Raw genomic sequence first — 57,546 nt, 5'->3', positions numbered from 1 at the left:
GCGCGCCGTCCGGGGTGAACGTCTCCTTCAGCCCGGCGACGGTCACCTCCGGCAACAGCTCCACGATGACGGTCTCCACCTCGTCGGCCACGGCCGCCGGCACCTACCAGATCACGGTCACGGGCACCGCCGGCACGAAGACCCACACCGCCCAGTACACGCTGCGGGTGGGCGGCGGTGGCGGCAACCCGTCCACCCCGCCGGACGTCGACGTGGCCAAGGTGCAGGCACACCTGGCCCAGCTGAACACCATCGCCTCGCAGAACGGCGGCAACCGCCGCTCCACCACGGCCGGTTACCGGGCCTCGCTCGCCTACGTCAAGGACCGGCTCCAGACGGCCGGTTACACGGTCACCGAGCAGAGCTGCACCTCCGGCTGCACCGCGGGAGCGGGCAACAACCTGATCGCCGAGTGGCCGCAGGGCGACGCGAACAACGTCTACATGTTCGGCGCACACCTCGACAGCGTGTCCGCCGGACCCGGCATCAACGACAACGGCTCCGGCTCCGCCGCGCTCCTGGAGACCGCGCTGACCCTGGCGCAGTCCACCCCCGCCATGAAGAACCGGGTCCGCTTCGCCTGGTGGACCGATGAGGAGCAGGGCCTGAACGGCTCCGACTTCTACGCCCGTTCGCTCTCCACGACCGAACGCGCCCGGATCAAGGCGTACTACAACTTCGACATGGTCGCCTCGACCAACGCCGGTTACTTCGTCAACAACCTGAACTCGGCCGCCGCGGCGCCGATGAAGGCCTACTGGGACTCCCTGGGCCTGGCCCCGCAGGAGAACGTCGAGGGCCAGGGCCGCTCCGACGACTACTCCTTCCAGCAGGTGGGCATCCCCACCTCCGGCTACGCCACCGGTGCCTCGGCCGTGAAGTCCGCCGCCGAGGCCGCCAAATGGGGCGGCACCGCGGGCCGCGCCTACGACGCGTGCTACCACTCCGCCTGCGACACCACCGGCAACATCAACGCCACCGCGCTCAACCGCAGCGCGGACGGGATCGCGTACACGATCTGGAAGACGGCCGTCGGTGACGTGCCCGCACCGGCCGACGACTTCTCGATCTCCGCCAGCCCGGCCGCCGGCACCATCTCGCCCGGCTCGTCCGCCACGGTGACCATATCCACCGCCACCACCAGCGGAAACGCCCAGAGCGTCAGGCTGTCGGCGTCCGGCGCTCCACAGGGTGTGAGCGTGTCGTTCAGCCCGTCCTCGGTGACCTCCGGCCAGTCCTCGACCGCCACCGTGCAGGTCGCCGCGGGGACGCCGGGCGGCACGTACACCCTCACCATCACGGGAACGGGCGGCGCCAGCCACACCACCACCTACACCCTCACCGTGCCCGGCGGTGGCGGCGGCGACACCACCTGGCAGGTGGGCACCACCTACGCGGCCGGTGACGTCGTGACCTACGACGGCGTCAGCTACCGGTGCATCCAGGGCCACACCGCCTACCCGGGCTGGGAGCCGCCGAACGTGCCCGCCCTGTGGCAGCGCATCTGACGGTCGCCACCCGGCACAACGCACGCGCACGACCGCACACCCCCGGCCCCGGCCGGTCCCGTGGGACGGGACCGGCCGGGGCTCGGTCACGCGCGGCCGCAACAGCGCAGCCGCTCGGGTGATTTCCTCCGTGCCGGCGCGTGCGTCGCCGTTCGGCAAGGTGACGGGTGGCTCGGGTGGCGCCCATGACGACCGGCGCCGCGGCGATCCCTCCGGCCGGCGCCCACAGGACGCAGACCACGAAGGACCGGTCGCCCGAGCGGAGAGACGAGGATCAACCGGCTTGTACACGGTGACCGTTCGGGCAGAGCGGACCGGCTCTTCGTTCATCCGCTGTGCCCTTCCCTCACGGCGGTTCCTGCGCCAGAGTCGCACGCTGAGGCGATACACGAGATCCCGTTCGAACGGATCCTCCATGCGATACACCGCCGAGCCCGGGCGGATCAACGGCACCGACCGCGAACAGGCCCGGCCCGGCAAGCCCGTTCAGGCCTCTGGCGCGCGTGCGGCCACCCTGCAACGGGCGGTCGGGAACGCGGCCGTGACACGGATGATCGAACGCGAGCGGGACCGGAAGGGTACCGGCCGTGCCGCCGTGCAGGCGTCCGGGGGCGGCGAGGCGATCCGGGACGAGCCGTGCGGGAGGCCGCGAAGACGGCCGGGCGCGGCGGCAGCCGGCTGCCGGACGGTGTGCGGCGCGGGCGCGTTCTCGTTGGCGGACATGGCCGGAACCTACGGCGGCGCCTCGTCGTAGGCCTCCTCTGCGCGGTCCGCGCCCTTGGCCGCGATCCGGCCGGCGGGCTGGAGGTAGTAGCCCTCGGCGATCCGGATCGGGTCGACCGACTCCAGCGGCACGAGAGGCCGGCCGAGGTCGGCGCCGGGCAAAAGGGGGCGGTCAGGCTGGCGGACGGCCGGTGACGTTCGGCAAAGTCCTCGTCCTGATCCGGCGGTAGGTCCTGAAGCCGTACGCGGTCAGTCCTGCCCAGATGACGGTACTGACCAAAGGCCACCACAGATCCCGTCCTCCCTCACCCCGGGCGAGGTTGACGGCCCAGTTCACCGCCCAGCTGATCGCAAGGACAAGCGCCACCCACCTGGCCCACCGCCAGATTCCCATGGTTCCCCGGGCACGCGCTTCCTGGGGGATCCGCTTGTCCTGCCGCAGTCGTGTGCCATCCATACCTACGCGCCTACCCCCTGCCCGTCCCTTGCCTCCCGGCCCCTGAGAGATGGCCGAAAACGGACGAACCCACCCGGCTTCAGAGATACACAGAGGCGCTCCGGGAAGAGCTGGCTTGCAGCCAGAAGCCTCGATCTGGTCGGCACGCGGGTGCCGGCCTTCACCGAAGGGGTTGCGCAGCTGCGCCCGGGTGAACGACGTCGGCCGCCGCCAGGCCGAGGACGGCGAGGTCCCGGCCCAACCGTCGCCCGGCCCGGACCCCGGCCTCACAGAAGGCCGATCGGCCGCACGTCTCGCTCCGCGGGAGCAGCGGCCGAACGTGAGTCAAGCAGGCCCGGATCAACCCGGCGAAGGCACCGTAGATCGGGCCCAGGCGTCGGCGTCCGGGTTCGGCGCGATCCGCGGCCGGAGCGGTGTTGGACGATTCTCGCCGTGACCAGGCGCAGCGGTGATGAGATCACCGCCTACGAGGCGGACTTGGTGGCACCGTAGGAGACGTCAGGACCTGCGTCTTCCTCACATCACCGCATCGGTGCGCAGCGGTCCGGCGGTCACGTGGAGGGTGCGGATCCTGCCGCCGTCGTCGAGGCGGTACAGGTGCATGAACGGGGCCCGCACGATGGTGTCCGGGTCGGTCTTCTTCGCCATCACGGCCTCGCCGCGCAGGAACAGGACCCCGTCGGGGGCGTCCCAGCACTCGAGGACGGTGTGCTCGATGTGCAGCGGCTCGTCGATCGTGACGAAGAATGCCTTGACGGCCTCGGCACCCACCACATGGGCCGTGCCGAAGAACATCTCCGTGTCGTCGGTCATCCGGGCGAAACCCTCGCCGAAATCGAGGGTGTCGATCTCGTGCATGAGCTGTTCGACCCACCGCGGCACAGAGACGGGAGCGGCACGCTGCTTCATCGTTCTTCCCCTTCCTGCGGCCTGCGCCGGGGGATGCCGGTATCGGCGGCACACCACAACGAGTGTCCCCTGAAGATTACTTGAGGCGGGTGCCGCCCCCTCGGGCCGGCCGCGGCGCCACGTACCGCGGTCACGGCTCACCGGCGCGCTGCCGCCGCACGTCCTCGCCCTGCCCCGCCGCGCGGTGGCCGCACGGGCCCGGCCACGCCCGCGGTGCGGGGAGTTGCCGGTGAGGTCGTGGCCGGCTACCTCGTGGGGGGGTTGGCAGGCGCCGTCGGGGGCGAGCAGGAACCGCCCCGGCCGGGTAGGGCCGCGATGGTATTCGATGGCGGGTGGCCCCAGAGGCGTTCGGTCTCCTCGTCGCTGCTGCTGGTCCGCCTGCCCCGGGCAGCCTCCCAGGAGGGCGGCCTTGAGGCGGAGCTTCCAGCGGCATCGTGGCGGGCGCGCGCGGTGGTGGAGTCGATGCCGACCAGCGACAGGTCCACCTCGCCCCGCTTCACGGCCTCCCATGTCAGGCCCTCCAGAAGGGCCTCGAACACACCGGCGTCACGTCACTGCCGGAAGCGGTTGGAGACGGTCGACCAGACTCCGGAATCCTGCGGCATCTCCCGCCACTGCCCGCCGGTCTTGAACCGCCAGATCACACCCTCGAACTGCTGCCGCAGCCGCTTGGGATACGGGCCCTACGCGCCGATCGGCAGGTACGGCCCGATGAACTCCCGCTCATCGTCCGTCACAGTTGCACTCGCGTCACTCAAGATGATCTACCGGATCAGAGGCTTTGCCCGCATGCACAACCTCGCCCTCACCGCATGACCGCTCAGCCTGGTACACCGTCCCGACCTGCCTGATCACGGCCTTCCGCACCACCCTTCAGATGGCGGCCCCGGCTTCGAGGTCGAAGGGGACACCCGTGAGCTGCTAGCTCGCCGCCCACAGCCGCCTGCCCTCCGCGGGGTCGTCGGCGCCTGTGGGGAGCTTGGCGGGCTTGGGGGTGCCGGAGGTCTGGTCCCGTCCGGCGGGGCCCGCCTAGTCCGTGCCCTTCGGGTACGCCGCGGTTTCCTGAGCGCAACGCCGACGAAACACCGCCTTCCTACGGTCACCTCTACACCGGTCATGGCTGCAACGGCCGGTGTGCGTCCGGGTGCGGGGCTTGCCTGGGCGCTAACCAGCCGTCTTCCGCCGAGCTGCGAGGAGGAACGATGGCTGTTGTCGAGCATGCCGTCGCGCCCGCACACCAAGGACCTCACCCCGTCGATGTACGGCCGCCGTGGCGGCGGCTCGTGCCGCTGAGCCTGCAGCATCTGCTCGTCGCGTACGCGGGCATGGCCACGATGCCGCTGCTCGTGGGAACCGCGCTCCATCTGCCCGAGGACCGGATACGGCTGCTCATCAGCGCGAACCTGCTGGCCAGCGGAGTCGCCACCGTGTTGCAGTCGCTGGGTTGGAAGTGGTTCGGGGCGCGGTTGCCGATCGTGATGGGCTCCACGTTCACCGCGATCACCCCCGCCATCCTCATCGGGCAGCAGCACGGGCTCGCCGCCGTGTTCGGGGCGACCGTCGTGTCCGGCCTGGTGACGCTGGCCGTCGCCCCCTGGTTCGGACGCTGTCTGCATCTGTTTCCGCCGCTGGTCACCGGGACGGTCATCGCTGTCATCGGGTTCTCGCTGGTGCCTTCGGCGGCCGGTCTTGTCGCCGGGGAGGGGGCCGGAGGCAGCGGTGGCCGCGGGCTGGCGCTCGCCGCCGGGACGGTGCTGCTCGTGGTCGTCGTGGAGCGCGTCGCGCCGCCCGCGCTCGCCCGCTTCTCGGTGCTTCTCGCCATGGCCGTGGGCACCGTGGCCGCGCTACCGCTGGGACTGTTCGACGGGTCTGGGGTCGCGCATGCCAGCGTCGTCACGGCGCCCGATCCGACCGCTTTCGGGGCGCCCGCGTTCGTGGTGCCCGCCATCGCGGCGATGCTGGTCGTGCAGCTCGTGAACATGGTGGAGTCCGTCGGCGACACCCTCGCGGTCGGCCAGATCGCCGGCCGTGGCAACGACGCGCCCACCGTTGTACGGGCGCTGCGCGCGGACGGGGCCGCCACTGTGCTGTCGGGGGCGCTCGCCTCCTTCCCCATCGTGACGTTCGGGCAGTCGGTGGGCCTGGTGAGCGTGACCCGCGTGAGGAGCCGTCATGTGGTGGCGCTGTCAGGGGTGTTGATGGTGGTGCTCGCGTTCGTGCCCGTACTCGGGGCCGCCGTCGCCGCTGTGCCGGGGCCGGTCCTCGGCGGCGTCTCGCTGGTCATGTTCGGGACCGTGGGCGCCGTCGGGCTGCGCATCCTCGCACGCGCCGACCTGACCGAGCCGCGGAATCTGCTGACCGTCGCCCTCGCCTTCGCGCTCGGCATGATCCCCCTCGGCGCACCGGACTTCTACGCGCCGCTCCCCTCGTACCTGCGCACCGTCCTGGACAGCGGCATCGCCGTCACCGGGATCGTGGCGTTCCTGCTCCATCTGCTGTTCCACCACACGGGAGCGGCCCGTCACCGGAAGGGGTCCGCCCGATGACGCTCGGGACGATCACAAACGTCACTGTCCACACCGGGAGCCGCTGGCTGCCCGGGATGGATGTGCACATCGCCGACGGACGGGTCACGGCGGTCTCGGCGCACGGTGAACTCCCGTTCAGTGGCGAGGTCTTGGACGGAAACGGCGGACACCTGACGCCCGGTCTCGTCAACACCCACACCCACCTCTTCCAGGCGGGACTGCGCGGTATCGGCGAGGGGCTCGGGCTGCTCGCGTGGCTGAGTGCCGTCGGTGAGGAGGCGGTGCTGCTCACGCCCGAGCGGGCCTACGCGGCCGCCGCCGCCGCGGCGGCCGAGGCACTGCGCAGCGGCACCACCACGCTCGTCGAGCACATGTGGCCGCACCCGTCGCCCGAGGTGCACGACGCGGTGCTTCGGGCTCTCAAGGACAGCGGCGTACGGGCCGTGCTGTGCCGGGGCGTCGCCGACCGGGCCGACCGGAGCCGCAAGTGGGGCTTCGATCCGCGCCTGATGCAGCCGTTGAAGGAGGCCCTCGCGCACACCGACGAACTGATCGCGCAGGCGCGTGGCAGCCGGGTGGACGTCGGCGTGGCCGTGCCCAATCCGCGGTGTCTGACGCCGGAGGGCATGGGCGCCGTGCGCACGTACGCCGAGGAGCGCGGACTGCCCGTCTCGCTGCACCTGCTGGAGACCACCACGGACGACACGATGTGCCGTGACCGTACAGGGGTCGGCGCCGTCGAGTATCTGGAGCGGGCCGGGTTTCTGTGGGAACGGCTGCTCGCCGTGCACTGCGTGGAGCTCGACGCCGAGGGGCGGGCCACCCTTGCCCGACACGGCGTCGGTGTCTCGTACAACCCGCTGAGCAATATGCGGCTCGGCAGCGGTATCGCACCGGTGCCCGAGATGCTGGAGGCCGGCCTGAGTGTCGGTCTCGGGGTCGACGGGGCCGCCAGCAACGACACGCAGGACATCCTGGAGGCGCTGCGCATCGGCGCGTACCTGCAGCGGGCCGCACACCGCAAGGCGGATCTGTTCGGGTTCCCCGAGATGTTCGCGATGGCGGTGGGCGGCGCGAACCGGGTGCTCGGGATCGAGGAGAACGAGGACGGCGGGGTGCGGGTGGGGATGCGGGCGGACCTCGTCCTGCACCGCTTCGACCGGGACTACGCCTGCCTTCCGGTCCGCGATCCGGGGGCGACGCTGTTGACGTGCGCGGGCAGCAGGACGGTGGCGTCCGTGCTGGTCGGAGGCGAGCTGCTGGTACGCGACGGGGAGCATGTCCGGCTGTCCTCGCGGGAGTTGGCGGCAGGCCTCGCCCGTTGGAGCTCGTGCGGCGATTGACCGGCGGAGCCCCGAGACCTCGGCCGGGCCACCTTGGGCTTTACGGCCGTGTAACAGCGTGATCCCCACCGGTAACACACCCCGTGCACACTGAACACATCGCGTGCGGGCCCCGGCGACCGTGGCCCGCGCCAGCCCACGGCGCCGGACCCACGAAGGGGTCCGCCGTGACCGTGCACGCGGGCCTCTGAGTGCCCGTGCTGGGGATCGCAGGGGCGGTGACTGCATCCCGTACGCAACTCCGTGTCAGAGGAGCGACAGCCGCGATGACGAACACCACGTACACACTCGACGAGTTGGCCAAGGAGTCCCGGATGGGCGGGGCCGGGACGGAGACGTCCGCCCGGGAGATCCGGCGCATCGACCTCACCGACTTCGAGCGCCGCAAGGCGGAGATCACCGAGGAAGTGTGGGCGGCCGCCACCGACATCGGCTTCTTTCAGCTGGTCAACCACGGCATCGAACCCGGCGTCGTGGACGGCGCGTTCGCCGACGCCGTGGCCTTCTTCGCCCTGCCGGAGGAGGTCAAGGCGCGGCACGCCCTGAAGAAGGGGCTCAACTCCGGTTGGGAGTCGATGACCCAGGTGCGCCCTTCGATCGGGACGCCCGACCAGAAGGAGTCGTACCAGGTGACCCGCCCGCACATGGAGGGGTTGTGGCCGGACGACGCGCTGCCCGGGTTCCAGGAGCGCGTGCTGGCGTTCGAGGCGCGCTGCCGGGATCTGGCGATGTGGGTGCTGTCCTGCTTCGCGGACAGGCTGGGGCTGCCCGAGGGGTTCTTCGCGCGCGCCCACGACCCGGTGAGCCCGCGGTACCAGTCGACCTTGCGGATGCTGCACTACTTCGCCGTGCCCGACGACGCCGTGATCCCCGCGGACGTGTGGCGGGCCGGAGCGCACACCGACTTCGACTGCCTGACGCTGCTGTTCCAGCGGGATGGGCAGGGCGGCCTGCAGGTGTGCCCGGGCAAGGAGGCCGAGGCGCAGGAGTGGACGCCGGTCGAGCCGGCGGACTCCGTGCTCACCTGCAACATCGGGGACATGCTGATGCGGTGGAGTGACGACCGGCTCCCGTCGAACTTCCACCGGGTCAGGTCCCCGGGGCCTGACGAGGACCGCTCGGCCCGCCACAGCATCGCGTTCTTCGCGCAGGCCGACCGCGACGTGGTGATCGAGGGCCGGGAGGGCCGCTATCCGCCGATCACCGCGGGCGACTACATCCGGCAGCGGATCGCTGCGAACTTCGCCCGATAGGAACATGATCGACGTGACGATGCCTGCGAAGGGCGGACGGCGGGCCGGTTTCGGGCGGCTCGCGGTGCTGGGGCTCCAGCACGTGCTCGTGATGTACACGGGGTGTGTGACCGTGCCGCTGGTGTTCGGTGCCGCGGCCGGGCTCGATGCCGCGACGATCGCCGTTCTGATCAACGCCGATCTGCTCGTCGCGGGCGTCGTCACGACGATCCAGGGTGCCGGTGTCGGCCGCTTCCTCGGTGTGCGGATGCCGGTGATGGCAGGAGCCGCGTTCACCGCGGTGACGCCGATGATCCTGATCGCCGGGGAGTACGGCCTTCAGGCGGTGTACGGGTCGATGCTCGCAGCCGGAGTGTTCGGGCTGCTGATCGCCTATCCGTTCGCGAAGGCGGTCCGCTTCTTCCCGCCGCTGGTGAGCGGTGTGGTGATCACGGTGGTGGGGCTTGCGCTGATCGGTGTGGGCGTGAACCTGGTCGTCGGAAGCGACCCGAAGGCCGCCGGTCACGCGGCGCCTTCGCGGCTCGCGCTCGCCGCGTTCGTCGTTCTCGTGATCCTGTTGGCGGCACGGTTCGGGCGCGGGTTCTTCGCTCAAACCGGCGTGCTACTGGGCCTGCTGGCGGGGACGGCGGTCGCCGTTCCGCTCGGCCTGGTCGACTTCTCGGCGGCACGGACGGCGGACTGGATCGGGCTCAGCGCCCCGTTCCACTTCGGCGCCCCGGAATTCCCCGCGGTCGCCGTGCTGTCGATGTGCGTGGTGATGCTGGTCCTGTTCGCCGAGTCGACGGCCGATCTGATCGCGGTCGCGGAGCTGACCGGGAAGCGGCTGACCACCGCCGACATGGCACGCGGACTGGCCGCGGACGGGCTCTCCGGGGTGCTGGGAGGCGTCATGAACGCCTTCCTCGACACGGTGTTCGCGCAGAACGTGGGCCTGGTGACGATGACGAAGGTGCGCAGCCGGCACGTCGCGACGATCGCGGGTGGCATCCTCGTGCTCCTCGGCCTGGTTCCCAAACTCGGGGCGTGGGTCGCCGGGTTGCCACAGCCGGTGGTCGGCGCAGCGGGGCTCGTGATGTTCGCGACGGTCGCCGCGGTCGGTATCAGCACGCTCCGCAAGGTCGACTTCGACGGCACGCAGAACCTGCTGATCGTCGCGGTGTCGATCGGCGTCGGCATGGCGCCCGAGGTGGCGCCCGACCTGTACTCGCGCTTCCCCGAAGGCGTCGGCATCGTCCTCGGCTCACCGGTGACGAGTGCGACGCTGCTGGCGTTCTGCCTGAACCTGGCGTTCAACGGCGGGAATGCAGGACGTGACGCCGGGCTCGTGCGGGCGCCCGCGGCGGAAAGGAAGCGCGAGGCGCCGGCAGGGCGGACGAGAGTCTGACGACAGGCCCTGGTCTTTTCCGAGTGACTGTCCGCTTCGTCCAGGCGCCTCCATCCTCCGCATCCGGCCCCGGCCGGCGGTGCGGGCCAGGACGAACAGCCCGTTGGGCGCGGTGTAGTCGCCGGCCGGGGTGGCGGATGGGTGGTGGAGCCACCTGCCCGGCCAGGCCTGCGCCAAGTCGACGTCGGCCTCCCGGCCGCAGTCCCCACACAGGGTCGGCCGGGGCCGTGGGTGGTACCCCAGCCGGTGCCCGCGACCGCGTCCCACCGTTGTACTCCTCCTTCCAGGCCCTGGCCGCTTCGCGGGCGCGGGCCTCGGCCACCTCACGGCGGGCATTGCCGAACGCTCCCGCAGGGGCTGCAGGGCGGGTGACCGCCGGTGCCGGTCAGGATGAATTCTGGCGACGTGCCTCGCGGCGGCTCCGGGTGGCGTGGAGGGAGCCGAGCAGTTCCATCGCCTGGGCACTGGGGCCGCCCGGTTCGGCGTGGTAGACGACGAGCTGCTGGCCGGGCGCGGCGCGTACGTCGAAGGCTTGATAGGTGAGGGTGAGGGGACCGACGTCCGGGTGGTGGAGGTGTTTGGCGTCCTGGGTCTTGCCGCGCACGGTGTGGCTGTTCCACTGGCGGGCGAACAGGGTGCTGCGCTCGGTGAGGGTGCGGACCAGCTCGCGCAGCCGCGGAGCGTCCGGGTCGAAACCCATCGCGTGGCGGAGGTTGGCGACCACGGCCTGGGCCGCACGGTCCCAGTCCGTGTAGAAGTGCCGGCCCGCGGGATCGAGGAACGTCATGCGGGCCAGGTTGTCCGGCGGATCGAAGGGGGCGAAGAGAGCGTCGGCCAGGGCGTTGGTGGCGAGGATGTCCAGGGTTCGGTCCAGGACGAATGCGGGGGTGTTCGGGTAGCCGTCCATCAGCTGGCGCAGTGCGGGACTGACTTGTCCGGACGTGTGCGCGGCGAGGTGGTCGCCGGGTGTGGCCCCGGCGAGCCGGTACAGGTGCGCGCGGGTGTCCTCGTCGAGCCGGAGCGCCCGGGAGAGGGCGTCGAGCACCTGGGGTGAGGGGTTGCGTTCGCGTCCCTGTTCCAGGCGAGCGTAGTAATCGGCGTTCACTCCGGCCAGGACGGCGACCTCCTCGCGACGCAGCCCGGTGACCCTGCGGGTCCCGTAGCTCGCCATGTCGACGTCCTCCGGCCGCAGGCACGCGCGGCGTGCACGCAGAAAGTCGCCCAGGTGGTTGTCGGTCATTCGTTCAGGTTAAGCACAGGCCGGGTGCGCTGCCTGGGTGTGCCGCACCCAGGCAGCGCACGTCCTGGTCGACGCCTGCCGGCCCGCGCATTCTCGGTGCCAGAGCGACTGGCGCGGGATGCGCTGTTCGAGGAGAACCAAGGAGAGGAGCCGCCCGTGGCCGGGATGGAAGACGGTGACCGGCGGGATACCGAGTTCGCCGGGAAGGTGGCCCTTGTCACAGGAGGTGCGCGCGGGGTCGGCAGGGAGACGGTGGCGCTGCTGAGCGCTCGCGGCGCCCGCGTCGTCGCCGTCGACCTGCGCCCCGGGACCGAGGACCTGCCGAAGGAGTTCCCCGGTGTCCTCGCGGTGACCGGGGACGTGACGCGGGAGGAGACCGCCGTCGGGGCCGTGCGCAAGGCGGTCGACGCCTTCGGGCGGCTGGACATCCTGGTGAACAACGCCGGGCGCACCGTGAACAAGCCCGTCACCGACACCACCGCCGAGGACTGGGACGCGGTGATGGCGGTCAACGCCCGCGGCTCGTTCTTCTTCGCCCGCGAGGCCTTCGGGGCCATGCGGGCCGGCGGTGGCGGGGCCATCGTCAGCACCGGCTCCTACGCGGGCACCGTCGGGCTGCCCGAAGGCGCCGCCTACAGCGCGTCCAAGGGCGCTCTGGCCCAGCTGACGAAGGTCCTCGCTGTCGAGGGCGGGCCCCTGGGCATCCGCGCCAACCTGGTCGCCGCGGGCGTGATCGAGTCCGACTTCCTCGACACCTTCCGCTCCGACAGCCGCGCCTACCTCGCGTCCTTCGCCGACGCACAGCCCCTGGGCCGGGTGGCGCAGCCGGCCGAGATCGCCGAGGTGCTGTGCTTCCTCGCCTCCCCGCGCTCCAGCTTCGTCACCGGAGCCGTGGTCGCCGCCGACGGCGGCTTCACCGCGCTCTGAACCGGCACACGGCACACCCGACACACCACATGAGGAATCGAGGGATGACCATGACAAAACGCCTGGCAGGAAAAACAGCGCTGATCACAGGCGCGACAGGCGGCATCGGACAGGCCACCGCAGAACTGTTCGCCCGCCAAGGAGCACATCTGGTGCTCACCGATGCCTGTGCCGACGCCGCGGCGGACCTCACGGCCCGGCTGGGACGCGCCGGCGTCGAAGCACTGGGCATCGGCCTGGACGTTTCGTCGCCGCAGCAGTGGAGCGAGGCCATCGCCCAGGTCGAGCGACGCTTCGCAGGACTGGATGTACTGGTGAACATCGCCGGAATCGTGGACTGGGCCGGCGTCGAGGAAACCGATCCGCACACCTGGCACCGGGTGATCGCGGTCAACCAGACCGGCACCTGGCTGGGCATGAAGACCGCCATGCCGCTGCTGCGCGCCGGCGGCAACGCCTCGGTGATCAACACCTCGTCCGTCCTGGGGCTGATCGGCAGCGGGGGCGCCGCCGCGTACCACGCGTCCAAGGGAGCAGTGCGCCTGCTGACCAAGACCGCCGCCGTGGAGTACGCCGCTCAGGGCGTGCGCGTGAACTCCGTGCACCCGGGAGTCATCGCCACCCCCATGATCCGGGAGATCCTCCGCCAAGAGGGAGACCGGCAGCCCGACATCGTGCGGACCCCGATGCGGCGCGCCGGCCGCCCCGAGGAAATCGCCCCCGTGATGCTCTTCCTGGCCAGCGACGAGTCCTCGTACGTCACAGGGGCGGAGTTCGTCGTCGACGGCGGGCTCACCGCGCACTGACCCGTCGGCCCCTCGCCGCGCGGTCGACCGGGACGGGGACCTGGCCGTGCCGGACGGCGAGTGCCGCCTTGAGCAGGCCGACGAGACCGGCTACCGACTCGGTGTGTCCGATCTTGGTCTTCACGGCCCCCCGGCGCGCACCGGCCGGGCGCCCGGCCGTACCCGGCGTCGAGGCAGGCGCACTCGATCCGCTCCCCGGCTCGGGCGCCCGGACCGCGGGCCTCGACCATGCCGATGTCGAGCGGACCGAGGCCCGCCCGGGCGAGCGCCTGACGGCAGACCAGTTCCTGGGCAAAGCGATCCGGCACCGTGAACCGTGGGCCCGCGCCGTCGTGGTTCACAGCGGTACCGGCGAGCACCGCCAACACCCGGCCGCCGTCGCGGACGGCGTCCACCAGCTGTTTGACGACAAGCGCGACACAACCCTCGGCCCGGACGCAGCCGTCCACGTCCGCGTCGAAACTGCGACACCGCCCGGCCGGGGACAGAACAGCACCCCCCGTCCCTCGTACGCCGGCGGCGTCCACGGGCCGAGCAGAACATCGGCAGCGCCCGAGAGCGCGAGATCGTACTCCCCGGACAGCCGACGCCGACCGGCCAGGTGCGCCGCCACCAGCCCGCCCGAACCTCCCGGATCGACGGCCGGACTCGGCCCGCACAGACCCAGCGCGTGGGACAACCCCCTGCCGCAGAACCAACGGCACCCACACCCCCCGGGGTCCGGTCGCCTTCGACCGGTTCGACGCGGCCGACACCGCGATCAACGCCCTCTCGTCGCCCAGGGTCGTTGGCGTAGGCCTCCCGCTCCACCGGCGACCAGGCGGAGGCGCCGAAGTCCATGCCTCGGCGAGCGGGACCATGCGGTCGATGTCCGGGATGCCGGGTCCAGCGATGTAGCGGTCGTCATACGGCGAGTACCAGCGGCCACCACCCGGCCGGCAGTTCGTGCCTTGCCCGGGCGCTATGACGGCCTCGGTCCTCAGCACCTCGGCGCGGGTACGCGGGTCGTGCAACGCCCGGCCGCCTGGCCACCGGGAAAGCGCCGCACCCGGGTGCCGCACCCGGGACAGGGCACGGGCATCGCGGCGCGCTGTCGACCGCGATCCGTCGCTCCGAGGTCTGCGCCGGTCTCGTCCTCGGGGAGGTCTGGCGCGCACCGGCTGAGACCGGCACCGCGCCCCTGCGGGACACCCGCCGCGGGAGGCGGCGGGGTGACGCCGCCGCCCTTCAGTTGGTGCGGTCGGCGAAGCCCCGGGGCAGGTCCTGGGGTCCCACCGCGACGACGCTCTCGTCGTTCTCGCCGACGTACTCGAACAGGGTGATGCGGGCGAACTCCGGGACGACGTAGATCGGGTAGGTGGGGCCGGCGTCCCGGTAGGCGCGCATCTCTTCCAGGTGGTCGTTCTGGTAGAGCACCGTCTTGCTGCCGTCCTGCTCGATCCACTGCGGGAAGAAGATGGTGCCGTGCAGGACGCGCAGGCGGGGCAGCACGTTGACGACGACCGAGGTGCCGGTCGGTTCGTTCCAGGACACCTTGTAGACGTCGTCGGCGAGCCGCACCAGGTCGACCTCCTGGTCCTTCACCCAGCGGCCGCCGACCATCCCGGAGTGGATGCGGTAGTCGATGGTCGTGGCGTTCTTGACGTACATCTCGTACTGCCAGCCGTTGGCGTACGTGTAGATGAACCGGTGCCCGACGATGCCGGTCAGATCCTGCGGCGGGACGGGGTTCTCGACGGTCGTCGGGGTGTCGTGCACGGTGGTCATGGTGGTGCTCCTTGCTGTGCTGTGAGCGGTCACCGACGGCGTGGGGTCCGGCCGGTTCGGTGCGCTCGCCCTCCACACCACTGTGCCACAAAATATGTTTGCGACAAAACTTTATCTTCGCAGTCCACAATGGTGGCATGCGTAACACAGACAGAGCGGCGGACGAGACAGGCGACCGCGGTGTGCCGGGCGCGCCGGAGGCGGCACGCGTCGCGGCCGGACTGGGCGGGCTTCTGGGACCGCTGCGGCGCGCGGTCCTGCGCGCCACCCGCAACGCCGAGGGGTTGCCCGACCTGCCGGAGGCGCAGATCGAACTGCTGCGGGCCCTGTCCGCCTCGCCCGAGGGTCTCAGCCCCGGTGCGGCGGCCGCACGCGTACGGGTAGCACCGTCCACCGTGAGCAACCTGGTGCGGGCGATGTCGGCGGCTCGGCTGGTGGAACGGGTCCGGCCCGAGCACGATCAACGGACCGTGGTACTCACCGCGTCACAGGAGGCCCTTCACCTGCTGGAGCGCTACGACCGGGCCAGCACCGCGGCGCTCACCCGCGTCGTGGATGAGCTGTCCGACGCCGACCGGGCGGCGCTGCACCAGGCGCTACCCGCCCTGGACCGACTGGTCACCGCACTGGAGACCGGCGACGGCACCCGCCCGGACCCCAGCAGCCCCTGACCGGGATGCGAACACCCCGTCCAGTGAGACCCTGACCAGGCTATGAGCTGAACATCCCGGTCGGCCGCGCCCTGGTCCTCAGCCACGACGGACCCGCAGGACGTCTGCCCGGCATCGTCACCACAGCCAGGCGCTCGAGTGCCGTACCCGGGACAGGGCACGGGATCGCGGCGCGCGGCAGCGCTGCCGATCCGGTTCTGCCGGGGCCGGGGCCGGCGCACGACCTCCCGGCGGCAAGGCGACGCCGTCCAGCGGCCTTCAGCCGCCCCCGCCGGCTGTCCAGCTCCGCCTTCTCACCCGAGCCGGGCAGACACCTCCTCCATGAACAGGAGGGTGTCGAGGCAGTCGGCCGCAACGATGTGGGCCGGCATCGTGTCCGCGGAGCTGACGTGGAGCGGCGGCAGGCGGCCACCTGGTGCTACGGGCCGGAGAAGGCGCACGGCGTGCAGCACATCGTCTGGCGGCGCATCGGAGGACACGACATCCTCGCCCAGCCGTGAGCCAGGCACTGTGAGGACGATGTCGTGGACCGCATCGCCGGGCTCAGGCGCTGCGCGGTCGGCGGCCCGCCGTGTTCTTCGCCCCGGTCTGCTTGGCCGGCCGCTTCTTCGCGGCCGCCTTCTTCTTCGGCTGCGGCAGCTCGACCGGACCGGCGTCGCCGCGGGAGACCTTCGCCTCGGACGCCGACTCCTGCAGGGCGCTCGCAACGTCCACCGACCCGCTGGATCGGCTGGAGGGAATCCAGAACGCCGCCGTCCCTCAGCACGCCGCAGGAAGCGGCTCGTACGGCGCGCTGGCATAGGCCATGGACGTCAAGCGGGACACCACGCAGTACCGCCGCGACACCCTGCTGAAAAACGACGCGAGCCCCATGGAGCAGTGGGCGACCGGCAGCAACTGACCGCCGTGCAGCCGGGCCTACGACCGGATGTGGCAGCAGCGTCCAGCTCCTGGCGGCTGCGCCCGGCCGACGAGTCTCCAGTTCCTCAACCACGAGCTCACGTTGAAAACAGGTCAACCTCATACAGGGCGCTTGACGAGGTGCGGAACTCGGGCGCTACTTGTCGGTGCTCACTGCACAAATGCCGATCAAAGGGGGATCAATGGGAAAGATCATGCTATCGAGGCTGACTGTCACGCTGGCGGTTGCCGCCGTCGTCGGCCTTGCCCTTCCGGGAGTTGCCGGTGCGGTGGATGGCTCGACCGAGCTCAGGACCAACACGGCCTGTAACGACGGCAAGGCGACAGCAGTGGAAAACGTGGCCATCCGCACCAGTACCAGTACCAGTGCCGCTCTGGTGACCACCGCCCTGAAGGGGCAGACGTGGGCCTGTGGTTCAACCAGCGTCATCCTGGGCGGCCGGTATACCGCTTGTGGGACAACGAACGGCAACGGTTGGTTCTACGTCTACAACGACAACTACGCGGGCTATACCGCGTCGGGTTGTTGGGGGTGACGCTACCCGCGTGACACCTCCCACCGCCGAGAGGCCCATTCCGGCGGTCGTCGCGTCACAGTGATCAACTGGCCTCGGACACACCGGCTGGTGTGTCCCAGGCCCCAGCCGCAAGGAGTAGGTCAGCCGACGTCGGCGGTCCGGCCTACGAGCCGGGTCACCCGCGCGGGGCCGGGGCCGACTCCGAGCGCGCCTCGGGCAGGCAAGTCAGCTGGGGGCCGGTCGGCTCCGGACGCCTTCCTGGCTGGCGGCCCGAGGATTCATGGCCCACCTACGGCCCTCTCGTCAGCGCTGCGCGCCCTCGGCCAGCGCGGACACGTCGGCCCAGTCGTCCCACGTCTTGAGCCGCTCGGCGTAGACCTGGGCGATGGCCGGGAGGGAGGAGGCGCCGAAGAAGACCCGCTGCGGCGGGTTCTCGGCGTCGGCGATCTTCAGCAGTGCCGGGCCGGCCGAGGCGGGGTCGCCGGCCGGGGCGCCGCTGAAAGCGGCGGTCACCGCGGCACGCACGCCGTCGTAGGCGGGTATGGGCTGGGCGTGGACGCCGGAGGAGCCCGCCGCGTCGGTGGCGAAGTTGTTGGGCTCGACGAGAGTGACCTTGACGCCGAACCCGGCGACTTCCTGGGCCAGGGTGTCGGTGAGCCCCTCCAGGGCCCACTTCGAGGCGTGGTAGCCGCCCATGTTGGGCCAGAAGGTGACTCCGCCGAAGGAGGAGATCTGGATGATGTGGCCGTTGCCCTGCGCGCGCAGGAACGGCAGGACGGCCTGCGTCACCCACAGGGCGCCGAAGAAGTTGGTCTGATCTGCTCCTCGTCCAGTTCTTCGACCGCGCCGAACAAGGCGTACCCGGCGTTGTTGACGACGACATCGAGGCAGCCGAAGTGCGTGTGGGCGCTCTCGACGGCTGCGAAGACGGCATCCCTGTCCGTCACGTCCAGAACCATCGGCAGCACGGCGTCTCCGTAGGCGGTGGCGAGGTCCGCGAGCGCGGCGGTGTCACGGGCGGCGGCAGCGACCTTGTCGCCCCGGGAGAGGGCCGCCTCGGTGAACTGGCGGCCGAAACCGCGGGACGAGCCGGTGATGAACCAGATCTTGGCCATGGGGGTCCTCAGCAAAGTGGAACGGAGTAGGTCACGCGCTCGCGGAGGCGCTCGCCGCCCGGCCGGAGGGCGAGCCGCCCTGGACGGCACTGCGACGTGCCTTCGACGTGATCATCCGGGACGAGGAGGAGTCGCCGGAGCGGACCCTGAGGCTGCTCCGCATGCTCTGCGAGACTCCGTCCCTGAGGGCCCGGCACTGGGAGAAGCAGCTGCACTGGCAGACCTTGCTGGTTCCCGAAGTCTCCCGGCGGCTGGGCGTTGACCCGGCCGACGCACAGGACCCCCGGGCCCACGCACTCGTCGGTGCCGCGCTCGCATGCCTGGACGCGGCCGGTGCCGCGTGGCTGGCCTGCGACGGGGCCACCCCTGTCTCCGCACTCCTGGACCGGGCGATGGAAACCCTGGCCGCATGAACCCCGCGCGAAAGGGCCGCCCCACGCCGACGGCCCTGCCCGGCGGCCGGGCCGGGCGGTGCCCCCTCGCCCGATGCCGGTGACGCTCCGGGTCGCGACGGCCGGCCGTGGCCGCGTCACTTCCCCCGATGTCGTCCGGACGTCCCGGCGCCGCGCCGCCCATCGCCTCCCGGGCGGCTGTCCCTCGCAGTGCTTCGTCGGATTCTGGGTCTGGTCGTGCTGGTGGTGAGGGGGCGGCCGCAGGTGGTGCAGGTGCCGGCCCAGCACCTCAGCAGGTTCTGGAGGGCGTCCAGGACCTCGTCGACGGGGCGAACTTCGCCGGGGACCCGGTGCCCGGAGGCACTCTCGCTCTGCTCTGTCCGCCGGAGCACGCTGCGGTCCGCATCTGCATGGTGGCGCTGGTTGCGCTCGGAAGGTCCGCGGTGGTCAGTCCGGAGCGGGACCAGCGTACGGTGCTGCGTGTGCGCTACGGCCCGGGCGGGACACTCTGCCGCCAATCACCACCTTCGGCTCGGTGACCTCCCCCGTGGTCGTGTCGACCTGCTCGGTCGTGGTGTCAAAGACGACCTGCAGCGCCACCGCGAGCTTCGCGCCGGCCCTCTCGGCCTTCGGCAGGGTCCGAAGCTTCTCCTTCGCGGTGTCCCGCTCCGCTCGCGCCAGCAGCCTGGTGGCGGCCAGCATCTCCGGCCCGTCGTCCACCGCCAGGGTGGTCATGTACACCGCGGTGGCCAGCAGCGAACAGCGCCTTCGGTCCGTCCCCCCGTCGTCCAGGCCCGCGGCGTCCAGCCACTCCACCAACTCGCCCCGGACCTCGGCAACGTCGCGCCAAGGGGACCACCAGCCGCCGCGACGTCATCGCCCAGATGCCCCAGGACATCCCCAGCGGCGAGATGTACACCGACGCCTGACCTGCACGACTGCGCGGCCGACTCCCAGGACCTCCTACGCCGCGGTTCCCGGCCCGGCCTCCCGCGGGTCCCCCGTCGGCCGGGTCGGCCCGTCATCCGTCACGAGCCGGCGTTCCGGCGCCGTGGCGTCGAGTTCCCAGTAGTGTCGGCACTCCTCGCACCGGACCCCGTCGACCAGGACCTCGTCCTCCCCGTTCGGGCAGTCCGTCCCATCCCCGCGTCCCGCACACACGTCCCCGGTAGCACCCATACCGTCGACCGTGCGCCAGGCCGTCGCCGGCCTGGCAGTGGGCGTAGCGGGGCGCACAGACGCTCAAGCCGGCAACACGCCCCAGCCCCTGTCAGGCGCCCCAGCAGGCCTCCCACGGATCGGCCCTTCAGCGTCCCTGCCCTGTAGTGACCGGCACGGCTACCGAATAACCCTTCCGGAGGAAACCCATGTTCGGCAAGACGCCCGCCCAGGTGAGTGACGAGAGCGCGTCACCGCAGTGCGTCCCCTGAACCACGCCGCCCTTCAGTCGCCCGGCTACGGCTGGCAGTACCCGGCTGTCGCTTACAACGTGGCCGGTAACCTTGCTCACATGGTCGGCATGCTCCCCCAGGCGTTGTCCCCGCACCTGCGGGAACGGCCCTCGACGAGCCGGCCGTTGCGCTCCGTCCGGAAGTCGTCCCCCGTGCGAGCGGCAAGCTTGGGGTCGACGTCCCGTCACGCCGGGCGGCGGGCGGCTGCCCCCCCTTCCCTTGCCGACCGGCTCCTGGAGGAGACCGAAGCACGGTTCGGGCCCGTCCGCCGCCCGCAGGACTCGGACAGGGAAGGCCAAGCGGGCTCCCCCTTCGATCCGGCGAGGAGGTGCTGCACAGCGTCCGGAGTGTGGCGGGAGTTCGTCGTCGACAAGCTCGGCGAGGAGGCGGCGTCCTGATCATCGGCGACACCAGGTTCATCAAGAAGGCACCTGATGCTCGCCCAGCCAAATGACCTCGTATGCCGCCGCGCAACGGGACCTCGAACTGGACGATCTCTTCCTGGCCATCGGTCATCTTCGCCGCCTACGTCCCCGCTCGCGGCCGGGCCCTGGTCGACCGCGAGTTCTACCTCCCGAAGTCGTGGTCCGAGGACCGGGAACGCCGCAGTTCGGTGTACCGCGAACCGTCCGGTGCGCGGACGTACGCGTTCATCACGATGAGCCTTCAGGCGGTAGCCATCGCCGCTGGCGTGCGGATCGCCTCGACCGTGCGGACAAGGAGCTCGAGTTCCGGGCCCTCGGCGGCTTCGGTGAGGGCTTCGCGCAGCGCGACCTCGTTGGTGGGGCGCGCCTCCTCGAGGAGCCTCAGTCCCTCCCCGGAGACGTCGGTGTAGATGCCCCGGCGGTCGGTCGGGCACAGGTAACGGGCGGGCAGGCCGCGGGCCTCGAGGCGGGTGACCAGGCGGGTCGTGGCGTTCTGAGTCCAGGGAGGCCCCTGTCTCGCCATGAGCGCTGCGCCGCGGCCGGCTCAACGGTCGGGCCGACCACGGCATAACGGTCCTGGCCAAGGTGGGGCGGCAGCACAATCGCACGCCAGGCTTCCCCGGGCGTCCTGACCGTTCCGGGCCAACCCGAAGGCTGGAGCACGACGGCACTCGCACCCGATCGTCAGCAATCCGGGTATCGGTCCTGTAACGCAGGCTGCGCGCCGGTGATTCGAACCACTTTCCTGCCAACGCACCCGGGTGCGGGCTACCGTTGGCCGGTGATAAAGCGAAGATCGGTTCGATTAGCGACCCTTGTGGCATCCGCTGTCACTGTGACGACCGCCTGTTCGCCGCCCTGGGCGGAGGACACCGCAGCAACCGCGGACACGACCGCTGCCGCTGCCGCGTTACGGTGCACAGTGCCCCAGGTGATCGGCCACCGGGGCACTCCCGAGGACGAAAACACGTTACGAGGACTGCGGGACGCCGCCAAAGCGGGGGTGAGCGGCGTGGAGTTCGATGTGTGGTGGACCCAGGACGGCGTACCGGTCCTCTCTCACGATCCGACGGTCGACCGCACCACCACCGGGCACGGGCCCATTGCCGCGATGACAGCCCCTCAGGTACGTGCCCTCCGCACCAAGAGGGGTGAGCCGGTGCCGACCCTCAAGGAGGCGCTGAGCTTCACGGCCGCGCGTCGCCTCACGGCGATGGTCGAGCTGAAACCGACGCCGACGCCCGCGCAGCTGCACTCACTGTTGACCGTCATCCGCGCAACCGGCGCAGCCCCCTACGTCGTCGTGCACAGCTTCAACGCGGACGCGGTCCAGACGGTACAGCGGGCCGCGCCCGAACTGCACACCGCGCTCACCCACGAGAAGACCGAGATCACCGGCAAGGAAGCGGCGCGGTACGGCACCTCGTTGAACGTCTCCCGCTTCCTCGTCACCCCTAATACGGTGCGGGACTGGCACTCCGCCGGGCTGAAGGTCTACACCTGGACCGCGAACTGGCCGCCGGCGTGGGAAAAGGCGAAGGCCGCCGGCGTGGACGCGGTGCTCACCGACCGTGTGAAGCCGTACAAGGAGTGGGCCCGGACCGCGTGCGACCCGACGGTGACAGCCGCACCGTAGCGCCGAACGGTCCGAAGACCCGCTGCCGTCAAGGGCCTCGGGTGTGGTGGGCTGCCAAGAGCAGAGTCTTCCGGCAGCCCACCTCCGCGTCCCCCCGCGTGGGTGGGACCGGGTGGCGGGCTCTGTGAGACTGACGGCTCGGCACAGAGAACAGCCCTGAAGTGCGTCCGCCGCACTGCCCGGGCAACAAACGTTCCCGGGGGCCGTCCTCCCGGGGCGCCCGCGCGCCCACGCCCCTGAAGCCGGGCTGGGCGGCCCGCCGTCAGGAGCGCAGGCGCGTGGCGATGGACTCGCCTAGGGTCGCCACCGCATCGGTGAGCAGGTCCATTGCCTCAGTCATCGAGCGGGAGGAGTCGGCCTGCCAGGCGACGAAGGCCCCGTCGAAGCCCGCGATGGCGAAGTGGTCCAGCCGGTCGGCCACGATCCGTGCGACCTCAGGGCCGTACTCGGCGAACGAGTCCGCGATCATGTGGTTCATGCGGGCGCGGCCGTCCCGCCGCACCCGTTCGATGATGCGGTTCACCTCCGCGGCCTCCGCCGCATCCGCCACCTCGGCGTTCATCACCAGGATCAGGTGCAACCGCAGGAAATCCGGGTGGGCGAGGAAGACGTCACCGGTGCGCTGGAGGTACCAGCGCAGCCGCTCCCGTGCACCGCCCTCGCGCGGAGGGTGCGCTTGTGCCCGCGCCATGTGCTGGAAGAAGGCGTGGGCGCCGTGCTCCATGACGGCGGAGAGCAGCCCGGCCTTGGAACGGAAGTGGTGGTAGACCGCGCTCCTGGGCAGTCCCGACTCACGGCTGAGGTCCGACAGCGTGGTCGCCGCGAATCCCCGTTCCGCCATCAGACGAGACGCGGTCTCCAGGATCTCCTCACGGGAGCGCCGCCCCCTGCGGTTGCCGGTGTTGTCGCCTCTGGTCTCCACGCGCTGCAGCATACCCGCGCTCACCAGGCCGGATCTTAGGCGATCGGCGGTGATACGGGCGGGAATTCTGCTGTGCGGAATCCGTGTCGCACCCCCCTTGACCGGCCTTTTCGGCCGTGTGACAGTCCCCACTATTGGACTGAACGACCGGTCCAAAACTTGAGGACGACCGGCAAGGAGGCCACCGTGCCCCAGGACTTCGACGCGGATGTCGCCGTCATCGGCTACGGCCCTACAGGCGTCGTCGGTGCTCTCACCCTCGCTCAGCAGGGTGCGCGAGTGATCGCCTTCGAACGGGACAAAGAGATCTATTCCCGGGCACGGGCGGTCACGGTCAACGACTGGACCGTGCGAATCTTCCAGAGCCTGGGCATCGGCGAACGCGTCGAGAAGGTGATCGACGCGCAGCGCGCCCTGCGCTGGGTCACGTACGACGGGCACGAGGTGATGCGCATCGAGCATCCGCCGTCGGCGCTCGGAGCGAGAGCACGCTTCTACAACATCTACCAGCCGACCTTGGAAACCGAGTTGCGGGCCTGCGCACAGGACCGAGGGGACCTGGTGTCGGTGCGCTACGGCGCCGAGGTGACGGAGATCGAACAGGACGACTCCGGGGTCACGGTCACCACCACCGACACGGCCACCGGCGAGGTCCGCCGGTACCGGACCCGGTACGCGATCGCCGCGGACGGCGGCAGCAGCAGGACCCGGCAGCGGCTGGGCATCCAGCTGCTCGGTGACACCAGCGAGGTCACCTGGGTGGTCATCGACTGCCGGGTCAAGCGCTGGTGGCCCGACCGTGACTTCCTCACCTTCTGGACGGACAAGGAGCGGCCGGTCGTCGACATCGCGCTGTCGGCCGGCAACCACCGGTGGGAGATCCCGCTCAAGGCGCACGAGACCGAGGCCGACTTCCCCACTGCGACCGAGGTGTGGCCGCTGCTGAAGGCGCTGGGGGTGAGCGAGGACGACGTCGAGATCCACCAGCACGCCTTCTACCGGCACCACGTGCGGATGGCGGACACCTGGCGCTCCGGCCGTGTCTTCCTGACCGGCGACGCCGCGCATCTGATGCCGCCCTGGGCGGGCGCCGGGATGCAGACGGGGATGCGCGACGCGCACGACCTGGGCTGGAAGCTCGGCCGGGTGCTGGCCGGACGACTGCCCGAGTCCTGGCTCGACACCTACGAGGCCGAGCGCCGTCCGAACGCCGCCTTCTACACCGGGCTCGCGGTGCAGCTCGGCCGGGTGATCAAGCAGGAGATCTCCGATGAGGAGCGAGCCGCCCTGGCCGCGCCGCCGCCCGAAGGGCTCGTCACCCCCTTCGAGCCGCCGTTGATCGCGCCGCCGGTACTGGAGGCCGGCTGGCTGCGCGGCCCGCTCGGTGACGCCAGCATCGTCGGCCGGATGGTGCCGCAGCCGGTGGTCGGCGACACCGTCGGCCGGATGGCGCGGCTGGACGAACTGCTCGGCGACACCTTCGTGCTGCTGGGCGACGACATCGATCCCTCGACGCTGCTGACCGAGGAAGAGCGTCGGCGGTGGGACGCCCTCGGCGCCCGCTACCTCGCGGTCCGGCCGCGGAACTCCTACACCCAGGGTCCCGACGAACTCGTCGACCTGGAGGGTGTGCTCGGCTGCTGGCTGCGCCGGTACGAGGTGCGCGCGGTGGCGCTGCGCCCCGATCGTTTCGTGGCCGCCGCCGACACCAGCGGGCTCGCCGTCCCCGCCTGACCCTTCGCCCACCCACCTGTCGAAGAAGGAGAGATCTCCCATGAGCGGAGTCAAGGAACTCGCGTACGTCGTCTACGAGGTCAGTGATCTCGCCGGCTGGGAGCGTTTCGGCGTCGAGTTGCTCGGTATGCAGCTCGGTGAGCGCGGTGAGGACCGGTTCACCCTGCGTCTGGACGAGAGGGCGCACCGCTGGATCGTCACCCGGGGGCCGGCCGACGACCTGGTCGTCAGTGGGTACGAGGTCGAAGGCGACGCCGAACTCGACGCGCTCGCCGAGCGGTTGCGGGTCGCCGGCCTCCGGGTCGACGAGGGGGACGCGGCGCTCGCCGCGGACCGCCGGGTGGAGCGGATCTTCGCCACCACCGACCCCATGGGCAACCGCGTCGAGCTGGTCACCGGGCCGGCCGATGCCGGCACCCCGTTCGCCTCCGAGGCGTTGCTCGGTGAGTTCGTCACCGGGGCCGGCGGTGCCGGACACCAAGTGCTGCTGGCCCACGGGGTGAGCCGTGAGGAGTACCTCGGCTTCTACCGCGACCTGCTCGGCTTCAGGATCAGCGACATCATCGTCGAGGAACTGTCCCCCGGCATCGTCGCGGACCTGATCTTCCTGCACTGCAACGGCCGCCACCATTCCGTCGCGTTCGGCGACATGCCGTCCCCCAAGCGCACCCACCACTTCATGGTGGAGGTCACCGACATCCGGGACGTGGGTCTGGCCTACGACCGCTGCATGGACGCCAAGCAACCGTTCGAGATGACGCTGGGGATGCACCCCAACGACGAGATGTTCAGCTTCTACGTCTTCACCCCCTCCGGCTTCTCCGTCGAGTACGGCTGGGGCGGACTCATCATCGACGACGCCACCTGGCAGGTGCGCACCCTCGACCGGTTGCACAGCTGGGGCCACCGCCCGCCGGGCGCGGTGGCCGAGTCGCTGGCCGCGGCGCCGTCCCCGTGGGAAACCGAAGGAACCGAAGGAGAAGACCGCTGATGCCACTCGACAAGGAACAGGCCGCGCGTACGGTCAGGACTCGCGACTGGTCGTTGCGCTATTACGAGGCCGGCTCCGGCCATCCGCTGGTGCTGCTGCACGGCAGCGGTCCGGGAGCGACCGGCTGGAGCAACTTCAGCGGCAACATCGAGGCGCTCGCCGAGCACTTCCACGTGTACGCCGTCGACATGCCCGGCTGGGGCGATTCGGACCCGGCCACGGTCGACCAGCTGGATCACGTCGACGCCGCGGTCCAGTTCCTCGACGCGCTGGACATCTCACGGGCCGCGTTCGTGGGGAACTCGATGGGCGGCCAGACCTCGCTCCGGCTGGCCACCGAGCACCCCGGGCGGATCAGCCACCTGGTGACCATGGGGCCGCCGGTGGGGCGCGTGCCAAGCCTGTTCGGGGCCGGTGACGGGCCGTCCGAGGGACTGAAGGTCCTCATCGAGGCATACCGGGACCCGAGTCCGCGGAACATGCGCCGACTGGTCGAGATCATGTGCTACGACAAGGCGCGCTTCGCGACGCCTGAGCTGTGTGAGGCCCGTTCACAGGCCGCCCTCGCCCGGCCCGAACACCTGGCCAACTATGTGGCGGGGCTGCCGCACGGGGCGCCGCTGCCGCGCTGGGTGGACCCGGCCCGGCTGCGCGACATCGCGGTGCCCACCCTGCTCATCCACGGCCGCGACGACCGGGTGGTCTCCTTCGAGGGCTCCCTGTTCCTGCTGGCGAACATCCCCGACTCCCGGCTGGTCCTGCTCAACCGCTGCGGACACTGGGCGATGATCGAGCACGCCGAGGAGTTCAACCGGCTGGTCATCGACTTCGTCCGGGGGAATTCCGGTGGTGAATGACATCAGGCAGGTGCAGCGGGCGGCCGCTGCCCACGACGGACCGCGGAAGGCCGGCGCCCAGCGGGTGCCGCAGGGGGTCGCCGAGGCGGCCGATCGGCTGCTGGAGGCCGCCGCCACCCGCGTTCCGTGCGCACCGGTGCGGGATCTGATCGGCACCGGCGACACCGGTGCCGCGTACGCCGTGCAGCAGCGGGTCACGGCGGTACGCCTGGAACGCGGCGCCCGCGTCGTGGGCCACAAGATCGGTCTGACCTCGTCCGCCGTACAACGACAACTCGGCGTCGACCAGCCGGACTTCGGAGTACTGCTCGACGACATGGCGTATGCGGACGGCGACACCGTGCCGTACGCGTCCGTGCTCCAGCCCCGCGTCGAGGCCGAGGTCGCGTTCGTGCTGGGCGAGGACCTGGCCGTGGGCCCGCTGGACCTTGCCCGGGTGCGGGCCGCGGTCGATCATGCCGTGGCCGCCCTGGAGATCTGCGGCAGCCGCATCGAGGGCTGGGACATCACCCTGTCCGACACGGTCGCCGACAACGCCTCCGCGGGTGCCTTCGTACTCGGCCGGGAACGTCGCGGCCTCACCGAGTTCGAGCCGCGGACGGCCGTGATGGAGATGTCCGTCGACGGCCGGACCGTGTCCGAGGGCACCGGCGCGGACTGTCTGGGCGACCCGCTCGCCGCGGTGCTCTGGCTGGCGCGCACCGCGCGTGACCTGGGCGATCCGCTGCGGGCCGGTCATGTGGTGCTCTCCGGTGCGCTCGGGCCGATGAGCCCGCTCGCACCGGGCGCACAGGTCACCGCGACGATCGGCGGGCTGGGCACGGTCACCACCTCTGTCGGGGAAGGAACGGTATGACAACGCGCGCTGACGGTGCGCCACGCACCAAGGTCGCGATCATCGGGTCGGGCAACATCGGCACCGACCTCATGATCAAGGTGCTGCGCACCGCCCGACACCTGGAGATGGGCGCCATGGTCGGCATCGACCCGGCGTCCGACGGCCTGGCCCGCGCCAGGCGCCTGAACGTGCCCACCACGCACGACGGCGTGGACGGGCTGATCGCCCTGCCCGGCTTCGCCGACATCGGCATCGTCTTCGACGCCACCTCGGCGGGAGCCCACCGGATCAACGCGGCGAAGCTGACACCGCTCGGCAAGCGGCTGATCGACCTGACTCCGGCGGCGATCGGCCCGTACGTCGTCCCGGCGGTCAACATGGAGGAGCACCTGGACGCTCCGAACGTGAACATGGTCACCTGCGGCGGCCAGGCCACCATCCCGGTGGTCGCCGCGATCTCCAGAGTGGCCCCGGTCCGCTACGCGGAGATCGTCGCCTCGATCGCCTCCAGGTCGGCCGGTCCGGGCACCCGCGCCAACATCGACGAGTTCACCGAGACCACGTCCCGGGCGCTGGTCGAGGTGGGCGGTGCGGACCGCGGCAAGGCGATCATCATCCTCAACCCGGCCGAGCCGCCGCTGATCATGCGGGACACCGTGCTCTGCCTGGTGGAGGCTCCCGACACCGCCCGGCACACCGCGATCCGGAGAAGCGTCGCCGCGATGGTGGCCGAGGTGTCGGCCTACGTCCCCGGCTACCGGCTCAAGCAGCAGGTGCAGATCACCCCGGTCCCCGCGGACCAGCCTGTACATACCCTGCTGGACGCAGGCGCGGCCGGCCGGCCGACCCACCAAGTGTCCGTGTTCCTGGAGGTCGAGGGCGCGGCCCACTATCTCCCGGCCTACGCGGGCAACCTCGACATCATGACCTCGGCCGCCCTCGGGGTGGCCGAGCGGATCGCGGCCCGTACGGCCGGTACGTGCGGGGTGACGGCATGAGCAGCAGCATCTTCGTCCAGGACGTGACCCTGCGGGACGGGATGCACGCCGTCCGGCACCGGATCACTCCGGCGGACGTGCGGCGGATCGTACGGGCACTGGACGCCGCCGGCGTCGATGCCATCGAGGTCGCCCACGGCGACGGGCTGGCGGGCGGCTCCCTCAGCTACGGCCCCGGTTCCCACACCGACTGGGCGTGGATCGAGGCGGCGGCCTCGGTGCTGGAACGAGCACGGCTGACCACCCTGCTGCTGCCCGGCGTGGGCACCATCCACGACCTGCGGACCGCCTACGACCTGGGGGTGCGCTCGGTCCGGGTGGCTACCCACTGCACCGAGGCGGACATCTCCGCGCAGCACATCGCCGCGGCCCGCGAACTGGGGATGGACGTCTCCGGCTTCCTGATGCTCTCCCACCGCGCCGAACCGGCCCAACTCGCCGAGCAGGCCCGGCTGATGGAGTCCTACGGCGCGCACTGCGTCTACGTCACCGACTCCGGCGGCCGGCTCACCATGAAGGACGTCGCCGACCGGGTCCGGGCCTATCGCGACGTCCTGGACGACGCCACCGAGATCGGCATCCACGCCCACGAGAACCTCTCGCTGTCGGTGGCCAACAGCATCGTCGCCGTGGAGCACGGTGTGCGCCGCGTCGACGCCTCCCTGGCGGGCCACGGCGCGGGCGCGGGCAACTGCCCCCTGGAGGCGTTCATCGCGGTGGCGAACCTCTCGGGCCTCCAGCACGGCTGCGACCTGTTCCAGCTGCAGGACGCCGCCGACGACCTGGTCCGCCCGCTCCAGGACCGCCCGGTCCGCGTGGACCGCGAAACCCTCACGCTGGGCTACGCCGGCGTCTATTCCTCCTTCCTGCGTCACGCGGAGATCGCCTCCGGCCGCTACGGCGTCGACGTCCGCGCCATTCTGATGGAGTGCGGCCGACGGGGCCTGGTCGGCGGCCAGGAGGACATGATCATCGACGTGGCCCTCACCCTGGCGGACGGCCGCACGGCCGGCTGACACCGGGGCGATCCTCGCCGGCGGCGCCGTTGAACCGCTGAACGCCACAACCGCAAGGTCCTGAGCGGGTGCAGGACAACAGCGGGCCGGGGAGCCCGCGGTCAGGTCCAGGTCCGGGTTACGGACCTGGACCTTCGCCGTGCCCGCCTGGAATTCCGGTGGCTGCACGGCGTTGGCGGCAGCCTCCTGCCGCCGCTCCGAGGGCCAGGTGTGGCGGGCGTCGGAGGCGACGTAGGTGCGGAGCGCGCCGTCGACCTCGAAGTTCCTCGGGTACACGGCCCCGGCGCCAGAGCAGGCACCGCACGGCCGGCCCCCGATCGAGGAGGTACGGCACCCCCGGCCGGCCGTGCGGTGACCCCCACCGGCGCCCGTCGCGATCGCCTCAGCACATCGCTGGTCCCGGCGCGCTCGTCGGGACATGCGCAGGCCCGCACCCCGCCGGACAGTCGCACGGGATGCGGGCCGAAGGCCGGAGTCAGGCGTCGCTCATGCCGCGCCACCCGTCCCCACCGTCTCACCGACGGCCGCCGCGGACAGCGGGACGGGCGTGAACATCGGCGGCTCCTCGTCGGGGGTGAGGGCGGTCGGGCCGTACAGCCAGTCGGTGAAGGAGTAGTCGTAGGTGTCACGGGCGCGCAGCAGGGCGTTGCGCTGCTCGCGGGCGAGGCCGTCGAGGTGCCACAGCTCGCCCCACTTGCGGGACGTGGTCAGCACGCGCCGGCAGTGCTCGGGGCGGACGGCCTCGTAGGCGGCGAGGGCACTGCTCCAGTCGACCGTGCCGTCCCCGGCCCGGTGGCGGGCGACGTGCTCGCCCAGTACCCAGCCGTCCTCGATGGCCATGATCGCGCCCTGGGCGATGTACTGCAGCGGTGGATGCGCGGAGTCGCCGAGGAGCGCGATCCGTCCATGGACCCAGGTCATGATCGGGTCGCGGTCGAACATGCGCCACCACTTGTCCCGCCACATGAACGGCAGCCCGTCCTGGACGAAGTCGCAGGTCCCGGCGAAGGCGGCGTCGAGCTCGTCGGGCGTGCCCCACTCGTCCCGGCCTGCCAGGGCCTTGGGCGACTCGAAGACCGCGACCTGGTTGAGCAGTTCGCCGCCGCGCAGGCCGTAGTGGACGAAGTGGCAGCCGGGGCCGACATACACCGCGACCTCGCTGAGGTCGACGGACTGCACCCGCGGCTGCTCGGCGGGGACGGTGCCGCGGTAGGCGACGTAGGCGGAGGAGACCGGCTCGTCGCCGACGAACAACCTGCGCGCCGGGGAGTGCAGGCCGTCGGCGGCGATCACCATGCCGGCCTCGTGCGTCTCGCCGGAGGCGACGGTCACGCGGGCACCACCGTCGGTGTTCTCGTACGAGGTGACGTGCGCGTCGTTGATCAGTTCGACGCCGGCGCGCTCGCAGGCGCGCAACAGCAGGCCGTGCAGGTCGCTGCGGTGGATGACCAGGTACGGGTAGCCGTAGCGCTTCTCCAGGTCGCGCAGGTCGAGCCGGGTCAGCTCGTCGCCGTCGACGGCGTCGCGCATGACCATCGCGTCCGGGAGCACCCCGAGGGTCTTGGCTTCGTCCAGCAGGCCGTAGTCGTCGAGGATGCGGGTGCAGTTGGGGGCGAGCTGGATGCCGGCGCCGACCTCCCCGAAGGCGGGGGCGCTCTCCAGCAGGCGGACGGCGAGGCCTTGGCGGGTGAGCGAGAAGGCGGCGCCGAGGCCGCCGAGGCCGCCGCCGACGACGATCACATCAGGGTTGGACATGGGACTCACTTCTCTACAGCCACGGGCCGAGCTCGGGAGCGTCGGCGAGCGAGTGGGAGCGACCGGCCAGCCAGGCGGCGACATCGGGCAGCGGGCCGTCGGGGAGCCCGGTCAACTCCCGTTTCGCGCTGATCTCGGCGACCAGGGCGGTCAGGAAGCCCTTCGGCAGGTCGGCGAAGGTGACGACGCCGGTGCCGAGGTCAGCGGCGTGGACGCACACCTCGCGGGCGCGCATCCACGGCAGTTCGGTGGCGGGGACGGTGCGGCCCTGGGCGGTGACGACCTCGTGCCGCCACTGTTCGTCGGTCAGCCTGTCCAGGCCGGCCGTGAGCTGATGCGCGGAGTCCGTCAGCCAGGAGCGGAGCTCGTCGGCGGAGAGGGCGGGGCCCTTCGCTATGCCGGCGGCGCGCTCCTCGGCGGAGGCGTACATCGGCGTGGGTTCACCGGTGGCCGCCCAGTGCACCAGATTGCACAGGGCATCGGCGTTGGCGGCGACGTGCGCCACGAGGTGTTTGCGCGTCCAGTCCGGGAGCGCGCTCGGGGCCTTGAAGGCGGCCTCGTCGAGGCCCGTGACGGCGTCGAGCAGCAGCTCGGTGCCGATGCGGACCCAGGCGCGCGCGTCGGTGAAGGTCCGCGTGGCGGTGCTCATGCCTGGACCACCTTGTTGACGCAGGCGCCCAGGCCGGTGATCTCGGTGACCACGGTCTGGCCGGGGAGCAGGAAGATCTTGGGGTCGCGGGCATTGCCCACGCCGGCCGGGGTGCCGGTGGCGATGATGTCACCGGGACGCAGGGTGATGACGGTGGAGATGTACTGGACAAGGAACACCGGGTCGAACAGCAGCGTGCCGGTGTCGTCGCGCTGCATGACCTCGCCGTCGACGGTCGTCTTCACTTCGAGCGCGGGGCGGACGCCGCCCACCTCGTCGGGAGTGACGAGGTAGGGACCGACGGGGGTGGTGGCCTCCCAGATCTTGCCCTGGGTCCACTCGATGGTGCGGAACTGCCAGTCGCGAGCGGAGATGTCGTTCATGACGGTGAAGCCGGCGATGGCCTCGGCGGCCTGCTCTTCGTCGGCGCGGCGCACCTCCTTGCCGATGACGACGGCCAGTTCGACCTCCCAGTCGAGCGCTTCGGTCTCGGCCGGCTTGACGATGTCGTCGTGCGCGCCGATCAGGGTCTCGGCGAACTTCGGGAAGAGCGTGGGGTAGACCGGCAGGTCCCGGCCCATCTCCTTGATGTGGTTGGTGTAGTTGTGGCCGACGCAGATGACCTTGGAGGGGCTCGGGACGACCGGCGCGAAGTCGGCGCCGTCGACGGGGTAGGTGGTGCCGGTCGCCGCGGCGGCCCGGTCCTGCCAGCCGTCCTCGGCGAACAGCTCGCCCAGGCCGGCGTGGCCGAGGTCGACGAGGACGTCGCCGTCGAGGCGGACCGCGCGAGTGCCGTCGGCGGTGCGGAGGGTGGCGAGCTTCATGTCAGGCGTCCTTCTGGGTGCGGTCGAGGTGGAGCGCCTCGAAGACGGGCGCGTCACTGAAGCGGAACAGGTCCAGGGCGCCCTCGTCCGAGTCGGTGGCGCCGGCCTCGGAGCGGGCGGAGAACGGCTCCCAGGACGGGACGACGAACAGGTCGCCACGGCTGACCGTCCAGGATCTGTCGCCGACGCTCACCACGCCGGAGCCGTCGAAGACCTGGTAGACGGAGGAGCCGGTCTCGCGCACGGGCGCGGTCTCGGCACCCCGGGCGACGCGGTGGAACTCGGCACGGACGGTCGGCAGGACGTCGGAGCCGTCGTGCGGGTTGGAGTAGCGGACCGCGGCGTGGCCGGGCTCGACGGTGCCGCCGTACCCCTCCTTCTCCAGCAGCAGCTGATCGGTGAGGGCGGCGTTGGTGTACTCCCACTTGTAGGCCAGCAGCGGGCTGCCCGGTGTCGCGGGCGCGGCCGACAGCGGGCGCAGGCCGGGGTGGGCCCACAGGCGCTCGGAGCGCGAGCGTTCGGGGGTGATCCGCTCGGCGTCGCCGATCTCGTCGCGGCCGAACTCGAAGAACTGGGCCTCGGTGACGTACTGGAAGGGGATGTCCAGACCGTCGATCCACGCCATCGGCTCCGAGGTGGCGTTGTGGTGGGCGTGCCAGTTCCAGCCGGCCTGCGGGAGGAAGTCGCCGCGGTTCATCGGCACCGGGTCGCCGCCGACGACCGTCCACACGCCCGAGCCCTCGACGACGAAGCGGAAGGCGTGCTGGGTGTGCCGGTGCTCGGGTGCGTCCTCGCCAGGCATCAGGTACTGGATGGCCGCCCACAGGGTCGGGGTGGCGAAGGGCCGGCCGCCGAGGAAGGGGTTGGCCAGGGCGATGGCCCGGCGTTCGCCGCCGCGGCCGACGGGGACCAGGTCGCCCGCCTCGGCCGCCAGCGCGCGCAGCCGCTCCCAGCGCCACAGGTGCGGCACGGCGCGCGAGCGCGGGTGGGCCGGCATCAGGTCGCCGATCTCGGTCCACAGCGGGACGAGGAGTTCCTGTTCGAATCCCCGGTAGAGCTGTTCGAGGGCCGGGGTGGCCTCCGGCTGACCCTCCGCGGAGACGGCTTGGAGCCGGACGGGGGAAAGCGGGGCGGTGTCGTGGGCGATGGAGGACTCAGTCACGGCGACAGCGTGCATCGCGTCTGCACAAAGAACATGTAGATTCCGGACAGCAGAATCTGGAGGCCGCCATGGACAAGCCGCTCAAGACGCCGCCGCCCTACCCGATCGCCAGCGTGGACCACGCGCTGCGGGCGGCGACCATGCTGCAGATGGAAGGCGGCGCGACCGTGTCACAGATCGCCGAGCGCCTCGGCGTCGCCAGGTCGACCGCCCACCGGGTGCTGGCGATGCTCGTGTACCGGGACTTCGCCGTGCAGGGCGAGGACCGCGTCTACCGCGCCGGGCCGGTGCTGGAGCTGGCCACGCACTCCCAGTCACTGGTGTCGCGGCTGCGCGTGGCGGCCCTGCCGCACCTGCACCGGGTCATGGACCTCCTGGACGAGACGACGAACTTGATCGTACGCACCGGGGACACCGCCCGGTTCATCGCCAGCGTCGAGTGCCGGCAGGCGCTCAGGGTCGGCTCCCGTGAAGGCATGGTGTTCCCGGCCCACCGCACGACGGCGGGACTGCTGCTGCTCGCGGACCTCACCGACGAGGAGCTGGACGAGGTGTACGCGCCGGAGCGCTACCGCGACCGTCCGGCCGAGCGGCCGGATCTCGCCCGGCTGCGGACCGAGCTGCGGCGGCTGCACCGCAACGGGTTCGCCGTCAACAAGGAGCGCTCCGAACGGGGTCTGATCGCCGTCGGTGTCCCGGTGCGTGGTCGAGACGGTACCGCGCTGGCCGGGCTGTCGGTGTCGATGCCCAGCGTGCGCTACGACCCGAAGCGTTTGCAGTCGCTGGTCGCCACACTGGAGGCGGCGGTGCGCGCCCTCGACGAAGACCTGGCCGACCCGTTCTGAGACGGGACCAGGCTCGTCGGCCGCTCGAGTCCGACGCGCGACGTGCCGGTGCCTCCGACGCGGGACCGGCCACGCCGGCTTGGAGCGCGCCGGGATGATCGGGGCGGGGAAGCGCAGCAGTGCTGCGGCAATGCACCGCATCGGGCCGACCTTGGTGCGCGGGTCGTAGCCCAGAGCATGTGAGTGGCGTCCGCGGTCGTCCACCGGAACGGGACCCGGGTCCGTGATGACGCGTCGGAGCATGGCCTTGGCCATGGTCGTCTCCGTCTCGAAGACGGCCTCGTCGTCGATGCCGGCCCGGCGGCACCGTTCCCGGTTGATCCAGCCGGGCCGGTGTTCCTCACCGCGCACCCCGTGGCCACCGCGGCGGTCAGGTCTCCGTACCGTCAGGCGTCGTAGCCGTAGTCCTTCCAGTTCTCCAGCACGTGCTCTTGCAGTTCGCGGGGGTAGGACGTGCGGAAGGAGGCGGTGGTGCCGCGGAAGTCGTCCGGCAGCAGGCAGTCCGTGACCGACTTGCCGCCCCGGGCGGCGCGGACCTCCTCCGGGGTGAGGTAGGGGACCATCGGGATGCCGGGGGCCTGCGGGAAGGTGTGGTGACCGGTGTCCGGGTGACTGCGGGTGGCGAGCGCCCAGACGACCTGGCCGATGTCGGTGACGTCGATGTCGTCGTCGACGACGATCACCTTGGGCACCAGCCATCCGGCGTGCGAGGCGAACAGCACGTCGGCGATCGAACGAATCAACCCGGCGCGGTCCAGACCGAGTTCGGTCCGCCGGGCGCGGTCGACGGAGACGGCGAGCCAGCAGGTGGCGGCCTCGTAGGGGCACCACGCCAGGGCGGCCGGCAGCCCGGCGCTGCGCAGCACGTCCAGGGCGGCGGCCGCGATCATGGTGCCCCAGATCGTGTGGTTCTCCTCCGGCGGCACCCCGGCCGCGCAGACCGGCAGGATCGGGTCGTCGCGGTAGGTGACCGCCTCGACGTGGAAGACGGGCTGCTCCTTGCCGTCGGGGAACGCGTACCCGTGGTACTCCCCCATCGGCCCCTCGGGGGCGGTCTCGTCGCTGCTGAGGTAACCCTCCAGGACGATTTCGGCGTTGGCGGGTACGTACAGTCCGTTCGTCTCGGTACGGACCACCTCGACCGGGCTGCCGGTGAGCGCGCCGACGTAGCCGTCCTCGTCGACGTACGCCGGGAGCGGCATCCCCGCGGCGGCGAGCGCCGCGGGCGGGGCGCCCAGGACCATCGCCCACGGCGTGTGCCGGCCCGTCCCGCGCCACGCCTCGCGGATCATGCCGACGTGTTGCTGCGCCATGGCGGGACCGACCAGGGTCCTGCGGTCGCGCAGCATGGTGCGGGCCACCGACCAGCTCGTCCACGAGCCGTCCGGGGTGCGCACCACGTGGAAACCGTAGGTGCCGAAGTACCGCCCGCCGTCCTCCTGGTGGAGCAGGGGTACGGGGAAGAGTTCCAGGTCGACGTCGTCACCGATGCGGACGTTCTGCTTGCACGGGCCGGTGGCGACCTCGACCGGCGCGACGGGGTCCGCGTGCATGGCGGCGACGAGGTGTTCCACGATCCGGCGCGGCCCGGCATCGCGGGGCAGCCCGACGTGCGCGGCGAGCCGCGCGTGGGCGGCGCCCGACCGGGGGTCGCCCAGTCCGGCCGGGGCGCCCAGGACGCGGTGGCCGGGAGCGGCGCCGGTGAGGGAGGTGAACAAGGGGGCAGGCGCGCCGGTCTCGTAGGCCCGACGGGTCACGGCACCCACTTCGAGGTGCGGATCGACGCTCCTGCCGATCTCCACCGCGTCGCCGTCGGCCAGCAGCCGTGCGACGAAGGCCCGGAAGTCGAGGGCGGGGTCGGGAGCGGGGTGCGGGGAGTGGCCGGGGGCACGGTCGAGGTCACGGCCGGTGCGGGGGGCGCGGCCGGGGTCGGGCTGCGTGGTCATGGCGCGGGCGGGCTCCTGTTCGTCTGGATGTGGGGCGGGTCGGGATTGGGGACCGGTCAGGGGCGGGGCGTCGGGCCGCTCACGGGGCCGCCGCTCAGGACACCGCCGGTCGGAAGCAACGGCGCCGGACCGGTCCGTGAACGGGGTGGGGGCGGTCAGGGGGTGCCGGCGGGTCGCTCGGCGCGGGCTGGGCGCGTGCCGGTCCAGCGGCCGCGGGCGGGGGTCTCGACACCGAGCCGGCCGAGGACACGTACCACCAGGTGGTCGACGATGTCGTCGACGGTGCGCGGATGGTTGCAGAAGGCGGGCATGGGGGGAACGATGCGCGCGCCCACCTGTGCGGGTGCGAGCATGTTCTCCAGGTGGATCTCGTTGAGCGGGGTCTCACACGGGACCAGGGCGAGCGGTCCGCCTTCCTTGAGTACGACGTCCGCCACACGGCCCACGAGTCCGGCGGCGTGGCCGGCACGGGCCCCCGCCAGGGTCTTCATGCTGCACGGCACCGATCACCATCCCGTCGGTACGGAAGGAACCGGAGGACAGCGGCGAGTCCTGATCCTCCGGGCGGTGGGTGACGTCGGCCAGCCGTTCCAGCAGCCGTACCCCCAACACGGCCCCGGTCACCTCGGTCATCCCCACGATCAGCCGCATCCGCCGTCCTCCTCCGCTCGGCGCACGGCCCGGTGGCCAGGTGCGCAGAATCAGTCGTCAGGGTGGGCCGCTGGCACTCGGTGCCACGCCCGTTCCCCGGCCGTTCCACAGTTCACGCTAGGGATCTCCGCACGCTGCCCGGCGATAGACTCGGGCACGAGATGAGCAGAATCGGACAGGATTCCGGCCCTGTCGCCTTCCCCTTCCCCACCACACCTGGCGGGCCGCCCGGCGTGGAGGTCACCGACCTGCCCGGGCTGCTGACCAGGATCGGGCGGCTCGGTGCGACGGCCGACGCGCCCGTGCGCCTGGAATTCCATCTCGTGATGTCCGTGCGCTCGGGGCTCCTGCGCTGCGTGGTGGACACCACCGACTGCCAGGTGGCGCCCGGGAGCTGGCTGTGGATCCGCCCCGGCCAGTTCGTACGGTTCCCGGACGGGTGCCGGGGCGGTGCGGACGTACCGGATACGGCGGTGGTGCTGTTCCAGGCGAGCTTCCTCGACGCGGCCACCGTCACCGGGGCACAACTGGACCGCAGGGCCTGGAGACTGCCGATGTCCCCCGCGCCGCAGGCCGCGCAGCCCCTGGATCGGACGCTGGAGCTGTTGGAGGGCGAGTACCACCGGCTGCGTGACCTGCCGCTGGAGGTCCACGTCGCGGTCGTCCGACATGCCCTGTCCATCCTGGTGCTGCGCCTGGCGAACCTGCCGGGCGGGCAGCGCAAGCATGCCGGGGACGAAACCTTCCGCCGCTTCCGTGACGCCGTCGAGCAGGACTTCGCCCGTCACCACCAGGTCGAGGCGTACGCGGCCCGCCTCGGCTACAGCGTGCGGTCGCTGACCCGCGCCACGAACGCCGCGGTCGGGCGCGGGGCCAAGGCGTTCATCGACGACCGGCTGGTCCTGGAGGCCAAACGGCTGCTGCTGCACACACAGCTCCCGGCGTCCGCGATCGCGGACCGGCTCGGCTTCTCCAGCACGACGGTCTTCACCCGCTTCTTCCGCCACCGCACCTCGGAGACACCCCTCGGCTTCCGCAGACGCGCGCGCACGGAGACGCAACGGCCCCCGGCACAGTGACCGCCCCGGCGGGACGGACCTCACCCGCCGTGGCGCACCAGGACACGACGGCCACGGCGGCCACGGCCTGTTCTTCGCGGTACTGACGCCCGGCTCCGCCGCCGTCACAGCTTGGCACCACGTACATGACGGTCCAACCTGCGGATACGCGAGCGAGCTGGTCCGGGCTGGCAGCCTGGGGCGAGCTGCTACAGCGAATCCGGGTGCTCCACGCTGCCCGCGGCTTCGCCTGAGCAGTTGCGTGGACAGGTCGAGGGGAATCCGGGCCGCTGCCCTCACCTTCATCTGGCGGAACGGCAAGGACCTGGCCTGCGGACCGCCAGATGGTACGAGTGGGAGACGAGGCCATGTCCTACGTGGTGAGGCGGACGTTGACCCGGTGTGGGGCGGGGAACGTGGAGTTGGATCGTGCCGGACGAGCTGTGGGAGATCGCCAAGCCGCTGGTCCCGGGACAACGCACACGGCCGCAGGGCGGCGGAACGGCCAACACTCCTGATGAGACGCTGTTCGCGGCCATCATCTACGTGTTGGTCAGCGGCTGCGTCTGGCGGGCGCTGCCACCCTGTTTCGGCGTTTCGAAGTCCACCGCCCACCGCCGGTTCCTCATCTGGTCCAGAGCCGGCGTCTGGGGCCGCCTGCACGAAGCGGTCCTGCACCGGCTCGACGGCGCCGGCCTCATCGACGTCACCCGCGTCGTTCTCGACACCGCCCACGTCGGGGCGGAAAAAAGGGGGCGAACACACACAGGTCCGAGCCCCGTGGACCAAAGCAAGCCGGGTTCCAGGATGCACATCCTGTCGGACGCGAACGGACTGCCCCTGGTCGTCGGCGTCTCGGCCGCCCACCGCTTCCGCTGCCTGGACACCGCCTGGCCTGATGCCGCTGCTCGTGCCACAAGGGGCCCAGCTCGGCCACCAGTTCAGCGATCACATCGGCCGACAGACCCGTGATCCTCCGGTCGCTGATGATCGCTGCACGAGACACATCCCCACCACACGACCATGAACGACGATCAGGAGCTCGACGCCTCACCGCCTGCCGTGCAGAGCTCGTTAGGCCGGATGGACGCCGGATACTATCCGGCTGGCCCCATGGATCCGAGCGCAAGGCGCGACCAGGATCGCGTCATGCGATTCAGGGACACTTTCGACTCCTCCAGCCCGTCTGATACTTCAGCCATGTCCGTGACACGGCGGCGGCTGCTCGCCCGCGCGGGCGCCCTGGCGGTGCTGGGTGCCGCCCCGGCTCTGGGCCCGGCCGCTCACGCGTCCGCCGCGCCGACCGCCTCCACCGGGCCCGTACGGCTCGAACTCCCCCGCCCCACCGGGCCACATCCGATCGGTGTCACCGAACTGCACCTGGTGGACCGGACGCGTCGTGGCCCCTGGTGGGCGGGCGAGGCGGCGTCGAGGTCCAGGGAACTCATGGTCAGCATCTGGTATCCCGCCGACCGCGCCACAGCCGAAGACGGGCCCCGGGCGCCCTACATGCGTGCGGGCGCGGCCGCGGTCTTCGCGGCGGGCGCGGCGAAGATCCTCCAGGTGGACCAGGGGGCCGTCGACTGGGCCGGATTCATCACCCACGCCCGCACCGGCGTGGCCGCGCTGTCCCGGGGCCGGCGGCTGCCCGTGGTGCTGTACTCGCCGGGCATGTACAACGAGCGCACCCTGGACACCACCGCCGTGGAGGAGTTGGCGAGCCGCGGCTATGCGGTGATCACCATCGACCCTGTCCACGAGGCACACGCGGTCGAGTTCCCCGACGGCCGCGTCGTCGAGCCCGCCCCCGGGCTCGCTGCCATCGCGTCAGGCGTCGACCGGTCCAGGGCCGCGCTGGAGGTCAGGGTCGCCGACATCCCGTTCGTCCTCGACCAGCTCGTCGTGCTCGCACGCGGCGGCAACCCCGACGCCGGGAAGCGGCCGCTGCCACGTGGTCTCGGGCGGGCCTTGGACCTTACGCGTACCGGCATGTTCGGGCATTCGCTCGGCGGGATGACGACCGCCGAGGCGATGCGCGTGGATGGCCGTATCCGTGCCGGCGTCAACCTCGACGGCCCCCTCGGCTACGACTGGACCGACCCCGAACTGCTGCTGCCGGTCGCCCGCAGCGGGCTGGACCGGCCGTTCCTGCAGATGGGGGCATGGCTCGCGGTGCCCTCCGGCAGGCTGCCCCACACCCACGAGCACTCCCCGTCCTGGCAGGCGATGTGGCACAACTCCACCGGCTGGAAACGTGATCTGTGGACGGAGGCGGCCGAGCACAACTCCTTCACCGACTATCAGACCATCCTGCCCGGCCTCGCCGAGCGGCTCACACTGCCGCAGGGGCTGCCGGCCCGGATGACCGGCACCGTCGACCCGGCACGGTTCACCACGAGCCGCCGGGCCTACCTCACCGCCTTCTTCGACCAGCACCTGCGCGGCCGCCACCAGCCACTGCTCGACGGCCCCTCCCCGCTCCACCCGGACGTACGATTCATCGGCTGAAGGCCCCGCAGGAGCCTCCCGGGGCCTCCTCCTCATGACCAGCCCGCACTACGCAAGGCCCCCGCGCCATGGCGGGGGCCGGCAGCATGCCCTTCCCGGCCACCGCCCATCGCGGCTCGCCCAACTCGCCGGCATGCCGGAGCGGGTCCGACGCCCGGGCACGCCGGCCACCTCACGACGACCACCCATACGGCGGCAGCCCCGCCACAGACCGTCGGGGCCACCAACCGTCTCCTCATGATGATGTCGACGGCGAGAGTCTCACCGACGCCGGCACCGCCATGGACGCACATCACCGCGCATGCAGCGACCGTACCGGTGATGTTGCCCCGGGCGAAGAACGGAACCCGGGTGGCGAGCACGATGGCGCGTCCGATGAAGAGGCTGCGGTTGACTTGGGCGACGTCGAGGTGTGGCTGGCCGGTGAGCTCGTCACCTGCTACCTGTTCTCCTTCCGCCTGCCCTATTCGGGCAAGGCCGTCCACCGCGTCTTCGCCTCCTGCGTCGCGACTTCATGGCCCCCTGCTCGAATCGCGCACCGTCGTCGCGTTGATCGACCACCGGTTCCGGACAGCCGCGGCCCCGGCGGCTCTCTCCTGCCCGGTGCTGCACGGGGAGGTGAGGCGGGCGGTTTGTTCCCCAGCCCCGCTCGTTCCCGAAACTGGGGCGCTGCCCCAGACCCCGAACCTCGGGTCCGTTGCCGCCTGCGGCGGGAACGCCCTGCGGGCGCGTCCTCGAAAGCCGGACGGGCTGGATGGCACGGACCGTGACCAGCGAATTCAGCCTGTCCGGCGTTCGAGGACACCGGGCGGTCAGTGGGTCCGAGAGCCCGCCCCCGGCGCAGCGGCCGTACCACCCGCCGCCACAGCCACAAGCGCCCGCACCTGCCCCACGATCGCCATCCGGTTCCGCACGAAGACGGGATCACTCACCCGCCCCGTCGCCGGATCCGCATTGGACGCCCCGAACTCGAGCACAGGCGTGTGCAGATGCCCGCCCGGTACCCGCAACCGCAGCGCGTCGCGCAGGAGCGTCGCGCGGTAGGCGATCTCGTTGGAGAGGTAGTCGCCCCCGCCGCCCTGGCGGGCCGTGGAGCCGGGGGTCGGGCCGTTCGGGCGGACGACGGGGGCCGTGCCGCCTGCCGGGATCTCGGTGACGGCGGTGTTGTCGTGGACGGGGTACGGGCCGGTCCGGGCCGTCGTGAGCGCCGCGTACGGCAGGGTCGTCGACGTCCACTGCGGCTGCGGGTGGACGGTGGGGATGCCCGGCGGCACGGGTACGGTCTCCGTGCGGGAGACGTCCGCGTTGTCCGGATGGCCGCCGCGCCAGGCGCCGTTGGTGCGCTCGACGTCGAAGCGGCCGGGCCGGCCCTGGCTGATGGTGGTGAAGAGGTCCACACGCCGCGGCCCCGGCCGGAAGTACGGCAGGAGCGTCCGTTCTACCGTGCCGTCCGCGAAGTCCCCCCAGCGCACGGGAAAGACGACCGCCTCCACGCGCGCGAGCCCGCCGGGGGTCCGGACGGTCGTGCCGTCGAGGGCGAGGGCCGCCGCGCCGGAGGGGTTGGAGCGCCGCGCGTCGTCGTCCAGTTGGAACGGGTCGAAGCCGGTGATCAGTACGCGCTTCAGACCGCGCCCCGGCGGCAGGTCGACGGAGTCCTGTCCGCGTGAGGTCCGCTCGACCTCGGCGATGAGGTCCGTGCGCTGTTTTCCGGACAATCGGAAGTCCGGCTTCCACTCCCGGAGCGTCCGCGTCATGCCCAGCCGCGCCCAGTACAGCGGCCGGTCATCGTCCCGGCTCAGCGCACCACCGGCCGGGCCCCTCCCCTGCACCCGGTCCACAGCCCGCTGCCACAGCCGCCGCCCGTCACGTACCACTACCCGCTCGGCCTGCGCGGGCGTACGGGCGGTGGCCAGATCGCGGCCGAAACCGGTGATCACGTCGGCGAACCCGCTCTCCCGCAGGATCTCCCCCGGCACGGGACCGGCGAGCCGCCGCTCCTCGGCCGTGGCCGAAGGGGCGGCGGAGGGGGCCGCAAGGGCCGGGTACGGGGCGGCCACGCGCACCAGAAGCGCGGCGCTCAGCGACATCCATGCTTTCCCATTGCGTTTCATAGGACGGAACACAACCACTGCGCGGCCCATGGGCGGTAGAAGGCCGCAAGTGGCGGTTGTGAACAGCCGAGTACGTCGCCACGGCACCGCTGTTCGCTACAGAGCGGCCAGGAATCCGTCAATTCGTGGAGTGAGCCGTCGTCGCTCCCGGGGCGTCCGAGCCGGGGGCCGGGCAACCGCAGTGGCCGAGGCGGCGTGGGCGGTCCAGGGCGGTACGGACCGGTTCGTCGCCGGTGGTGGAGGGCGCCCGGTCCGTGCTGCGGCGCCACGCCGTCCTCACGGCTGCCTCACCGGCACCGGCTGCCAAGCCATCATGACGACACCATGCTCTGAAGGCCGGTGGGAAGTGCGGGCAGGTCACTGTGCAGAGCGATGCCGGCCAGGTCACCCGTGGCACGAACAACCCGCAGCCCTCCACATCTCCGGCCGTCTGGTGAACCGGGCCTCCGACGGCTACCGCGCCGAGGGCAAGACCGACGCCCGCGACGCCCGCGTCGTCGCCGACCCGGTCGAGGACCGCATCCGCGTGGTCCGCCTGTGCGGCACCCTGCTGAGCCTGTTCCCCGGCCGCAGCGGCGGTCGAGGCCGCCGGACGCCGGCACACCGCCCATCCCCGGGGAAAAGGCCATCGCCGAGCTGGTCCAGGCGTCGGTCGCACAGGTCAGTGGTCTTCAGGCCGCGCAACTGCCCGGAAGTGAGCACGTGGAAGATGACCAAGGCGGCCTGGGCGGCCCGCGGCGCCTGCTGATCGTGGAGGACTTCCCGGAGGGGGTCGGTCTCGACGGGCAGAGGGATGGTGGGGTCGGCATGCCGCAGAAGATCCGGGCGGTGGGGTCGGCGAGATGATCCGCCGTTTCTTCAGCGGCCGCAGGATGTGCCGCAGGGCTGGAGCATGTCCACACGCGGGGTAACGCTGTCGGGCAGGACCGCCACCGGCTCTCTCCCGCCCACCCCCGGGCATCTTCGTCGAGCTGACCGCCTCTTCCTGTGGTCGGCCGCGGCGTCCGCGGGCCGTGTACGTGCTGGGCCGGCCCGGGGCGGGCAAGCCGCCGGCCGGCCTGACGGTGCACCGCGCGATGCGGCCCGGCGCGACCCGGCTGGTTTGCGACGATTTCGCGGTCGCCGTCAGGGCCGGTCGCGGCGACCCGCCGGCCACGTGGTGGTCGTTCGTTAAACAGCTTTGTTTCATTGGTCTTGACCAATGCGGGGCCGCTTGGCATGCTGACGATGGTCGCAACCGATCATGTGTTCCCTTCCTGTACACGCTCTCCCGGATGCTTTCCGCATTCCGGTTCCAGAAGGTCATGCGCCCGTCTCGCGATCCGAGAACGCGTCAGTCCTGATCGAAGAACAGCTGCAAGTCTGCAAGGCGCCATTGCGTGTGCAAATGCCACATATTCGCATTGGTGTATTACCTCCGTGCCGTCCGTACGGAGGTCACCGCCTGTCTCGGGCACATCCCGTGGGCTGTCAGACAACAGGAGGCTGGTGCCGACGTGCAAGGAAACCTGACCATACGTGAACCCGTTCCGGAAGCCGACCTGTGGGACCGGGTGGCGCTGCCGTCGGCGCCCCCCGAACCACCCGCCGGGCCCGTCGCCGCGCCCGGACTGCGCCGCGCCCTGTCCTTGCTCGAAGAAGGCGTGCTGACCAGTAAAGCCAACCGCTCCTGCGGTTCGTACGCGGCGCGGGCGGTGCCGTCGGCCGGCGCCCTGTACCCCTACGAGTTCGCCGTCCTCACCGGCGAGGGCGGCGTGCCGACGGCGTTCCGGGTCGACGCCGACCGGCGCACCTGCGCCCGGGTGGCCGCCGGGGCGGCCGTCGCCGCCGCACTCGACGCGTCCGATCTGGCCGTCCCGGAAGGCGGCGGCGCCCTGGTCGTCACGCTCACCCGCCCTTGGCTTTCCATGCGCAAATACGGTGACCGAGGATATCTTTACACCCAGCTCGATGCCGGACACGCGGCCGGGAACCTCGTACTGGCCGCGGCCGGCCGTGGCGCGGCGGGGGCGCTACGGCTGCGCTTCCCGAGGGAATCCCTGTCGCAATTGCTGGAGGCGAACGAGAACTGCCGGGAGATTCACTCGGTGACCCTGCTGCCTGCCGGTCCGGCCGACGACTCCTGGACCCGGTGGACCGTACACGACGACACCGACCGGGAACGGCGCGGACCCACCTGGCGGTCATGGCTGGAAAGCACCTGCTGGGACTCCCTCGCCGGGTGGGCCGGGCACTCCGAGATCCCGGCCCTCCACACGGTGGCCGCGCCGCTCGCGCGCGTCCGCACGGACGGACGGCTGCCCGCCGCGGACAGCGGCCTGGGCGATGCGTCCGCGTGGTCCGAACTGATCGGAACGCGAGCCTCCAGCAAGGCGTTCACCGGCGCCCCCGTCCCCGCCGCCGCCGTCTGGCAAGCGGTCTCGGCCCTGACGACACCGCTGGAGACCGACCTGCCCGACACCACAGCGCTGTCCGCCACACTCGTGCTGCGGTCGGCCGCGGAACCCGGACACGACGCGGTGTACCGGCTGGACACCGGCGAGCGGCGGCCAGGACGGCTGCCGTCCACCGACGAGGTGGCCCGAGCCTGCATGCAGCAGCGCGCCCTCGCCGGGGCCGCCGCCATCCTGCTGCTGCACGTGCCGCGCACCTCGCTCGCCGGGGCCGGCTCCGCCGCCGGCGCCGAGAACCTGCGCGAACTCGCTTTCCGCTGCGGCGCCCTGGGCCAACTGCTCTACCTGGGCGCGCACCGCGCGCGGGTCGGCGTGACCGCCATCGGCGGCTTCGACACACCGCTGTGGCGAACGCTGGCGGGGCTGCCGGAGGACGACGAGATCCTGTACGCCCTGCTGATCGGCTGCCCGGACGACTCGGGCATCAAGTTCGACCGGCTTGCCATGGCGCACGCCCAGAACGAGCGGTGACCCCGATGCGCGCGGTCCTTCCCGAAGTACTCACCGACGTCCTCGCCCGCCACGGCGACCGGGTCGCGGTCACCGACGCCGACGGTCTCCTCGGCTACGCCGACCTGGCCGGCCGGGCCCGTGCCGCGGCGGACCGGCTCGCCCGGTACGAAGTGCGCGGCGAGCCGCCCCGAGTGGGTCTGTACGCCACCAACTCCGTCGAGTACGTGGTCGCCTACCTGGCCACGCTGTTCGCGGGCGCGGTGCCCTTCCTGGCCGACTCGGCGTTCGGCCCGTTCGAACTCTCCCGGATCGCCGAGGACTGCGGGCTGGACCTGCTGATCCACGCCCCGAGCGCCGACGTACGGGACATCGTGAGCGAAAGCCTCACGGACGACGGCGAGTTCGGCTACCTCACGGTCAGCCGGGTGCGCCGGTACGAGACCCCGCGTCCGCAACTGCTGGACGACACCGAGGTGTGCCGCTTCACGTCCGGCTCCACCGGCAGGCCCAACTGCATCGAGTTCTCCGGCACGGCCGTGTCCGCGGCGGCCGCCAACTGGGTGAAGGGCACCGGCCTCGCGGCCGAGGACCGGATCGCCTGTTTCGCGGCGCTCTCCAACGGCCTGGCGTTCAACACCTCGTTGCTGGCGGCCTTCCTGCAAGGCGCCTCACTGCATCTGTCCCACGGTCTGCCCACCGCCTCCCGGGTCGTACGGCTCCTGGAGAGCACGGCCGCCACCCGGCTGGTGGCGTTCCCGGCGCTGTACGACTCGATCGTGCGGCGGGCCCCCGAGGCGGGCTTCGCCACCGTACGCACCGCGATCTCCTCCGGTGCCCCGCTGCGCGACTCGGTACGCGAGGAGTTCACCCGGCTCACCGGCGTACCGATCCACAACTACTACGGTGTCGCCGAGACCGGGCCGCTGACATACGCCGCGGACGCGACCGGCAGCGGGCTCGGCACGCCCCTGCCCGGTGTGCGGCTGCTCGCCGAGGAGCACGGCATCCGGGTCAGAAGCGAGTCGATGGGCTCGCGTTACCTCAACGCGCCCGGCCTGTTCGAGCAGCGTCTCGACGGCGAGGGCTACTACCACACAGGTGACCAGGGCCGGCTGCTCGACGGCGTGCTCCACCTGACCGGGCGCACGAGCCGGATGGTCAACGTGGGCGGACGCAAGATCGACCCGATCGAGATCGCCGACGTGCTGCGCGCGGCCCCCGGTGTCCTGGACGCGGTCGCCTTCGAGGCCGAGAACCAGCACGGCGAACCGGCCCTGGCCGCCGTCGTCGCCGCGGAACCGGGCGTGACCGCGCAGTCCCTGCGCGCGCACTGCGCGGCGGCCCTCCCGTCGTTCAAGGTGCCCGGCATCCTGCGCCTGGTGGACCGGATACCGGCGAACTCGATCGGCAAGCCGTCCGTCGAGGGCCTGCGCCGCCTGCTCAGCGCCCCAGACAGCCACTGAACCTCCCTTCGACCCACAGGACTTGCCCATGGACAGCAGCGCGCTCCGCACCAAGATCATCGATCTCGTCATCGCGGCCGGTGACGGCAGTGTCACCGCCGCCGACCTCGCCGCCGCCGGCTACTCCCTGCGCGACGTCGGGTACACCTCGCTCTCCTACATGCGCCTGATCGACAGCATCGAGAACGAGGTCGGGGTCTACCTGGACCCGGAGGCCGCCATCGAGCACTACGAGACCATCGACTCCGTCACCGCCCTGGTGCTCGCCGGCGGCGCGGGCGCCGATGCCTGAGACACCCACGGCGGGCGGCCGCACGATCGGGATCGTCGGCCTGGGGCGGCTCGGCTCGGCCGTGCGCGCGGTCTGCCGGGCGGACGGCACCAGGGTCTGCCTCACCGCCTCCCGCCGTACCGGCTGGTCCGCCGAGGCGGTCCCCGACGTGCTGATCGACGCGAGCGCTCCCGAGGCGCACCCGGACGTCCTCGACTACTGCGCGGGGCACCGGGTACCGCTCGTCGCCTGCGTCTCCAATCTGTCGGACACCCAGTGGAAGGCGCTGGCCGAACTGGCCGCAACGGTGCCGGTGGTCCGGGCGACCAACCTCTCCTTCGGCCACTACCTCCAAGCGCGCATCGCCGAGTTCACCGCCGCCTACGCCACGGGCCGGTTCGACCCGGTGACCACCGTCCGCGAACGGCACCCGCTCGGCAAGGCACACCGGCCGAGCGCCACCGCGCTGGCGCTCGCCGGGACCTGGGCCGGGGCGAGCGGCCGGGAGGTGGCCGACATCGCCGACGAACGGTCCGGACTGCCCGTCAGCGAACACGAGCTGACCCACACCTGGGACGGCGAGTCGCTGCACGTGCGGCACCACGTCGGCAGCTGGACGGTGCCGGCCCGGGGCGCGCTGGCCGCCGCCGACTGGGCCCGCGCCGCCGCTCCCGGCCTGGTCACCATGCGGACCGTCTACGACGACCTGACAGCTAGGAGCAGGACATGACCACCGAGGAACCGCAGCCGCTGAACCCGGCCGAACGCCGGCTCGTTCTCCAGGTGGCGCTCGGCGCCCGGATGCTCTCCCTCGACGGGCACGACGACTTCAACCAGGGCCAGATCTCCGCCCGGATACCCGGCCGGGACGAGTTCTTCATCAAGGGCGCCCTGGTCGGCTTCGACGAGGCCGCGCCGGCGGACGTGGTCCGCTGCGCCGTGGACCACACCCGGCCCGCCCCGCCGCAGGCGCCGCCGGAACTCCCCCTCCACCAGGCCATCTACCGGGCCCGGCCGGATGTCAACGGCATCGTCCACAGCCACGCGCCGTACACCCTGCTGTTCGGCGCCACCGATCTGGAGATGCGCCCGGTCTCGCACGACGGCGCCTACTTCCGCGACCGGCTCGGCCTGTTCACCGAGACCAGCAACACCGTCCTGGACATCGCGACCGGTGAGCACATCGCCAAGGACCTCGGCGAGCACCCGGCCGTGCTGCTGCGCAACCACGGCGGAGTGATCGTCGGCAAGAGCGTGCGGCACGCCGCCGTCTTCGCCCAGGTGCTGGAGCGGGCCTGCCGCCTCCAGCTCACCGCCGAGAGCACCGGCGTGCCGTACGCCTGGTCCACCGACCGGGACGTGGCCGCCAAGCAGGACTTCGTCTACGCCGACCTCTCCGTCCGCTCCTACTGGGACTACGCCGTCCGCCGGGTCGGCCGGCACTGGCCGGAGACCGCCGGCTGGCACCGCGGCTGACCGCACCGCCCGAACGGCCCGACGGGGGACGGCCGGCCGCCGCCGAACGGGCGCCGGCCCGGAGCGCCCCGCCGCCACCGGGCCCGGCGCGCCCGCGCGCCGTCCGGCCGCCCCCACCCCGCGCTGCGCGCCGCCCGCCGCGAGGCCCGGCCCGCCCCGCTCCCGCCCACCCGCACCCGACACGCACGGAGGACTTCCGATGAAGGTCCAGCGCATCCTGCCCACCGAGGAGGCGGCCGATCTGCTCGGCCTGGTCCGGGACATCGCCGCCGGCGAACTCGCTCCCCGCGTCGCCGAGTTCGAGGAATCCCACACCTTCCCCCGGGAGATCGTGCGCACCCTGGGCAAGGCCGGGCTGCTGAGCCTGCCGTACCCCGAGGAGTACGGCGGCGGCGGACAGCCGTACGAGGTCTACCTCCAGGCCCTGGAGGAGATCGCCTACCACTGGTTCGGGGTCGCCGAAGCGGTCAACGTGCACAACCTCGCCTGCTTCGGCACCGCCGCCTACGGCACCCCGGCCCAGCGCGAGGAACTGCTGCCCGGCATGCTCGGCGGTGAACTCCTCGGCGCCTACTGCCTGTCCGAGCCGGAGGCCGGGTCGGACGCCGCCGCCCTCACCACCCGGGCGGTCCGGGAGGACGACGGCTACCGGATCAGCGGGACCAAGGCGTGGGTCACCCACGCCGGACACGCGGACTTCTACACCGTGTTCACCCGCACCGGCGGACCGGGCGCCCGGGGCCTGTCCTGCCTGGTCGTGCCCGGTGGTACGCCCGGCATGGTGGTGCACGAGCCGGAGCGGAAACTCGGCGTGTGGTCCAACCCGACCGCCCAGATAGGCTTCGACGGCGTCCGGGTGCCGGCCGGGCGGCTGATCGGCCGTGAAGGCAAGGGCTTCCTGATCGCGATGGGCGCACTGGACTGCGGCCGGCTCGGCATCGCGGCCTGCGCGGTCGGCATCGCCCAGGCCGCCGCCGACTACGCCGTGCGGTACGCCAAGGAACGCCGCCAGTTCGGGCAGCGGATCCTCTCCTTCCAGGGAATCGGCTTCCTGCTCGCCGACATGGCCACCCAGATCGCCGCGGCCCGGGCACTCACCCTGGCGGCCGCCCGGCTGAAGGACGCCGGCCGCCCGTACTCGCTGGAAGCGGCGAAGGCGAAGCTGTTCGCCACCGACGTGGCGATGAAGGTGACCACCGACGCGGTGCAGGTCCTCGGCGGCGCCGGCTATGTCCGCGACCACCCGGTGGAGCGCTGGATGCGCGAGGCCAAGCTGCTGCAGATCGTCGAAGGCACCAACCAGATCCAGCGCATGGTCATCTCGCAGGGCCTGTAGCCGTCTGGGCACGCCCCCCCTTGTCAGCAGCGCCGAACGAGGCAACCCGAAAGGACGGTTCGGAACACGATGACCACGGTCGAGGAGCGGACCCTCACACTGGACTCCGCCAGATCCGGCACCGGCCCCGCCACCTGGGGCCAGCGGGCGATCTGGGGTGTCGTCACCCGGCTCGGTGACGACGCCCCCCGCTACAATCTGCGGCTGGACCTGCCGCTCGACCCGCCCCGCCCCGCCTCCCGCGTCCTCGCGGACCTGACGGAGCTGCTGCGGATGCACGACAGCCTGCACACCCGTCTCCTGCCGGACGGCGAGGACGGGCTGCGCCAGGTCGTGGACGGGTACGGCGAGCTGCCCGTGGCGGTCCGCACCTGCGCCGCCACGAAGGCCCCGGCGGTCGGCGAAGCCCTGTTGGACGAGCTGGCGGGGCGTTCCTTCGACCACGCGCGCCAGTGGCCGTTCAGGGTCGGCCTCGTGGAGTGCGAAGGGCTGGTGCACCGGCTGGTGCTGGCGGCCTCGCACACCGCGATGGACCTGTGGGGCGAGGGCCGGATGCTGCGCGACCTGCGGCTGATCGAGGCGGGCGGCACCGCCGAGTCGCTGCTCGCGGCGCGGCCCGCCCTCCAGCCGCTGCAGGCCGCCGAGTTCCAGGCGTCCCCGCTCGGCCGCCGCCGCGACGAGGCGGCCCGGCGCTACTGGTGCGAGCGGCTGACCGCCGGCCCCCGGCGGATCTTCACCGCCCCCGCGGCCCCGGACCTCGCGGACACCGACCCGGGCCGGCTCTTCCCCAACGCGCTGCTGCGCTCGCCCGCGCTCGCGGTCGCCGTCGAACGGGTCGCGGCCGGGTGGGGCGCGAGCGACGCGGCGGTGCTGCTGGGCGCGGCCTCCCACCAGCTGGCCAGGATGTCCGGGAGCGACGACATCCTGTTCCAGGTGGTGGTGAGCAACCGCTTCCAGCCGGCCGCCGCCGAGTCGGTCAGCACGATGGCGCAGGAAGCGGTGTTCCTCCTCCCGGACGCGGGCCGGGACTTCCAGGACGCGGTGCGGCGCACGCGGTCCGTCTCGTTCAGCGCGTTCCGGCACGCCGGTTACGACAAGTGGGCGCTGGACCGCGAGGTGGCGCGGCTCGTCGAGCGGGGTGAGGCCGCCGACCACTCGTGCTGGTGGAACGACACCCGGGACCCGGGCACCGGCCCCTTCGACACCACCGGACGCCCGCGGGCCGCGCTGACCGAGCTGACCGGCCGCACCGAGCTGAGCTGGCCCACGGAGTTCCTGCCCCGGGCGAACGTCTCCGTGGCGGTGGACGTGCTGACTGCCCCCGGCGCCCTGGAGCTGTGCATGACCGCCGACCCGGCCGTCCTCACCCGCGACGGCATGGAGACCTTCCTGCGCGGGGTCGAGCGGCTGGTCGTCACCGAGGCGATGGCGCTGGGGGAGGCGTGAGCACGCGGTACGCGGGCATCGCCTGGACGGGCACGGGCTACCGGGTCGAGGTCGTCGACGGCGCGGGCCGCAGGGTGACCGAACCGAGCGGCTGGGGCGCCGCCCAGGTCGCCGAACTCATCACCTGGCTGAGGGAACTGGGCCGGGAAGGGCCGCTGGCCGCGGTGATCGACAGCACCAACGGCCTGCTCGACGGACCCATGACGGCGGCCGGCCTGGAGGTCTACCGTGCCGATCCCTGGCTGCTGCCGCCCCGGCCGCGGTTCGGCTCCGTCCCGGCCCGCCGACTGGCCGAGCAGGCCCACAGCACCCCGGGCGAGCTGGCCCGGGTGACCGCCGAGAGCGGCACCCTGTCCGGCCGCGCCGACGAGTACTTCGAGGGCGTTCGGCGCAGCGAACCGCTCAAGGCGGCGCTGACGGCGGCCGGGCGCTGCCTGGAGCACGGCGACCGTGACACGCCCCGGATCGCGCTCACCTTCGACGACGGCCCCGACCCGGTGCAGACCCGCCGGATCCTGGAGATCCTGGACCGCTACGGCGTCCGGGCCACCTTCTTCTGCGTCGGCCACCATGTCGCGGCGCTGCCCGACGAGGTGCGCAGGATCGCCGAGGCCGGCCACGAGATCGGAAACCACTCCTGGTCACACCCCTTCCTGCCCGACCTGACCGCGGAGCAACTGCGCGAACAGCTCGACCGGACGGCGGAGGCGGTGGCCCGGGTGACCGGCGAGGCGCCGACCCGGTTCCGGCCGCCGTACGGCGCGCTGAGCCCGGAGGTGCTGGCCGCGCTCGACGGGCACCCGACCACTCTGACCCTGTGGGACGTGGACTCCCGCGACTGGGCGAGACCGGGACCGGAGCGGATCGCCGCGACCGTCCTGGAGGCCGCCGGGCCGGGCTCGGTGGTGCTGATGCACGAGAGCGGCGGCGACCGGCGCCAGACCGTACAGGCCCTCCCGTCGATCATCGAGGGCCTGCTCGGACGGGGCCTGGAACCGGTCCCCGTGGCAGAACTGCCCGCGCCGCCCGGCACCGGCGGCGGCCGGCCGCTCGACCAAGAAGAACCCGATCTACGGCTGGAGCACTGAAGACCCATGAAGGATCGCTCGGCAGACCACACCCCGGCGGTGACGGCCCCGCACGACCAGGACCGGGCCGCCGGGCCGCCGCCGGCCGGGGAACCGGCGATCTGGTCCCGTAACTTCCAGTACTACTTCACCGCCCGCAGCGCCGGCCTGCTCGGCTGGGCCATGCTGCCGGTCGCGGTCTCGGCCGGACTGCTCAGCTCCGGGTACGACCTGAGCACCGCGGGCTACTCGATGGCCTTCCTGGTCGGCCCGTTCGCCGGGCTGGTGCTCTTCGGCGGGGTGCTCGCCGACCGGTTCACCGCCCGCCGGATGATGATCGTCTCCGATCTGGCCAACCTCACCACCCATGTGCTGCTCGCCTTCCTGTTCCTGCACGGCATCGACCACCTCTGGCACCTGTACGGCCTGCTGATGGTGGCCGGCACCGCCAACGCGATGTTCCAGCCGGGCGCCTCCTCGACCGTCCCGCTGGTGGCCCGGGACGTGCAGGGCGCCAACGGTGTGCTGCGCATCTCCGAGGCGCTCACCGCGCTCGGCGGCCCGGCGCTGGCCGGCGTGCTGGTCGGCGCCGCCGCCACCGGCTGGGTCATGGTGATCTCCGCCGTCGCCTACGGCACCAGCGCCGGCTGCCTGTTCGCACTGCGGCTCGGCGCGGTGCCCGCGCCGCCGGCCGGCGAGAGCCTGTGGCGCAACCTGGTGGCCGGCTGGTACGAGTTCCGCTCCCGGAGCTGGCTGTGGGGCGTGATCGTGATCTGGATGTTCTTCGCCGTGCTCTCCTGGGGACCGCAGCTGTCGGTCGCCGCCGGGGTGATCGTGCCCGCGCACGGCGCCACCGCCTTCGGCCTGCTCAACTGCGCGTTCGGGGCGGGCACCGTGGCCGGCGGGGTGCTGGCGCTGCGCTACAAGCCGGTCCGTCCGCTCGCCGCCGGGGCGGTGGCGATGCTGGCGTACCCGCTCTACCCGCTCGGCATCGTGCTCGGCTGGCCGGTGTGGCTGCTCGCCGTCGCCCAGGTCGTGGTCGGGATCGGCATCACCTTCTGGGGCGTCATGTGGGCCACCAGCGTGCAGACCCAGGTGCCGGGCGAGGTGCTCAACCGCGTCCACGCCTACGAGGTCGCGGGTTCCGTCGGCATGTTCCCGGTCGGCAGCGCGCTGGCCGGTCCGGCCGCCGGAGCCTTCGGCACCGACCGAGTGCTGCAAGTGGGCATCGTGGTCGCCCTGCTCACCGCCGCCGCGCTGCTGCTGACCCGCCCGATCCGCACCCTGGCCCGGGTACCGGACCGCGCCTGAACGGCGCGGGCAGTCTGTACGCGCGGGCGGCGAGTCGCAGGGCGGAGGCCGGTTCGGGCACGAGCCGGGCGGGCGGATCGCGGACACGGCGACCGGAGCGGCCGCTGGCCGGAAGGTCATGGGCGGGTGGCAGGCAGCGGCCGAGCTCTGCGGGCGGTGAGACGGGGGCAGAGGCCCGCGTGGCGGCGCGCCGCGGGCTGGGGCCGGCAGCGCAGCGGTACAAGGCCGGGCGGCACGACGGCGCCGGAGCCCCGCAGGCCGGGCGGGCCGGAACTGGTCCGGCAGCGATTCCTCTCCCGGGCGCCTTGGAGCGGGTGCCGAGTCAGCCCGCACCAGCACGGATCCGACGGACATGACGCCTTCGTCGCCCGAGATCCGGCCAGAGGCCGCTGGCACACGGTGACCATCAGTCGAGCAGGGAGTCTGAGCGCCCGGCGGGCGGTGGACGAGCGGGCGTGGCCGAGGCGGACGTACCCGGTGGTTCGGTGCCGGCGGCCCCGTGGAAGGGGCAGCTCGAACCAAGCCGTGCCCGGCTTGCGTGCGGCGACCGGCACGTTCAGCGCCTTGGAGGCTGCGCTCCCCCTGTCGTCTGGCCCGCGCGGCCACCTGCCGGGGGCGGCCGGCGCCCGGCCGCCAAGGGCACCCGGCCCCCGGTTCGGCGATGATCCGCTCCTCCACAGGAATCGCCCAGAAGTTCAGGAGGAGAGGAGAGGGGTTCCGCAGTGGCCTCCCGAGTGCGCACCACAGGAGGCCGGGGCGGCTTGCCCGGTGCTGGCCGGCCCGTGGCCGGGGCGGGCGTGCCGGGCGCCTGCGGAGGGCCGGTGGGTGGTCAACATGGTGGCTCCTTCCCGCAGCGCATCCACGCCCTGCCCGTCGGCACCGCCGGGGGCCGCGGCCCCCGGCGGTGCCCGGCTCGGCGACGCGGCCCGCATGATGTCCCCTCTTCGCCGACGGGGACGCCAACCTGGCGATGCCGGACGGCGCCGAGCTCGCCGACGCCGTCACCGCCCGCCCGGGCGACGTGGAGGCGGCCCTCGCCGCCGGGCGGTGCGTGACGGCGGCTCCGCCCCCGGCCGACGGCGACGGCCGGGCGGCAACGGCCTCACGTGACCGCGTCGAGGCGGGTGATCTGCTCGGCCACAGTCCTTTCGATCGCGGCGGCGAGGTCCTTCGCCTGCTCGGCGCTCCCCGAGGTGCGTTCGCTCGCACACAGCATGCGGACCTGTACGAGGTGGGCCCGCATGCTCTCGGTGAGGAGGCGGTCGAAGTTCTCCCCGGACTCGGTCTTCGCCCTCCGCACCGTGTCGAGGCTGACCATGCCGGGCATGTCGTGGCCCTCGTGGGGACGGGTGTCGGGCACGCCCGAGAGCCTCAACAGCTCGCGCAGGTCGACGAGTTCGTCCTCGAGTCTCCTTCCCGCGTCCTTCACCCACCCGGCCAGGGCCGGGTGACCGGCGCGTGCGGGCGCCAATTCGGTGAGCAGCTCGGCCCGTTCGTCCATGGGGATCATCAGCTGGATCCACGCGGTGTCGGTGTCGTTGAAGGCGGCGGGCGCGGGCCGGTCGGTCGCCGGCTGCGGGGTGCAGCCGGCGACCGCCAGGCCCAGGAGCAGGGCGGACGCCGTCCGCCGGGTCAGAACGTTCCGGCGGAGTTGCACTTGGCGCTCTGCACGATGCAGTCCTTCACGCGCTGCCCGAGGGCCGCGGTGTCCCAGGCGTTGAAGAAGTCCCCGTGGATGGACGAGGCCATGCCCGACGCCAGGGAGAACCCGTCGGCGCTCCCGCTGGTCGGGTAGCTGATGACGAACGAGACCGACGGGATGGCGACCGGGTAGGCGCCGCTGCACTTGCCGTCGTAGGTGAAGGCAACGTGCGACTTGTGGTCCGGGCTGTCGAGGTGCTTGCCGTCCCAGCAGTCCGGGAACACCAGCTGGTACACCAGCTTGGCGGTCGGCGCGCACAGCGGCCAGTTGCCGTCGCCGCTGCGGCCGATCTCGCCGCCCGGTCCGGCGCACCAGAACTGGTTGGGCGTGCCGGCCGGGGTCGCCACCTGCAGCTTGGCGTTGCCCGCGATCATGCGGAAGCCCTGCGGGAACGGCACGGTCGCCGTGGGGTCGGGCAGCCGCGACCCGTAGTAGACGATCATCCCGTCGGGTTCGACCGCCTTGCCGCGCTCGTAGAGCGTGGGGATCCAGTACGCGGAGAGGTCCTTGGCGGGTGTGCAGCTCGTGCCCGAGTTGCCCAGCAGGCTCTGGGTCGTGGTGAAGGCGTCGGTGCTCTTGTTGCCGAAGAAGCTGTGCATGTGGGACGCGCCCGGCAGACCGGGGGCGACGATCGGGTCGTCCGGCTTGGAGTGGCTGTAGGTGCAGGTGGCGTTGAACTCGGGGACACGCACCGCGTTGGCGGGCACGGGCGCCGGGGTCATGGCCCGGAACTGGTTCAGCTGGGCCTGCCACTTGGCCTGGTCGACGTCCACCCAGCCCGGCGCGGGCTCGTCGCCGCCGCTGACGAACGAGAACCAGTTGATGTTGACGAAGTCGCCGGGCGTGGTGCTCCGCAGCACCGCGAACACGGATTGGGGTCCGGTCGGGTGGGTGGTGACGTCGGCGCTGCGGGTCGCCCAGGTCTGCCAGCCCCCGGTGGGGCTGACCTGGATCACGGCGAGCAGGGGTCCGGTCAGGGAACCGGTGCGCAGTTCGACGGAACCGGTGCCCGTGGCGGAGGCCACACGCGCCGACACCGTCAGACGGCCGGCGGCCCCGAGGTCGACCTGGTCGAACCGCATCCAGTCGCCGTCGGCGAGGTAGGCGGCGTTCTGTCCGCCGCCCATGTCGGCGGTCGTCTCCAGGGCGACGCCGGACTGTGCCGCGTAGGACTCGGCCTGGACGGTGATCGTGGCGGCCCGCGCGGCGGGGGCGCCGAGGGTGATGCCCAGGGCGGCTGCCAGGGCGATCACCAGGGCACCGGCCAGGACGGGACAGAGAGATAAGCAGTATCTGCGCATGTCACTTCCTCATCGGAGAGGGTGGAGTGTGGTGCGGCTGCGGTGCGGCCCGCGACCGAGGTGTCCGGGCCGGACCTGACAAGGGGGCCGGTGCCGGGCTGCGCTAGTGGTACACGTGTACGTAGTCGACGAGCATCCGGGACGGCGAGCCGATCCCGCCGCCGCCGTTGTAGGCGGGGGCGTGCACGGTCGAGTAGGCCGTCTTCACGTCCTTGCCGAGGACCTCCATGATGTCGACCTCGCCGTTGTACGGCCACGGACGGCCGGTGAGGAAGTCGGCGCCCATCATCCAGAACGCGGGCCACAGCCCGTTGCCCTCGGGCACCTTGATGCGCGCCTCGACGCGCCCGTAAGTGAACTGGAAGGTGGCACCGGTGTTCATACGGGCCGGGGCCCCGAGGTCGACCCTGATCCACTGCGGGTCGGAG

Annotated in this window: 45 protein-coding genes and 11 pseudogenes (2 of these 56 cut by a window edge); 32 read left to right on the top strand and 24 right to left on the bottom strand. The window is 71.8% G+C overall.

The window, feature by feature from the left end; all coding sequences use genetic code 11:
• Positions 1-1,508, top strand: partial view of a M28 family peptidase gene (locus IE251_RS04265; protein ID WP_189751545.1) — the final stretch only. It extends 1,699 nt beyond the left edge of the window; only the last 1,508 of its 3,207 coding nucleotides appear in the window; its start codon lies beyond the left edge, outside the window; its stop codon occupies positions 1,506-1,508.
• Positions 1,509-2,240: 732 nt separating this feature from the next.
• On the opposite strand, the gene IE251_RS04260 is transcribed toward IE251_RS04265, so the two are convergent.
• From IE251_RS04260 to IE251_RS42015, 3 genes are all read right to left on the bottom strand, one after another.
• Positions 2,241-2,393 (bottom strand): hypothetical protein, encoded by a 153-nt coding sequence (locus IE251_RS04260; protein ID WP_189751753.1) that lies wholly within the window; start codon positions 2,391-2,393, stop codon positions 2,241-2,243.
• An 811-nt stretch (positions 2,394-3,204) separates the two neighbouring features.
• A complete protein-coding gene (locus IE251_RS04255) occupies positions 3,205-3,597 on the bottom strand; it encodes a nuclear transport factor 2-like protein (protein WP_189751544.1) in 393 nt (130 codons plus the stop codon).
• Positions 3,598-4,148: 551 nt separating this feature from the next.
• On the bottom strand, positions 4,149-4,262 hold the full coding sequence (locus IE251_RS42015; protein ID WP_373301970.1) for a transposase: 114 nt from the start codon (positions 4,260-4,262) through the stop codon (positions 4,149-4,151).
• A 537-nt stretch (positions 4,263-4,799) separates the two neighbouring features.
• Between IE251_RS42015 and IE251_RS04245 the strand changes: the two genes are divergently transcribed.
• The 4 genes from IE251_RS04245 (at position 4,800) to IE251_RS04230 (ending at position 10,105) form a co-directional block, all read left to right on the top strand.
• Positions 4,800-6,143 carry a uracil-xanthine permease family protein gene (locus IE251_RS04245; protein ID WP_189751542.1) on the top strand — a complete coding sequence of 448 codons (1,344 nt, stop codon included), beginning with the start codon at positions 4,800-4,802 and terminating at the stop codon, positions 6,141-6,143.
• Positions 6,140-7,468 (top strand): amidohydrolase family protein, encoded by a 1,329-nt coding sequence (locus IE251_RS04240; RefSeq protein WP_189751541.1) that lies wholly within the window; start codon positions 6,140-6,142, stop codon positions 7,466-7,468. Before IE251_RS04245 ends, IE251_RS04240 begins: the two co-directional genes overlap by 4 nt.
• A 266-nt stretch (positions 7,469-7,734) precedes the next feature.
• The gene (locus IE251_RS04235; RefSeq protein WP_189751540.1) at positions 7,735-8,721 is read left to right on the top strand and encodes an isopenicillin N synthase family dioxygenase; all 987 of its coding nucleotides are present in this window, start codon (positions 7,735-7,737) and stop codon (positions 8,719-8,721) included.
• Positions 8,722-8,725: 4 nt separating this feature from the next.
• Positions 8,726-10,105 carry a nucleobase:cation symporter-2 family protein gene (locus IE251_RS04230; RefSeq protein ID WP_189751539.1) on the top strand — a complete coding sequence of 460 codons (1,380 nt, stop codon included), beginning with the start codon at positions 8,726-8,728 and terminating at the stop codon, positions 10,103-10,105.
• A gap of 385 nt (positions 10,106-10,490) precedes the next feature.
• On the opposite strand, the gene IE251_RS04225 is transcribed toward IE251_RS04230, so the two are convergent.
• Positions 10,491-11,345, bottom strand: coding sequence for a helix-turn-helix transcriptional regulator (locus IE251_RS04225; protein WP_189751538.1), 855 nt, complete (start codon positions 11,343-11,345; stop codon positions 10,491-10,493).
• 165 nt (positions 11,346-11,510) lie between these two features.
• Here IE251_RS04225 and IE251_RS04220 point away from each other — a divergent pair, with 165 nt between their 5' ends.
• Entirely contained in the window at positions 11,511-12,272 is a 762-nt protein-coding gene (locus tag IE251_RS04220) for an SDR family NAD(P)-dependent oxidoreductase (protein WP_189751728.1), read from the top strand.
• A 44-nt stretch (positions 12,273-12,316) separates the two neighbouring features.
• Complete coding sequence (locus tag IE251_RS04215; protein ID WP_373301964.1) at positions 12,317-13,078, top strand: SDR family NAD(P)-dependent oxidoreductase; 762 nt, start codon at positions 12,317-12,319, stop codon at positions 13,076-13,078.
• Here the strand turns inward: IE251_RS04215 and IE251_RS42010 are convergent.
• The 4 genes and pseudogenes from IE251_RS42010 to IE251_RS04200 form a co-directional block, all read right to left on the bottom strand.
• Positions 13,065-13,202, bottom strand: coding sequence for a hypothetical protein (locus IE251_RS42010; protein ID WP_189751537.1), 138 nt, complete (start codon positions 13,200-13,202; stop codon positions 13,065-13,067). The two genes, IE251_RS04215 and IE251_RS42010, sit on opposite strands and share 14 nt — an antisense overlap.
• A gap of 34 nt (positions 13,203-13,236) precedes the next feature.
• Positions 13,237-13,605 (bottom strand): annotated as a pseudogene (locus tag IE251_RS42005) (beta-ketoacyl synthase N-terminal-like domain-containing protein); the annotation flags it as partial.
• A 5-nt stretch (positions 13,606-13,610) separates the two neighbouring features.
• A pseudogene (locus IE251_RS42000) lies at positions 13,611-13,757 on the bottom strand (beta-ketoacyl synthase N-terminal-like domain-containing protein); the annotation flags it as partial.
• Between the two features lie 548 nt (positions 13,758-14,305).
• The gene (locus IE251_RS04200) at positions 14,306-14,845 is read right to left on the bottom strand and encodes a phenolic acid decarboxylase (RefSeq protein ID WP_267925429.1); all 540 of its coding nucleotides are present in this window, start codon (positions 14,843-14,845) and stop codon (positions 14,306-14,308) included.
• 137 nt (positions 14,846-14,982) lie between these two features.
• Here IE251_RS04200 and IE251_RS04195 point away from each other — a divergent pair, with 137 nt between their 5' ends.
• Positions 14,983-15,516: a MarR family winged helix-turn-helix transcriptional regulator gene (locus tag IE251_RS04195; RefSeq protein WP_189751535.1), complete on the top strand. Its 534-nt coding sequence runs from the start codon at positions 14,983-14,985 to the stop codon at positions 15,514-15,516.
• Positions 15,517-16,059: 543 nt separating this feature from the next.
• On the opposite strand, the gene IE251_RS04190 is transcribed toward IE251_RS04195, so the two are convergent.
• Entirely contained in the window at positions 16,060-16,230 is a 171-nt protein-coding gene (locus IE251_RS04190) for a hypothetical protein (protein WP_189751534.1), read from the bottom strand.
• 389 nt (positions 16,231-16,619) lie between these two features.
• Here IE251_RS04190 and IE251_RS04185 point away from each other — a divergent pair, with 389 nt between their 5' ends.
• Positions 16,620-16,973 (top strand): hypothetical protein, encoded by a 354-nt coding sequence (locus tag IE251_RS04185; RefSeq protein ID WP_189751533.1) that lies wholly within the window; start codon positions 16,620-16,622, stop codon positions 16,971-16,973.
• Between the two features lie 285 nt (positions 16,974-17,258).
• On the opposite strand, the pseudogene IE251_RS04180 reads toward IE251_RS04185, so the two are convergent.
• Positions 17,259-18,070 (bottom strand): annotated as a pseudogene (locus IE251_RS04180) (SDR family NAD(P)-dependent oxidoreductase).
• An 83-nt stretch (positions 18,071-18,153) separates the two neighbouring features.
• Between IE251_RS04180 and IE251_RS04175 the strand changes: the two are divergent.
• Positions 18,154-18,483, top strand: a pseudogene (locus tag IE251_RS04175) (acyl-CoA-like ligand-binding transcription factor); the annotation flags it as partial.
• Positions 18,484-18,984: 501 nt separating this feature from the next.
• Here the strand turns inward: IE251_RS04175 and IE251_RS04170 are convergent.
• A pseudogene (locus IE251_RS04170) lies at positions 18,985-19,233 on the bottom strand (hypothetical protein); the annotation flags it as partial.
• A gap of 1,346 nt (positions 19,234-20,579) precedes the next feature.
• Positions 20,580-20,837, bottom strand: a pseudogene (locus IE251_RS04165) (winged helix DNA-binding protein); the annotation flags it as partial.
• A gap of 228 nt (positions 20,838-21,065) precedes the next feature.
• Here IE251_RS04165 and IE251_RS04160 point away from each other — a divergent pair.
• Complete coding sequence (locus IE251_RS04160) at positions 21,066-21,974, top strand: glycerophosphodiester phosphodiesterase (protein ID WP_307784822.1); 909 nt, start codon at positions 21,066-21,068, stop codon at positions 21,972-21,974.
• A 262-nt stretch (positions 21,975-22,236) separates the two neighbouring features.
• On the opposite strand, the gene IE251_RS04155 is transcribed toward IE251_RS04160, so the two are convergent.
• Positions 22,237-22,896 carry a TetR/AcrR family transcriptional regulator gene (locus IE251_RS04155; protein ID WP_229896575.1) on the bottom strand — a complete coding sequence of 220 codons (660 nt, stop codon included), beginning with the start codon at positions 22,894-22,896 and terminating at the stop codon, positions 22,237-22,239.
• A 186-nt stretch (positions 22,897-23,082) separates the two neighbouring features.
• On the opposite strand from IE251_RS04155, the gene IE251_RS04150 reads away from it, so the two are divergent.
• From IE251_RS04150 to dmpG, 6 genes are all read left to right on the top strand, one after another.
• Entirely contained in the window at positions 23,083-24,630 is a 1,548-nt protein-coding gene (locus IE251_RS04150; RefSeq protein WP_189751530.1) for an FAD-dependent monooxygenase, read from the top strand.
• Between the two features lie 40 nt (positions 24,631-24,670).
• Positions 24,671-25,621, top strand: a complete 951-nt coding sequence (locus tag IE251_RS04145) for a VOC family protein (RefSeq protein ID WP_189751529.1) — start codon at positions 24,671-24,673, stop codon at positions 25,619-25,621.
• On the top strand, positions 25,621-26,478 hold the full coding sequence (locus IE251_RS04140) for an alpha/beta fold hydrolase (RefSeq protein ID WP_189751528.1): 858 nt from the start codon (positions 25,621-25,623) through the stop codon (positions 26,476-26,478). The genes IE251_RS04145 and IE251_RS04140 overlap by 1 nt, the downstream gene beginning before the upstream one ends.
• A 64-nt stretch (positions 26,479-26,542) precedes the next feature.
• Positions 26,543-27,334 (top strand): 2-keto-4-pentenoate hydratase, encoded by a 792-nt coding sequence (locus tag IE251_RS04135; protein ID WP_189751723.1) that lies wholly within the window; start codon positions 26,543-26,545, stop codon positions 27,332-27,334.
• Positions 27,331-28,314 carry an acetaldehyde dehydrogenase (acetylating) gene (locus IE251_RS04130; protein WP_189751527.1) on the top strand — a complete coding sequence of 328 codons (984 nt, stop codon included), beginning with the start codon at positions 27,331-27,333 and terminating at the stop codon, positions 28,312-28,314. The genes IE251_RS04135 and IE251_RS04130 overlap by 4 nt, the downstream gene beginning before the upstream one ends.
• Positions 28,311-29,330: a 4-hydroxy-2-oxovalerate aldolase gene (gene dmpG / locus IE251_RS04125; protein WP_189751526.1), complete on the top strand. Its 1,020-nt coding sequence runs from the start codon at positions 28,311-28,313 to the stop codon at positions 29,328-29,330. Before IE251_RS04130 ends, dmpG begins: the two co-directional genes overlap by 4 nt.
• 486 nt (positions 29,331-29,816) lie before the next feature.
• Here the strand turns inward: dmpG and IE251_RS04120 are convergent, their stop codons facing one another.
• The 4 genes from IE251_RS04120 to IE251_RS04105 are packed head-to-tail and all read right to left on the bottom strand — an operon-like array spanning position 29,817 to position 33,720.
• Positions 29,817-31,070 carry an FAD-dependent oxidoreductase gene (locus tag IE251_RS04120; protein ID WP_189751722.1) on the bottom strand — a complete coding sequence of 418 codons (1,254 nt, stop codon included), beginning with the start codon at positions 31,068-31,070 and terminating at the stop codon, positions 29,817-29,819.
• Positions 31,071-31,098: 28 nt separating this feature from the next.
• Positions 31,099-31,734, bottom strand: coding sequence for a maleylpyruvate isomerase N-terminal domain-containing protein (locus IE251_RS04115; protein WP_189751525.1), 636 nt, complete (start codon positions 31,732-31,734; stop codon positions 31,099-31,101).
• Positions 31,731-32,558, bottom strand: coding sequence for a fumarylacetoacetate hydrolase family protein (locus IE251_RS04110; protein ID WP_189751524.1), 828 nt, complete (start codon positions 32,556-32,558; stop codon positions 31,731-31,733). The genes IE251_RS04115 and IE251_RS04110 overlap by 4 nt, the downstream gene beginning before the upstream one ends.
• A 1-nt stretch (position 32,559) precedes the next feature.
• Entirely contained in the window at positions 32,560-33,720 is a 1,161-nt protein-coding gene (locus IE251_RS04105; RefSeq protein ID WP_200692233.1) for a cupin domain-containing protein, read from the bottom strand.
• A 68-nt stretch (positions 33,721-33,788) separates the two neighbouring features.
• Here IE251_RS04105 and IE251_RS04100 point away from each other — a divergent pair, with 68 nt between their 5' ends.
• Positions 33,789-34,565, top strand: a complete 777-nt coding sequence (locus IE251_RS04100) for an IclR family transcriptional regulator (RefSeq protein WP_189751522.1) — start codon at positions 33,789-33,791, stop codon at positions 34,563-34,565.
• Between the two features lie 179 nt (positions 34,566-34,744).
• Here the strand turns inward: IE251_RS04100 and IE251_RS40665 are convergent.
• The 3 genes and pseudogenes from IE251_RS40665 to IE251_RS04090 all read right to left on the bottom strand — a co-directional run.
• A pseudogene (locus tag IE251_RS40665) lies at positions 34,745-34,883 on the bottom strand (IS701 family transposase); the annotation flags it as partial.
• A 68-nt stretch (positions 34,884-34,951) separates the two neighbouring features.
• Positions 34,952-36,511, bottom strand: a complete 1,560-nt coding sequence (locus IE251_RS04095) for a UbiD family decarboxylase (RefSeq protein WP_189751521.1) — start codon at positions 36,509-36,511, stop codon at positions 34,952-34,954.
• Positions 36,512-36,666: 155 nt separating this feature from the next.
• Positions 36,667-37,162, bottom strand: a pseudogene (locus IE251_RS04090) (UbiX family flavin prenyltransferase).
• A gap of 161 nt (positions 37,163-37,323) precedes the next feature.
• On the opposite strand from IE251_RS04090, the gene IE251_RS04085 reads away from it, so the two are divergent.
• The 3 genes and pseudogenes from IE251_RS04085 (at position 37,324) to IE251_RS04075 (ending at position 40,728) form a co-directional block, all read left to right on the top strand.
• Positions 37,324-38,241, top strand: a complete 918-nt coding sequence (locus IE251_RS04085; RefSeq protein WP_189751520.1) for a helix-turn-helix domain-containing protein — start codon at positions 37,324-37,326, stop codon at positions 38,239-38,241.
• A 381-nt stretch (positions 38,242-38,622) separates the two neighbouring features.
• Positions 38,623-39,087: pseudogene (locus IE251_RS04080) on the top strand (IS5 family transposase); the annotation flags it as partial.
• A 333-nt stretch (positions 39,088-39,420) separates the two neighbouring features.
• On the top strand, positions 39,421-40,728 hold the full coding sequence (locus IE251_RS04075) for an alpha/beta hydrolase family protein (protein ID WP_229896574.1): 1,308 nt from the start codon (positions 39,421-39,423) through the stop codon (positions 40,726-40,728).
• Positions 40,729-41,540: 812 nt separating this feature from the next.
• Here the strand turns inward: IE251_RS04075 and IE251_RS04070 are convergent.
• Positions 41,541-42,815 (bottom strand): pyroglutamyl-peptidase I, encoded by a 1,275-nt coding sequence (locus tag IE251_RS04070; RefSeq protein WP_229896573.1) that lies wholly within the window; start codon positions 42,813-42,815, stop codon positions 41,541-41,543.
• 436 nt (positions 42,816-43,251) lie between these two features.
• On the opposite strand from IE251_RS04070, the pseudogene IE251_RS42270 reads away from it, so the two are divergent.
• The 11 genes and pseudogenes from IE251_RS42270 to IE251_RS04020 all read left to right on the top strand — a co-directional run.
• Positions 43,252-43,404: pseudogene (locus IE251_RS42270) on the top strand (IS110 family transposase); the annotation flags it as partial.
• 137 nt (positions 43,405-43,541) lie between these two features.
• Positions 43,542-43,685 (top strand): hypothetical protein, encoded by a 144-nt coding sequence (locus tag IE251_RS04065; RefSeq protein WP_189751518.1) that lies wholly within the window; start codon positions 43,542-43,544, stop codon positions 43,683-43,685.
• A gap of 650 nt (positions 43,686-44,335) precedes the next feature.
• Positions 44,336-45,763, top strand: coding sequence for a nitroreductase family protein (locus IE251_RS04060; RefSeq protein WP_189751517.1), 1,428 nt, complete (start codon positions 44,336-44,338; stop codon positions 45,761-45,763).
• Positions 45,764-45,768: 5 nt separating this feature from the next.
• Positions 45,769-47,208 carry a class I adenylate-forming enzyme family protein gene (locus IE251_RS04055; RefSeq protein ID WP_189751516.1) on the top strand — a complete coding sequence of 480 codons (1,440 nt, stop codon included), beginning with the start codon at positions 45,769-45,771 and terminating at the stop codon, positions 47,206-47,208.
• A gap of 28 nt (positions 47,209-47,236) precedes the next feature.
• On the top strand, positions 47,237-47,500 hold the full coding sequence (locus tag IE251_RS04050; RefSeq protein WP_030617584.1) for a phosphopantetheine-binding protein: 264 nt from the start codon (positions 47,237-47,239) through the stop codon (positions 47,498-47,500).
• Positions 47,493-48,209 (top strand): dihydrodipicolinate reductase C-terminal domain-containing protein, encoded by a 717-nt coding sequence (locus tag IE251_RS04045; RefSeq protein WP_189751515.1) that lies wholly within the window; start codon positions 47,493-47,495, stop codon positions 48,207-48,209. The genes IE251_RS04050 and IE251_RS04045 overlap by 8 nt, the downstream gene beginning before the upstream one ends.
• On the top strand, positions 48,206-48,955 hold the full coding sequence (locus IE251_RS04040) for a class II aldolase/adducin family protein (RefSeq protein ID WP_189751514.1): 750 nt from the start codon (positions 48,206-48,208) through the stop codon (positions 48,953-48,955). The genes IE251_RS04045 and IE251_RS04040 overlap by 4 nt, the downstream gene beginning before the upstream one ends.
• A gap of 199 nt (positions 48,956-49,154) precedes the next feature.
• Positions 49,155-50,291 carry an acyl-CoA dehydrogenase family protein gene (locus tag IE251_RS04035; protein WP_189751513.1) on the top strand — a complete coding sequence of 379 codons (1,137 nt, stop codon included), beginning with the start codon at positions 49,155-49,157 and terminating at the stop codon, positions 50,289-50,291.
• A 69-nt stretch (positions 50,292-50,360) separates the two neighbouring features.
• Positions 50,361-51,737: a condensation domain-containing protein gene (locus IE251_RS04030; protein ID WP_189751512.1), complete on the top strand. Its 1,377-nt coding sequence runs from the start codon at positions 50,361-50,363 to the stop codon at positions 51,735-51,737.
• Positions 51,734-52,825, top strand: coding sequence for a polysaccharide deacetylase family protein (locus tag IE251_RS04025; protein ID WP_189751511.1), 1,092 nt, complete (start codon positions 51,734-51,736; stop codon positions 52,823-52,825). The genes IE251_RS04030 and IE251_RS04025 overlap by 4 nt, the downstream gene beginning before the upstream one ends.
• Positions 52,826-52,831: 6 nt before the next feature.
• Positions 52,832-54,115 (top strand): MFS transporter, encoded by a 1,284-nt coding sequence (locus tag IE251_RS04020; protein ID WP_189751510.1) that lies wholly within the window; start codon positions 52,832-52,834, stop codon positions 54,113-54,115.
• A 1,102-nt stretch (positions 54,116-55,217) separates the two neighbouring features.
• Here the strand turns inward: IE251_RS04020 and IE251_RS04015 are convergent.
• The 3 genes and pseudogenes from IE251_RS04015 to IE251_RS41995 form a co-directional block, all read right to left on the bottom strand.
• Complete coding sequence (locus tag IE251_RS04015) at positions 55,218-55,772, bottom strand: DUF305 domain-containing protein (RefSeq protein WP_229896572.1); 555 nt, start codon at positions 55,770-55,772, stop codon at positions 55,218-55,220.
• On the bottom strand, positions 55,748-57,118 hold the full coding sequence (locus tag IE251_RS04010) for a DUF1996 domain-containing protein (protein ID WP_189751509.1): 1,371 nt from the start codon (positions 57,116-57,118) through the stop codon (positions 55,748-55,750). Before IE251_RS04010 ends, IE251_RS04015 begins: the two co-directional genes overlap by 25 nt.
• A 142-nt stretch (positions 57,119-57,260) precedes the next feature.
• A pseudogene (locus tag IE251_RS41995) lies at positions 57,261-57,546 on the bottom strand (family 16 glycosylhydrolase) (its annotated part continues 389 nt past the right edge of the window); the annotation flags it as partial.

This window comes from Streptomyces eurythermus (genome assembly GCF_014649115.1).
Lineage (GTDB): Bacteria > Actinomycetota > Actinomycetes > Streptomycetales > Streptomycetaceae > Streptomyces > Streptomyces eurythermus.
The sequence above is the reverse complement of the archived record's forward strand: the minus strand, read 5'-3'. Positions and strand labels throughout refer to the sequence as shown.

Coding starts and splice junctions, on each gene's coding strand:
- IE251_RS04240 (WP_189751541.1), top strand. CDS start 6,140: ATGACGCTCGGGACGATCACAAACGTCACTGTCCACACCGGGAGCCGC.
- IE251_RS04070 (WP_229896573.1), bottom strand. CDS start 42,815: ATGTCGCTGAGCGCCGCGCTTCTGGTGCGCGTGGCCGCCCCGTACCCG.
- IE251_RS04245 (WP_189751542.1), top strand. CDS start 4,800: ATGGCTGTTGTCGAGCATGCCGTCGCGCCCGCACACCAAGGACCTCAC.
- IE251_RS04225 (WP_189751538.1), bottom strand. CDS start 11,345: ATGACCGACAACCACCTGGGCGACTTTCTGCGTGCACGCCGCGCGTGC.
- IE251_RS04055 (WP_189751516.1), top strand. CDS start 45,769: ATGCGCGCGGTCCTTCCCGAAGTACTCACCGACGTCCTCGCCCGCCAC.
- IE251_RS04220 (WP_189751728.1), top strand. CDS start 11,511: ATGGAAGACGGTGACCGGCGGGATACCGAGTTCGCCGGGAAGGTGGCC.
- IE251_RS04050 (WP_030617584.1), top strand. CDS start 47,237: ATGGACAGCAGCGCGCTCCGCACCAAGATCATCGATCTCGTCATCGCG.
- IE251_RS04095 (WP_189751521.1), bottom strand. CDS start 36,511: ATGACCACGCAGCCCGACCCCGGCCGCGCCCCCCGCACCGGCCGTGAC.
- IE251_RS04255 (WP_189751544.1), bottom strand. CDS start 3,597: ATGAAGCAGCGTGCCGCTCCCGTCTCTGTGCCGCGGTGGGTCGAACAG.
- IE251_RS04110 (WP_189751524.1), bottom strand. CDS start 32,558: ATGAAGCTCGCCACCCTCCGCACCGCCGACGGCACTCGCGCGGTCCGC.
- IE251_RS04145 (WP_189751529.1), top strand. CDS start 24,671: ATGAGCGGAGTCAAGGAACTCGCGTACGTCGTCTACGAGGTCAGTGAT.
- IE251_RS04185 (WP_189751533.1), top strand. CDS start 16,620: ATGGGAAAGATCATGCTATCGAGGCTGACTGTCACGCTGGCGGTTGCC.
- IE251_RS04075 (WP_229896574.1), top strand. CDS start 39,421: ATGTCCGTGACACGGCGGCGGCTGCTCGCCCGCGCGGGCGCCCTGGCG.
- IE251_RS04115 (WP_189751525.1), bottom strand. CDS start 31,734: ATGAGCACCGCCACGCGGACCTTCACCGACGCGCGCGCCTGGGTCCGC.
- IE251_RS04030 (WP_189751512.1), top strand. CDS start 50,361: ATGACCACGGTCGAGGAGCGGACCCTCACACTGGACTCCGCCAGATCC.
- IE251_RS04130 (WP_189751527.1), top strand. CDS start 27,331: ATGACAACGCGCGCTGACGGTGCGCCACGCACCAAGGTCGCGATCATC.
- IE251_RS04020 (WP_189751510.1), top strand. CDS start 52,832: ATGAAGGATCGCTCGGCAGACCACACCCCGGCGGTGACGGCCCCGCAC.
- IE251_RS04040 (WP_189751514.1), top strand. CDS start 48,206: ATGACCACCGAGGAACCGCAGCCGCTGAACCCGGCCGAACGCCGGCTC.
- IE251_RS04215 (WP_373301964.1), top strand. CDS start 12,317: ATGACCATGACAAAACGCCTGGCAGGAAAAACAGCGCTGATCACAGGC.
- IE251_RS04085 (WP_189751520.1), top strand. CDS start 37,324: ATGAGCAGAATCGGACAGGATTCCGGCCCTGTCGCCTTCCCCTTCCCC.
- IE251_RS04100 (WP_189751522.1), top strand. CDS start 33,789: ATGGACAAGCCGCTCAAGACGCCGCCGCCCTACCCGATCGCCAGCGTG.
- IE251_RS04235 (WP_189751540.1), top strand. CDS start 7,735: ATGACGAACACCACGTACACACTCGACGAGTTGGCCAAGGAGTCCCGG.
- IE251_RS04140 (WP_189751528.1), top strand. CDS start 25,621: ATGCCACTCGACAAGGAACAGGCCGCGCGTACGGTCAGGACTCGCGAC.
- IE251_RS04010 (WP_189751509.1), bottom strand. CDS start 57,118: ATGCGCAGATACTGCTTATCTCTCTGTCCCGTCCTGGCCGGTGCCCTG.
- IE251_RS04195 (WP_189751535.1), top strand. CDS start 14,983: ATGCGTAACACAGACAGAGCGGCGGACGAGACAGGCGACCGCGGTGTG.
- dmpG (WP_189751526.1), top strand. CDS start 28,311: ATGAGCAGCAGCATCTTCGTCCAGGACGTGACCCTGCGGGACGGGATG.
- IE251_RS04200 (WP_267925429.1), bottom strand. CDS start 14,845: ATGACCACCGTGCACGACACCCCGACGACCGTCGAGAACCCCGTCCCG.
- IE251_RS04045 (WP_189751515.1), top strand. CDS start 47,493: ATGCCTGAGACACCCACGGCGGGCGGCCGCACGATCGGGATCGTCGGC.
- IE251_RS04230 (WP_189751539.1), top strand. CDS start 8,726: ATGATCGACGTGACGATGCCTGCGAAGGGCGGACGGCGGGCCGGTTTC.
- IE251_RS04035 (WP_189751513.1), top strand. CDS start 49,155: ATGAAGGTCCAGCGCATCCTGCCCACCGAGGAGGCGGCCGATCTGCTC.